Origin of the sequence: Allobosea massiliensis (genome assembly GCF_042655245.1) — a bacterium.
In the GTDB taxonomy this organism is placed as follows: Bacteria; Pseudomonadota; Alphaproteobacteria; order Rhizobiales; family Beijerinckiaceae; genus Allobosea; species Allobosea massiliensis.
This window is the reverse complement of sequence record NZ_JBHSLU010000063.1, coordinates 60058-115580: the sequence shown is the minus strand read 5'-3', so window position 1 is coordinate 115580 and position 55523 is coordinate 60058. Positions and strand designations below refer to the sequence as shown.

At 69.0% G+C, this 55523-nt stretch carries 55 protein-coding genes and 1 pseudogene (1 of these 56 running past the window's edge); 20 read left to right on the top strand and 36 right to left on the bottom strand.

Going from position 1 to position 55523, the window contains the following annotated elements; all coding sequences use genetic code 11:
• The 13 genes and pseudogenes from ACFPN9_RS18320 to ACFPN9_RS18260 all read right to left on the bottom strand — a co-directional run.
• Positions 1-430 carry the 5' portion of a response regulator transcription factor gene (locus tag ACFPN9_RS18320; protein WP_066725926.1) on the bottom strand. Its footprint begins 239 nt before the window's first position, so the window shows 430 of its 669 coding nt (coding positions 1-430); it begins with the start codon at positions 428-430; its stop codon lies beyond the left edge, outside the window.
• 42 nt (positions 431-472) lie between these two features.
• Positions 473-793 carry a PepSY domain-containing protein gene (locus ACFPN9_RS18315; protein ID WP_066725923.1) on the bottom strand — a complete coding sequence of 107 codons (321 nt, stop codon included), beginning with the start codon at positions 791-793 and terminating at the stop codon, positions 473-475.
• 56 nt (positions 794-849) lie between these two features.
• Positions 850-4766: pseudogene (locus ACFPN9_RS18310) on the bottom strand (baseplate multidomain protein megatron).
• Entirely contained in the window at positions 4766-5209 is a 444-nt protein-coding gene (locus ACFPN9_RS18305) for an NlpC/P60 family protein (RefSeq protein ID WP_066725920.1), read from the bottom strand. The pseudogene ACFPN9_RS18310 and the gene ACFPN9_RS18305 overlap by 1 nt, the downstream one beginning before the upstream one ends.
• Positions 5206-6087, bottom strand: a complete 882-nt coding sequence (locus tag ACFPN9_RS18300) for a DUF2163 domain-containing protein (protein ID WP_066725917.1) — start codon at positions 6085-6087, stop codon at positions 5206-5208. The genes ACFPN9_RS18305 and ACFPN9_RS18300 overlap by 4 nt, the downstream gene beginning before the upstream one ends.
• A gap of 12 nt (positions 6088-6099) precedes the next feature.
• Positions 6100-6738, bottom strand: a complete 639-nt coding sequence (locus tag ACFPN9_RS18295; protein ID WP_066725914.1) for a DUF2460 domain-containing protein — start codon at positions 6736-6738, stop codon at positions 6100-6102.
• 11 nt (positions 6739-6749) lie between these two features.
• A complete protein-coding gene (locus ACFPN9_RS18290) occupies positions 6750-7343 on the bottom strand; it encodes a phage tail tape measure protein (RefSeq protein ID WP_066725911.1) in 594 nt (197 codons plus the stop codon).
• Between the two features lie 36 nt (positions 7344-7379).
• Positions 7380-7583 (bottom strand): phage tail assembly chaperone, encoded by a 204-nt coding sequence (locus ACFPN9_RS18285; RefSeq protein ID WP_066725908.1) that lies wholly within the window; start codon positions 7581-7583, stop codon positions 7380-7382.
• Positions 7580-7948, bottom strand: a complete 369-nt coding sequence (locus tag ACFPN9_RS18280) for a gene transfer agent family protein (protein WP_066725905.1) — start codon at positions 7946-7948, stop codon at positions 7580-7582. Before ACFPN9_RS18280 ends, ACFPN9_RS18285 begins: the two co-directional genes overlap by 4 nt.
• Before the next feature lie 11 nt (positions 7949-7959).
• The gene (locus tag ACFPN9_RS18275) at positions 7960-8370 is read right to left on the bottom strand and encodes a phage major tail protein, TP901-1 family (RefSeq protein ID WP_066725903.1); all 411 of its coding nucleotides are present in this window, start codon (positions 8368-8370) and stop codon (positions 7960-7962) included.
• A gap of 30 nt (positions 8371-8400) precedes the next feature.
• Entirely contained in the window at positions 8401-8811 is a 411-nt protein-coding gene (locus ACFPN9_RS18270) for a DUF3168 domain-containing protein (RefSeq protein ID WP_066725900.1), read from the bottom strand.
• Complete coding sequence (locus ACFPN9_RS18265) at positions 8808-9152, bottom strand: phage head closure protein (protein WP_066725897.1); 345 nt, start codon at positions 9150-9152, stop codon at positions 8808-8810. The genes ACFPN9_RS18270 and ACFPN9_RS18265 overlap by 4 nt, the downstream gene beginning before the upstream one ends.
• A gap of 3 nt (positions 9153-9155) precedes the next feature.
• Entirely contained in the window at positions 9156-9725 is a 570-nt protein-coding gene (locus ACFPN9_RS18260) for a head-tail connector protein (RefSeq protein WP_066725894.1), read from the bottom strand.
• Positions 9726-9796: 71 nt separating this feature from the next.
• On the opposite strand from ACFPN9_RS18260, the gene ACFPN9_RS18255 reads away from it, so the two are divergent.
• Together ACFPN9_RS18255 and ACFPN9_RS18250 are read left to right on the top strand one after the other, a co-directional pair.
• A complete protein-coding gene (locus ACFPN9_RS18255; protein WP_066725892.1) occupies positions 9797-10567 on the top strand; it encodes a S1 family peptidase in 771 nt (256 codons plus the stop codon).
• Positions 10568-10633: 66 nt separating this feature from the next.
• Entirely contained in the window at positions 10634-11473 is an 840-nt protein-coding gene (locus ACFPN9_RS18250; RefSeq protein ID WP_066726034.1) for a S1 family peptidase, read from the top strand.
• A 33-nt stretch (positions 11474-11506) separates the two neighbouring features.
• Here the strand turns inward: ACFPN9_RS18250 and ACFPN9_RS18245 are convergent, their stop codons facing one another.
• The 10 genes from ACFPN9_RS18245 to ACFPN9_RS18200 all read right to left on the bottom strand — a co-directional run bounded on the left by ACFPN9_RS18245 (position 11507) and on the right by ACFPN9_RS18200 (position 20532).
• Positions 11507-12751: a phage major capsid protein gene (locus ACFPN9_RS18245; RefSeq protein WP_066726032.1), complete on the bottom strand. Its 1245-nt coding sequence runs from the start codon at positions 12749-12751 to the stop codon at positions 11507-11509.
• Positions 12752-12777: 26 nt separating this feature from the next.
• Positions 12778-13314: an HK97 family phage prohead protease gene (locus tag ACFPN9_RS18240; RefSeq protein ID WP_082735297.1), complete on the bottom strand. Its 537-nt coding sequence runs from the start codon at positions 13312-13314 to the stop codon at positions 12778-12780.
• On the bottom strand, positions 13311-13493 hold the full coding sequence (locus ACFPN9_RS18235; RefSeq protein ID WP_066725890.1) for a hypothetical protein: 183 nt from the start codon (positions 13491-13493) through the stop codon (positions 13311-13313). Before ACFPN9_RS18235 ends, ACFPN9_RS18240 begins: the two co-directional genes overlap by 4 nt.
• Positions 13490-13690 carry a hypothetical protein gene (locus ACFPN9_RS18230; RefSeq protein WP_069054486.1) on the bottom strand — a complete coding sequence of 67 codons (201 nt, stop codon included), beginning with the start codon at positions 13688-13690 and terminating at the stop codon, positions 13490-13492. Before ACFPN9_RS18230 ends, ACFPN9_RS18235 begins: the two co-directional genes overlap by 4 nt.
• A gap of 4 nt (positions 13691-13694) precedes the next feature.
• Positions 13695-14870 (bottom strand): phage portal protein, encoded by a 1176-nt coding sequence (locus ACFPN9_RS18225; RefSeq protein WP_082735311.1) that lies wholly within the window; start codon positions 14868-14870, stop codon positions 13695-13697.
• Positions 14871-14999: 129 nt separating this feature from the next.
• Positions 15000-16304, bottom strand: a complete 1305-nt coding sequence (locus ACFPN9_RS18220) for a DNA-packaging protein (protein WP_465247895.1) — start codon at positions 16302-16304, stop codon at positions 15000-15002.
• The gene (locus ACFPN9_RS18215; RefSeq protein WP_066725887.1) at positions 16246-16641 is read right to left on the bottom strand and encodes a hypothetical protein; all 396 of its coding nucleotides are present in this window, start codon (positions 16639-16641) and stop codon (positions 16246-16248) included. Before ACFPN9_RS18215 ends, ACFPN9_RS18220 begins: the two co-directional genes overlap by 59 nt.
• 162 nt (positions 16642-16803) lie before the next feature.
• Positions 16804-17385: an LOG family protein gene (locus tag ACFPN9_RS18210; RefSeq protein WP_066725884.1), complete on the bottom strand. Its 582-nt coding sequence runs from the start codon at positions 17383-17385 to the stop codon at positions 16804-16806.
• Between the two features lie 4 nt (positions 17386-17389).
• Positions 17390-18781 carry a dipeptidase gene (locus ACFPN9_RS18205; protein WP_066725881.1) on the bottom strand — a complete coding sequence of 464 codons (1392 nt, stop codon included), beginning with the start codon at positions 18779-18781 and terminating at the stop codon, positions 17390-17392.
• Positions 18782-18993: 212 nt separating this feature from the next.
• Positions 18994-20532, bottom strand: coding sequence for a helicase HerA-like domain-containing protein (locus tag ACFPN9_RS18200; protein WP_066725873.1), 1539 nt, complete (start codon positions 20530-20532; stop codon positions 18994-18996).
• A 156-nt stretch (positions 20533-20688) separates the two neighbouring features.
• Here ACFPN9_RS18200 and ACFPN9_RS18195 point away from each other — a divergent pair, with 156 nt between their 5' ends.
• The 4 genes from ACFPN9_RS18195 (at position 20689) to scpA (ending at position 26220) form a co-directional block, all read left to right on the top strand.
• Positions 20689-21075, top strand: a complete 387-nt coding sequence (locus tag ACFPN9_RS18195; protein ID WP_066725870.1) for a hypothetical protein — start codon at positions 20689-20691, stop codon at positions 21073-21075.
• A 178-nt stretch (positions 21076-21253) separates the two neighbouring features.
• On the top strand, positions 21254-23221 hold the full coding sequence (locus ACFPN9_RS18190; protein WP_082735295.1) for a methylmalonyl-CoA mutase subunit beta: 1968 nt from the start codon (positions 21254-21256) through the stop codon (positions 23219-23221).
• Positions 23222-23233: 12 nt separating this feature from the next.
• Positions 23234-24058, top strand: a complete 825-nt coding sequence (gene thiD, locus ACFPN9_RS18185; RefSeq protein WP_066725867.1) for a bifunctional hydroxymethylpyrimidine kinase/phosphomethylpyrimidine kinase — start codon at positions 23234-23236, stop codon at positions 24056-24058.
• Positions 24055-26220 (top strand): methylmalonyl-CoA mutase, encoded by a 2166-nt coding sequence (gene scpA, locus ACFPN9_RS18180; RefSeq protein ID WP_067253459.1) that lies wholly within the window; start codon positions 24055-24057, stop codon positions 26218-26220. The genes thiD and scpA overlap by 4 nt, the downstream gene beginning before the upstream one ends.
• Positions 26221-26280: 60 nt before the next feature.
• Here the strand turns inward: scpA and ACFPN9_RS18175 are convergent, their stop codons facing one another.
• From ACFPN9_RS18175 to ACFPN9_RS18155, 5 genes are all read right to left on the bottom strand, one after another.
• Positions 26281-26553 carry a hypothetical protein gene (locus ACFPN9_RS18175; protein WP_066724280.1) on the bottom strand — a complete coding sequence of 91 codons (273 nt, stop codon included), beginning with the start codon at positions 26551-26553 and terminating at the stop codon, positions 26281-26283.
• Positions 26554-26692: 139 nt separating this feature from the next.
• Positions 26693-27481: an ABC transporter permease gene (locus ACFPN9_RS18170; protein ID WP_066724276.1), complete on the bottom strand. Its 789-nt coding sequence runs from the start codon at positions 27479-27481 to the stop codon at positions 26693-26695.
• Positions 27478-28392: an ABC transporter permease gene (locus tag ACFPN9_RS18165; RefSeq protein WP_066724273.1), complete on the bottom strand. Its 915-nt coding sequence runs from the start codon at positions 28390-28392 to the stop codon at positions 27478-27480. Before ACFPN9_RS18165 ends, ACFPN9_RS18170 begins: the two co-directional genes overlap by 4 nt.
• A complete protein-coding gene (locus tag ACFPN9_RS18160; RefSeq protein ID WP_066724270.1) occupies positions 28389-29543 on the bottom strand; it encodes an ABC transporter ATP-binding protein in 1155 nt (384 codons plus the stop codon). The genes ACFPN9_RS18165 and ACFPN9_RS18160 overlap by 4 nt, the downstream gene beginning before the upstream one ends.
• A 59-nt stretch (positions 29544-29602) precedes the next feature.
• Complete coding sequence (locus ACFPN9_RS18155) at positions 29603-30715, bottom strand: polyamine ABC transporter substrate-binding protein (RefSeq protein ID WP_280939885.1); 1113 nt, start codon at positions 30713-30715, stop codon at positions 29603-29605.
• Positions 30716-30844: 129 nt separating this feature from the next.
• Between ACFPN9_RS18155 and ACFPN9_RS18150 the strand changes: the two genes are divergently transcribed.
• Positions 30845-31582: a DUF3750 domain-containing protein gene (locus ACFPN9_RS18150; protein WP_066724267.1), complete on the top strand. Its 738-nt coding sequence runs from the start codon at positions 30845-30847 to the stop codon at positions 31580-31582.
• A 108-nt stretch (positions 31583-31690) separates the two neighbouring features.
• Here ACFPN9_RS18150 and ACFPN9_RS18145 read toward each other — a convergent pair whose 3' ends face one another.
• Positions 31691-32974, bottom strand: a complete 1284-nt coding sequence (locus ACFPN9_RS18145) for a cystathionine gamma-synthase family protein (protein WP_066724287.1) — start codon at positions 32972-32974, stop codon at positions 31691-31693.
• Positions 32975-33123: 149 nt separating this feature from the next.
• Between ACFPN9_RS18145 and ACFPN9_RS18140 the strand changes: the two genes are divergently transcribed.
• Positions 33124-33582 carry an Lrp/AsnC family transcriptional regulator gene (locus ACFPN9_RS18140; RefSeq protein ID WP_066724264.1) on the top strand — a complete coding sequence of 153 codons (459 nt, stop codon included), beginning with the start codon at positions 33124-33126 and terminating at the stop codon, positions 33580-33582.
• Between the two features lie 4 nt (positions 33583-33586).
• Here the strand turns inward: ACFPN9_RS18140 and ACFPN9_RS18135 are convergent, their stop codons facing one another.
• From ACFPN9_RS18135 to ACFPN9_RS18125, 3 genes are all read right to left on the bottom strand, one after another.
• On the bottom strand, positions 33587-34483 hold the full coding sequence (locus ACFPN9_RS18135; protein WP_066724262.1) for an alpha/beta hydrolase family protein: 897 nt from the start codon (positions 34481-34483) through the stop codon (positions 33587-33589).
• Between the two features lie 61 nt (positions 34484-34544).
• Positions 34545-35552, bottom strand: a complete 1008-nt coding sequence (locus ACFPN9_RS18130) for an alpha/beta hydrolase (RefSeq protein ID WP_066724260.1) — start codon at positions 35550-35552, stop codon at positions 34545-34547.
• A gap of 121 nt (positions 35553-35673) precedes the next feature.
• The gene (locus ACFPN9_RS18125) at positions 35674-36843 is read right to left on the bottom strand and encodes an alpha/beta hydrolase (protein ID WP_377817397.1); all 1170 of its coding nucleotides are present in this window, start codon (positions 36841-36843) and stop codon (positions 35674-35676) included.
• A gap of 106 nt (positions 36844-36949) precedes the next feature.
• Here ACFPN9_RS18125 and meaB point away from each other — a divergent pair, with 106 nt between their 5' ends.
• The 3 genes from meaB to ACFPN9_RS18110 are packed head-to-tail and all read left to right on the top strand — an operon-like array spanning position 36950 to position 40022.
• A complete protein-coding gene (meaB, locus tag ACFPN9_RS18120; RefSeq protein WP_066724253.1) occupies positions 36950-37936 on the top strand; it encodes a methylmalonyl Co-A mutase-associated GTPase MeaB in 987 nt (328 codons plus the stop codon).
• 4 nt (positions 37937-37940) lie between these two features.
• Positions 37941-38582: a pyroglutamyl-peptidase I gene (locus tag ACFPN9_RS18115; RefSeq protein ID WP_066724250.1), complete on the top strand. Its 642-nt coding sequence runs from the start codon at positions 37941-37943 to the stop codon at positions 38580-38582.
• A gap of 54 nt (positions 38583-38636) precedes the next feature.
• The gene (locus tag ACFPN9_RS18110; RefSeq protein WP_066724247.1) at positions 38637-40022 is read left to right on the top strand and encodes a TIGR03808 family TAT-translocated repetitive protein; all 1386 of its coding nucleotides are present in this window, start codon (positions 38637-38639) and stop codon (positions 40020-40022) included.
• Between the two features lie 3 nt (positions 40023-40025).
• Here the strand turns inward: ACFPN9_RS18110 and ACFPN9_RS18105 are convergent, their stop codons facing one another.
• The 3 genes from ACFPN9_RS18105 to ACFPN9_RS18095 are packed head-to-tail and all read right to left on the bottom strand — an operon-like array spanning position 40026 to position 41619.
• Entirely contained in the window at positions 40026-40337 is a 312-nt protein-coding gene (locus ACFPN9_RS18105; RefSeq protein WP_197426693.1) for a type II toxin-antitoxin system PemK/MazF family toxin, read from the bottom strand.
• A gap of 11 nt (positions 40338-40348) precedes the next feature.
• Positions 40349-40576, bottom strand: coding sequence for an antitoxin MazE-like protein (locus ACFPN9_RS18100; RefSeq protein ID WP_066724241.1), 228 nt, complete (start codon positions 40574-40576; stop codon positions 40349-40351).
• Between the two features lie 44 nt (positions 40577-40620).
• Entirely contained in the window at positions 40621-41619 is a 999-nt protein-coding gene (locus tag ACFPN9_RS18095; protein WP_066724238.1) for an asparaginase, read from the bottom strand.
• 181 nt (positions 41620-41800) lie between these two features.
• On the opposite strand from ACFPN9_RS18095, the gene ACFPN9_RS18090 reads away from it, so the two are divergent.
• From ACFPN9_RS18090 to ACFPN9_RS18060, 7 genes are all read left to right on the top strand, one after another.
• Positions 41801-42625, top strand: a complete 825-nt coding sequence (locus ACFPN9_RS18090; RefSeq protein WP_066724235.1) for an alpha/beta hydrolase — start codon at positions 41801-41803, stop codon at positions 42623-42625.
• A gap of 70 nt (positions 42626-42695) precedes the next feature.
• Entirely contained in the window at positions 42696-42932 is a 237-nt protein-coding gene (locus ACFPN9_RS18085; protein WP_038361355.1) for an Lrp/AsnC ligand binding domain-containing protein, read from the top strand.
• A 250-nt stretch (positions 42933-43182) separates the two neighbouring features.
• A complete protein-coding gene (locus ACFPN9_RS18080; RefSeq protein WP_066724232.1) occupies positions 43183-45477 on the top strand; it encodes an NADP-dependent malic enzyme in 2295 nt (764 codons plus the stop codon).
• A gap of 41 nt (positions 45478-45518) precedes the next feature.
• Positions 45519-46703, top strand: a complete 1185-nt coding sequence (locus tag ACFPN9_RS18075) for an alpha/beta hydrolase family protein (RefSeq protein WP_377817393.1) — start codon at positions 45519-45521, stop codon at positions 46701-46703.
• 168 nt (positions 46704-46871) lie between these two features.
• Positions 46872-47387 carry a BLUF domain-containing protein gene (locus tag ACFPN9_RS18070; RefSeq protein WP_066724227.1) on the top strand — a complete coding sequence of 172 codons (516 nt, stop codon included), beginning with the start codon at positions 46872-46874 and terminating at the stop codon, positions 47385-47387.
• Between the two features lie 129 nt (positions 47388-47516).
• Positions 47517-49112, top strand: a complete 1596-nt coding sequence (locus ACFPN9_RS18065; protein WP_066724225.1) for a peptide ABC transporter substrate-binding protein — start codon at positions 47517-47519, stop codon at positions 49110-49112.
• A 107-nt stretch (positions 49113-49219) separates the two neighbouring features.
• Entirely contained in the window at positions 49220-50077 is an 858-nt protein-coding gene (locus tag ACFPN9_RS18060; protein WP_066724223.1) for a D-amino-acid transaminase, read from the top strand.
• Between the two features lie 59 nt (positions 50078-50136).
• Here ACFPN9_RS18060 and guaD read toward each other — a convergent pair whose 3' ends face one another.
• On the bottom strand, positions 50137-51462 hold the full coding sequence (gene guaD / locus ACFPN9_RS18055; protein ID WP_066724220.1) for a guanine deaminase: 1326 nt from the start codon (positions 51460-51462) through the stop codon (positions 50137-50139).
• A 273-nt stretch (positions 51463-51735) separates the two neighbouring features.
• Here guaD and xdhA point away from each other — a divergent pair, with 273 nt between their 5' ends.
• Together xdhA and xdhB are read left to right on the top strand one after the other, a co-directional pair.
• On the top strand, positions 51736-53220 hold the full coding sequence (gene xdhA / locus ACFPN9_RS18050; protein WP_197426691.1) for a xanthine dehydrogenase small subunit: 1485 nt from the start codon (positions 51736-51738) through the stop codon (positions 53218-53220).
• Between the two features lie 34 nt (positions 53221-53254).
• Positions 53255-55523, top strand: a 2269-nt coding sequence (xdhB, locus tag ACFPN9_RS18045) for a xanthine dehydrogenase molybdopterin binding subunit (RefSeq protein WP_377817521.1), incomplete at its 3' end; no start/stop codon positions are given.

The following is a 55523-nucleotide window of genomic DNA, read 5'->3' as shown; positions in this document are numbered from 1 at the left end:
CGACGACGACGCGGCTGGCGCGGGTGTCGAGACGCACCGGCCCGCAGACCAGTTCGGAGGTCGCGTGACCGGCGGCGCGGCGCAGCAGGGCGCGGACGCGAGCCAGCAGTTCCTCGACGTGGAAAGGCTTGGTGACGTAGTCGTCGGCGCCGGCGTCGAAGCCGCCGACCTTGTCGCTCCAGCGGTCGCGCGCGGTCAGGATCAGCACCGGCATGGTCTTGCCGGCGCGGCGCCAGCCCTGCAGCACGGCGACACCGTCGACCTTCGGCAGACCAAGATCGAGGATCACGGCATCATAGGGCTCGGTCTCGCCGAGATAGAGCCCCTCCTCACCATCGAAGGCCTTGTCGACGGCGTAGCCGGCATTCTCCAGCGCGGTGACGATCTGGCGGTTGAGGTCCTTGTCGTCCTCGACGACGAGCAGTCTCACGGCGGGACATCTCCTGTTGGGGCGGGCCGCGAAGACGCGGTCTCAGCGAATGGTGCCGACCTTGCCCGATTGGCCTTCGAGCGTCACCCTGGCAACCCGGCCGTCACGCTTGAGCGTGGTCACAACGTAAACGTAATCGTCACCCTGGCGACAGAGGCGGATGCGGACGACCTCGCCCGGCGCCGCCTGCCGTGCGTGGCGCGAGGCCTGCGCGGGCTGGATAACCCTGCCATCCGCCACCGCGTCACGCGTCTCGTCGGCGGACAGGCAGGCGATCGGCTCCGGATTGTCGATCATCACGATCGGCAAGGGCGGCGCCAGCAGGGACAGGGCGATGACGGTTTCGAAGGGCATGGTCGACATCGGCTAATCCTGCACGCGTGAACACGCCATGAATGCTCCGGACCGTCGCGAGTATGTCAGCGCACGGGCAGACGTCCAAGGTATTCGTGCCCCCTGCCCGCCACGGCGCTCATCTGGGCGATCACGATCTCGATCTCGGACTGTGATGCGCCGAAATCGGCCAGTTCCGAGGCCGTGGGATAAAGCCAGGCGGCCTCCTGCGTCGTCGCGCGCCGGCGTTCGATGCCGTCTTGCTTCACGGAGATCTCCCAGCGCTCGGCCTCCTCGCCTAACGGGACGTCGACCAGATCCCAGGAATCGCCGTCGATGCGCGTCCGCCGGATCCACGAGAAGCGGATGCCGTCGGCCTCTCGGCGCGCCTGCGGATGGACAGGCGCCAGGGGCAAAAGGGTAGCAGCACTCGCCGCGGCCGTGACCTCGACCACCGTCGCATCGGCGATATCGCGCTGAACCGGTCCGATGCGGTAGCGCCGCACGATCCCGAGATCGGCGAGATCGTCCGTGAGGGTCACAGCCGCACCGTCGAGCACAACGACCCGCGAGCCCGTCGGCAGGCTGCGCGCGGCGGCCGCTTCGGAACCGCCCAGCCCGCGCATCAGGCCGGAGAGCCTGAACCGGCCAGGCCCGATCAGCTCGACCTGCGACGCCGTGACGATTTCGACCACGCCTGCTGCATCGAGCAGGGCGAGCGCATTCGCGCCCGCCAGTGCCGCCTCGGGCGAGACGGAAGCGAGAACGCCGCCGCGCAGGCGCAGCTCCAGAACGGCGTGGCGGTCGCTGCGCCAGAGCGGTCCCGGCGGCAGGACCGTCAGGGTCTCGCCGACGATCGACGGTGCCTCGATCAGCCGCAGAAGCGCGAATGATCCTGCGTCATCGGCCTGCCAGACAGCGAGCGCGCCCGGCCAGGGCGAGGCATAGGCGGCGAGTGAAAGCAGCGGCGGCGGCTGGGTCCGCACGATCGGCAGCGCGAGCGGGATCGCGAGAGGCCGGCCCGGCAGGGCCGGCGCGCTGCGCGGCGGACGCGGGAGGCTGGGGACCGCAGCGCTGCGATAGATCGCGGGCTCGACCGCCCTCGCGCTGACGCGGCGCGTCGCACCGTCCTCGATGCGCGTCAGGCGGAACAGCCTCTCTTCCTCCTCGACCACGAGCACCACGACGTCGCCGGGCTCGAGGTCGAGCCGATCGGGCGACAGTTCCAGATCGAGCGTTTCCCGGCCGGCCCAGATCTCCTGCAGGCGACGGTCCGCCAGGCGCTGGCCCTCCGCCGCGCGGGTGACGATCGGCGTCTCCATGCCGAGTTCGCGCCGCGCCGCACCGGCCAGCCGCCGGGACAGGACCGCCGCCGTCCGGTAGTCGCTCTCGCCGTCGATGAAACCCAGCCGCAGTTCGAGCGGCAATTCGCTCTCCTGCGCCCGGCGCAGCGCGTAGGGCGGCCCTCCCGATCGAGCACGAGATCGTCGTGGCCCAGCACACGCGCCACGGTGCCGCCGCGGCCGCGGACAACGAGCCGGCCGCCGCTCATGGTCGCGTCGAAGCCGAAGGCCTGCGCGAGCGGCTCCAGCGCCTGCCGCGCCGAGAGCGGTCGCTCCAGCACATAACCGTCGACGAAGCCATCGACGGCGATTTCGTCGGCCGCAGGCAGGCCGAAATCGGCCAGGATGCGCCGCAGCAAACGATCGACCGGCGCGCCCTCGATGCGGCCGTTGAGCCAGTGGCCGGTGTCGTGGGCGGCACCGTCGGCCCAGATCCCGCCGAGATCGGGGAAGGCTGGAAACGGCCGCGCATCGTAGCTCCAGACGAAGATGTTGGCGGGGTCGACCATCCGGATGCCGCTGATCGGGTGCACCGGATTGCGATGCCCCTCGAAGCCGGCGCGCGCCGGGTCGAAACCCGAGAGGATGGCCTCGAGCCCGCGCGCTTGGACGAGATCGTCGCGCGCTCCGCTGGAAAAGGGCGGCACGCCGCCTTCCGTCGATTTCGCATCGGGAAAGACGTTGGGCGCATTGGCCCCCTTGTCGACCGCCGGAATGCCGGTCTCGGTCAGCCAGATCGGCTTGGCACCGGGAACGAAAGACGTCGCCCCAGTCTCGATCCCGCCGACCCGTTCGACATGCGGCTGCGTCCACCAGCCGACCAGATCCTTGGGCCGAAAGACCCAGGGCTTGCCATAGGCGCCGTCCTCGATCGGCACGCGCGTCTGGTCGGCCCGGCCGGCGTCGTCGGCATAGAACCAGTCATAGGCCTCGCCCGAGCCGAGGCGCGCGCGAAGATGGGCGAGGTCAGCAGGCCCGGATGCGATCGCCGCGTCGGCATGGGCAGCGCCGTCGCGCCAATCGGACAGGGGCGGGTAATAGTCGATCCCGATCGCGCCGATAGCCGGGGAAGCCCAGAGCGGATCGAGCGGAAAGGTGACATCATCGCCCGCATTGCGGACATGCGCCCCGTATTCCGTCCAGTCCGCCGCATAGGTCAGAGTCGCGGCTGGCAGAATGGATGCGACCTCGGCAGCGAGATCGACGAGCCCGTCGACCATGGGGTAGCCGGCCGCGCCCCGGATACGGGTCAGGCCCGGCATCTCCGAGCCCAGCACGAAGGCTGAGACGCCACCGGCGACCTGCGCCAGCCGGGCGTAGTGCAGGACGAAGCGCCGGTAACTCCACTCGCCGGGGCGGGCGCAGACCACGCTCTCGCCCTCGGCCGTCACATCCGCTGCGGTGACGGTCCCGAGAAAGGTCTCGACCTGCGCCGCGGCTGCGGCCGTCCCGTCCGGACTGCCCGCTGTTTCGGGCGCCGGAAAGCAGGTGATCCGACCTCGCCACGGATAATACGGCTGCCCCGCTGTGCCGGACACCGGGTCCGGAAGGGCGTTGCCGGCGGGAACATCCATCATGAGGAAGGGGTAGAGCACGACCTCGAGGCCATAATCGTCGCGCAGCCGCCGGATCAGCCGGATCACGCCATCGTCCGAGGGCGTTCCGCCGAACGCTGGTCGTCCATCAGCTTCGCTGACGACGCGCGCCCCGGCCCGGTCGAGGCCCGCCACGGTCCATTCGGCCCCGACCGTGGGTTTGTGGGCGATCTCGACGCGGGGCGCAAGCGTGCATTCGCCCACTCTGAGATCATCGCCGAACCAGGCCACGACGAGGGAAACGCGTCGCAGGTTCGGGCAGAGCGCGATCAGATGGGCGATGGCGGTGTCGACATCGGCCCCGCCATAGAGCTGGTGGCGCGTGAGGCTCTCGCTGACGCCGGGCTCGGGCTCGTGGCTGACGGCGCGCATGTCGTAGACGAATTCGCCCGCGCCGGGGATCAGCGTCACCGCCCGGATCATCTGGCCCAGCCCCTCGACCGGCCGGACGACCTCGAAGGAGAATTGCGGAACCCGGTTGCCGTAATCGGCGAGCGGAAAGCGCTCGAAGACGACATAGGCGAGGCCGCGATAGGCCGGCGTCTCGCCGGCCTCCTTGGCGGCGATCAGCGGGTCGGGCTCCTGGGCCTCGTCACCCTGGTGGACCCGCATGGCGACGGTGGCGACGTCGAGTTCGCGCCCGTCGACCCAGATCCGGCGGACGAAGGCGATCGGCCCCTCGCACAGCCCGATGGCGAGATTCGCGTAGTAGCTATAGGTCGTCTCGACGGTCTTCTGCTTGGGGCTGCCTTTCCCGCCCGTCTTGCTGCGCGTCACCGAGACCTTGATCTCCTCCTCGAAGCGCGTGGCCCAGATCAGCTGCCCGCCGATCCGGGCCCGTCCATAGACGCGCGGGATCGCGGCGCCCTCGCTGGAGGCCAGCCCACTGATCTCGCTCAAGCGCGGCCCCTCGACGCGGCGCGTCCCGGCCGAGCCGCCGAGAAGCGATTGGTCGATGACGGCGCCGGCGATGCCGCCCACCGCCTGGCCGATCGCGGCCCCGAAAGGTCCACCCAGCGCTGCGCCGAGCGCATTGCCGGCGACCTGGAGAAGGAGAGTCGCCATCAGTCGGTCACTCCCGGAAAGGAAAAGGCATGGCTGAGATGCCGCCGCCACCAGCGCGTGAGGGCGACTTCAGCGACCTGCGCACCGTCATGGGCGTGGATGATGCGGTCCGGCGCAGCGAGGATCGCGCAATGGCGTGCCGGCAGATGGCTGCGCCATCGGAACAGCAGCACATCGCCGGGCCGTTCCTGCCCGGGCGCGACCGGCACGAGGTGGCGCAGCGCGGCCGCGGCGAGCATCTCCGCGCCCAGCCCCTCGCACCCCTCCGGCGTATAGGGCGGCGGTGTCTCGGGCTCGGGTCCGCAGAGATCGCGCCAGACGCCGCGCACCAGCCCGAGGCAATCGCAGCCGACACCGCGCAGCGAAGCCTGGTGATGATAGGGCGTGCCGATCCAGTTCCGTGCGGCTTCGACGATCGCGGGCCGTTCGAGCGGCGCGCTCATCGGAACAGGCTCCCGCCGTCGAGGGCGCCGTCGCCCGGCCGCACGCCGCCGATGATGAAATCGTTGCCTGGAATATGGGGGAAGCCCCGGAAGTTCACGCCATTGCCGAACCGCCCCCGGCAGGTGGCGAAGCTCTTGTCGCAGCCGGGGGAGACGTGAAAGGCGTCGCCCGTCTCGATCCGCGAAGGCGGCGCCTGCCAGAGCTGAAGCGAAGCGGCGTCGCCATTGGCGCCATGGCGCATCACCTCTGTGACAAAACCGGTGTTCGCGCCCGCCGTGAAGACGAGCCGCCCTCCGGTGAAATGGCCGTCGGCAAAGCCGGCCAGCGCCGCGGCTGTGAAGCCGAGACGACCGTCCATCGAATTGACCACCGCAGGCGTCGGCAGGATCGTCAGGCCGCAGCGCGCATCGCCGAGATCGGCCGAGCAGGAGCGCGTGTAGAGCCGGCCCCGCTCCTCGTCGAAGGCCTTGGCGAGCCCCCTCACCTCTGCCGTGAAGGCGCTGTCGCTCCGCCGGACCTCGCCGACGAAGCCGGTCTCCAGCAGGAGGCGCTGGGCCGGCTCGGCCCAGTTGACGAGCCAGATGGCGACCCGGGCGTCGTCATAGAGCCCGCGGGCCAGATCGCCCTCGTTCAGCCCGGTGGCCGCGAAGGCGCCGGCAACCTCGCCTCCGCCGACCACGAACCCCAGTTCGGCCGCGGTCTCCGCGGCTTCCAGCCCCGTCTCGGCGGCGAAGGTCACGCCGTCGAAGGCAAGGCTCGTGTCGTGATCGGTGAAGCCGAGCACCACGCCGTCGCGACGGGTCAGGCTCCAGCAGCGGCACAGGGTCGTCGCGCCCTGGGCGAGATGCTCCGCCAGGGCCTCGGGAATGTCGCGCATGACAGGCTCGCTTCAGGGAACGATTTCGACGATGGGGATGCGCGGGATCTCGCCGGCCTCGAAGGCCGAGAGATCGACCTCGATCGCATCGGTGTCGAAGCGCACCGGCACGTCGAAGAGGAAGCCCGCGGTCACAGAGGCACCCGGCGGCGGCGCGTGACCGCTGGCGAAGGTCACGAGACCGGTCGCGGCGTCGCAGGTGACATGGGCCGGATCGACGACCACGCCGGCGACCGCCACCAGAACCTCGTCGGCGACAGGCTTGGTGATCGTCCTGCGATAGGTCGCGATGCCGCTGCCATAATGCTTGCACAGCGGAAAGCTGCGGGTGACGCCGTCGCCGGTGCCGATGGCCTGGTCCGTCGCAGCCGGCGTGGCGGAAGGTGCGCAGCTCTTCCAGTCGAGCGGATCGCGCCAGCGGAAGCCGTAAAGGCGGCCGCGCCTCTCCTCGAAAAAGGCGACGACTTCGGCGAGCGCATCGAGCGTTCGGATTCCGAAACCGGCATCGTAGCGCCTTCGCGAATGGGCCCAGCGGCTGTTGCGTCTCTCCCGCCCAGAGGCCAGCGCGACGATCTGGGTCAGCCGCTCGGGCCCGCCCCGGGCCCCGCGCGCAATGGTGGTCGGAAAGCGGATCTCGTGAAAATCGCTCATCGCCGTCTCCGTCACAGCGCGCGGCTGCCGCGCGCCACCGCCCGTGCGATGGCGGCGGAAAGCTGCGCCTCGGAGCGGCGGAAACTGTCGGCGTCGGGCGTCGAGACCTGGACGACGACGTTGAGCGGCCGCCGCGCCTCGCCGGAGGAGCGCACGCCCAGCTTTCCGTCGGCCCCCCGGCTCAGCGGCAGGATCGCCTCAGCCCCGCGCTCGCCCATCAGGCCGAGGCCGCGCCCGAGCGGGAAATAGGCCGGCGAGGCGATGACCCCTCCGTCGGCGAAGGGCGCGACGGGGGCGCTCGCCGCCGCGCCACCGACATTGAATCCGCCAAAGGCGCCAGCGAGGCCCTTCAGTCCGCTGCCCAGCAGGTTCGACAGGCTGCTCTGGAGCGGCTTGAGCGCCGATTTGAGCAGGCTCTCCGTGATGGATCGCCCGACGCTGCGCAGCACCTCGTCGAAGCGCTTGCCCTCGACGATGCCCTTGGCGAAGGCATTGGTGATCGATTTCCCGAAGCTGGCGGCCGATTTGTCGAGGCTCTGCGTCAGCGAGCCCAGGGTCCGCAGGTCGGACAGGCGGGAGGAGAGGTCGATCTCGTCATCGGCCATGATGGACCTTTCGGGATGGAGGGGTGGCGAATCCGGTCAGGCGTCGGGATGGGCCGCCATCAGCGCCAGAAGAGCGTCGCGCGCCGGGGCTCCGGTGTCTTCGCCGTAGCGGTGGGCGCGCATGGCGGCGGCGATCTCGCGCGGAGTCGCGGCCCAGAAGATATCGGGCGGCCAGCCGAGACGGCCGAGCCCGAAGGCCATGATCTCGGCCCAGGGAAAGGGCGCCGCCGGCGGCGTCAGCCCACCGGCGGCGCCGGAGGGGGGATTTTGGCCTCCAAGGGCGGAGGGCCGCCTGCGGCGTCGCCGAAAGTCGCCTCGAGCAAAGCGATCGCCGCATGGATGGCGCCGTTGAGCCCGCCGTCGAAGGCCATCTCCCTGACCTCATCCTCGCCGAACGAGCTGCCGGCGCCACGCAGCCCCGCCGCCAGGATGCGTGAAACGTCGCGCGCCGAGAGCCGCCCCGTCGCGAAGCGCTCACCGAGCGCGGGAAGGCTATCGACCGCGAAGGCCTGCTCGAGCTCGGCGAGCGCGCCCAGCGTCAGCCGCATCGGCAGCGCTCGCCCCTCGACCATCAGGGCCGTTTCGCCCCGGTACCGGTTGACCACCGCCGCTCTCCTCACAGTGCCGCAAAGGCGAGCTGGCCGGCGGATTCGAGCGAGAGATCGAAGGTGACCTCGCCGGCATGGTCGCCGCGATATTCGAGGCTCGACAGTTGGAACGGGCCCGTGACGGTGCCGAAATCCGGCACCACGACCTGCCAGATGCGGATGGCCCCGTCGAAGAAGATCTGACGCACGAGCGCGTCCGAGGCATCGTCCTTGAAGATCCCCGCCCCGCTGATCGCGGCCCGGCGCATGCCGGCGCCGGCCAGAAGCTCGCGCCAGCGTCCGGCGGATTCCGAATGGGTCACGTCGACCGCCTCGGCGTTGAACGCGATCTGCCGGGCGCGCAGCCCCGCGACGGTCACGAACACGCCCCCTGCGTCCGCCGCCTTGAGCAGCAGATCCTTGCCCTTCTGTGCCGACATCCGGCCCTCCATCGTCCTGTCCGGTTGAAGTCAGAGCGCTTCCGTCACGGCCCGGAACCGGAGCGCGACGAAAGCGAGGCCGGTGGCGCCGTCCCGCGCCAGGCGGCTGGAGCGCCAGCGCAAATTGACGAGGCGATGCCCGACCAGTGCCGGTGTCGCTTCATCGAGGACGGTCGCAATGCGGGCCGCCGCTTCTAGCGCCAGCCGCGCGGAGCCGCTCTCGCCCGCCCAGACGGTCAGGCCGAAATCCTGCTCGCAGCCGCGTTCGGTCCCGGTCGACCAGTCGCGGGCCTCGACCTCGCCATGCACGACATAGACGCCGGTCGCGCCCCGCGGCGCCTCGTCATGGATGCGGCCCGGACCGATGAGGGCGATGAGGCCCGTGTCGGCCTCGAGCGCAGCCTGCACTGCCGCTCGCAGCGGAAGGATCGCATCGCTCATGGACCGATCTCCCGCACCAGGCAGACGAGACGTCGCCGGTCGCCATCAGGGTCGGCGACGGCACGGATGTCGTAGAGATGGTTGCCGTCGCGCAGGCGCTGGCCCGCATCGACGCCGGCGCGCCAGCGCAGCGTGACGCGGTGGGTCGCGCTCTGTTCGGGCCTCCCGCGACGCCATTGCTCGGCCCCCGAGAGCCATTCGACCTGTGCCCAGAGAGCGGCCACGGTCGTGAAAGCCTGGGTCTTGCCCCCCAGCCCGTCGGCGTTCGCAACCGGCGCTTCGAGAACGAGCCTCCGCCGCAGCGCGCCGACATCGCTGCCGTGCGGATGATGGGACGCCATGGCTCAGAGCCTCGCGCGGCGGAAGGGCGCGATCAGCGCCATGATTTCGGTCGGCAGAGCCTCGGCATCGCGGCCGACGACGTCGCCGCGGTGCTCGAACCAGCGCGCCGCCAGCCGCAGCACCGCCTGGCGCAGCAGCGCGGGCACGGACTGGGCATTGGGCCCGAAGCCGGCGACGACATCGATCTCGATCGCGCCGCGCAGCCGGCCGATCTCGGGCACCTCTCCCACGACGTGCAGCACCGGCGGGTCTGAGGCCCGGTCGAGTTGCAGGGCACTGGCGACGACCGGCTGCGGCGCACCCAGGGCGTCATAGACGCGGGCGGCGGTGAGCGTGCCGACGGGCGAGAGCGGCAGACGGATCTCGCCGCTGTCCGGCCAGCGATCGAGCACGATCCGCCAGCTCTGGTCGACCAGGAGGCGTCCCGAGGTGGCCTCGACCATCAATCTGGCGGCCGTGATCAGGGTCGCGACGAGATCGTCCTCCTCCGTCTGGTCGAGCCGCAGGAAGGCGCGGGCTTCCGCCAGCGAGACCGGCTCCTGGGCCGGCGGGGTCAGGGCAATCGGCGTCATGGTCGCTCCGATGCGGGGTTCAATTGCAAGGGGCGACGCGCTATCGAGCCCTTCCTAGCTGGAGGAGCGCGATGCGCGTCGGATTTCTGATCGGGCTCGGCATGCTCGCCGGCACTCTGGCGGCCGCGCCGGCGGCGGCCGTCGTCGGCGGCCGCGAAGGGGGGCCGTTGGCGAGCTCGACCCTGATGGTTCTCAATGCCCGGGGTGGCGTCTGCACCGGCATCGTCCTGTCGCCGCGCAGCGTGCTGACGGCCGCCCATTGCGCTGCGGGGGGGACCGAACTGCGGATCCACTGGAAGGAGGGCGGCGGCGAGCCCGTCCTGCTGGCGCCGGCCGCCGTCGTTCTACATCCGGAATTCCGGTCGGACGCCGTCGCGGCGCGCCAGCGCTCGATCGATCTCGCTCTGCTGCGTCTGGCGCAGCCGCTGCCCGGCCGATTCGCGGCGGCAACGCTGCTGGACGGCGCCCCGCCCCGCGCCGGCAACGCCATCGACCTCGCCGGTTACGGCGTGTCGCGCGAGGGCGAGGCGCGCAGCACCGGCATCTATCGCTCCGCGACGCTCGCCGTGGTCGAGCCCTATGGGCCGGGCCGCATCCTGCTCTGGGCCGCGGACGCCGCCGGCGCGGGCAAGCGCAGCGGGCCGGGCGCCTGCCAGGGAGACTCGGGCGGGCCCATGGTCTCGGGCGACGGCGTGGTCGCCGTCACGAGCTGGTCGACCGGCCCGTCGGGCCGCAGTTGCGGTCTCCTCAGCCAAGGCGTCCTCGTGGCGCCGCAACGCGGCTGGATCGACGGGACGCTGGCGCGCTGGTCTGACAGGGCGATCTGGAGACCGTCCCGCTGAGGGAAAAGCTGGACTGGCGCTCGCCAGTCCCTAGATTGAAGGATGTTCGTCCATCCGGTCCGCCTCATGACAACGCGCCGCCTCACCTTTGCTCTCGCCACCGCGCTGCTCGCGGGCAGCACGCCCGCGCTCGCAGTCATCGGTGGCATCGCCTCGCAGGATGTGCGGGGCGCGCGGGCCTCGACCCTGCGGATCGAAACCAGCCGCGGCGAACTCTGCTCCGGCGCGGCGATCGCGCCCGAGCTGGTGCTGACGGCGGCGCATTGCCTGATGGGCGGCGGTTCGGTCAGCGTGGTGAGCCTCGATCCCAATTTCCGCCCGCGCCGCCATGCCGTTCTGGCTGTGATGCCCCATCCCAGCTTCGTGCCGGGCACGACGCCACGCACCCAGCCGGGCGCCGATCTCGCGATGCTGCGCCTGTCTGCCCCCCTCCCGTCCGATATCCAGCCCGTCACGCTCGGCGGCGGCCTGTGGCAGGGCGAGGTCGTGACCATGGCGGGCTTCGGCCTCTCGGTCGAAACCAACAAGAAGACGGCGCGACGCCTGCGCGAGACGCGGCTGGTCAACGCCGGCAACTACACGACGCAGAACACCGTCAAAGTGGCCGTCGACCCCGAGGCCAGGGGCGAGACGCCCGGTGCCGGCGCCTGCCGCGGGGATTCCGGCGGGCCGGTCCTGCGCGGCGAGATCCGCTCGCGCGATCTCGTGGGCATCGTCAGCTGGTCGAGCGGTCCGCTGAATACGCGCGAGCGACGCATCTGCGGCGGCTTCACCGCGATCACGCCGATCAGCGAGCACCGGGCCTGGATCACGGAGTCCGCGGCTAGGCTGCTCACGCTCGGGACCAACCAGCGTCTGGCCGAGCAGCCTGCGCCGTCCGGCTACAGTTGGTGGCCGATGCGCTGAGGGCGGAGCCCGCCCCCAGCCAGCGGTACGGGCTCAGGCGGCGAACCGCAGCCCCTTGATCGCCGCGAAGTCCTGCACGCCGCCACCGACCCGTTTGGTCGTGTAGAACAGCACATAGGGCTTGGCGGAATAGGGATCGCGCAGGATGCGCACGCCGGCGCGATCGACGACGAGATAGCCCCGGCGGAAGTCACCGAAGGCCAGCGCGAGCGCATTGTTGGCGATGTCGGGCATGGTCTCCGCCTCGACGAGCGGGAAGCCCATCAGCGTCGCGGGCGCGCCGATCGAGGCCGGCGGCTGCCAGAGATACTGGCCCGTCGAGTCCTTGAACTTGCGGACCTGCGCCTGCGTCTTGCGGTTCATCACGAAGGACGCGTTCTGGCGGTAGCCGGCCTTCAGCGCATAGACGAGATCGACCAGGATGTCGGACGGGTTGGCCGTGGCGAAGGCGCCGGCGACGCCGGTGTTGAGGACGCCGATGCTGCCCCAGTTCCAGCTCGCTTCCGCGACCATGGGATAGGCGAGGAAGCCCTTGGGCTTGTCGATGCCGTCGCCGCTGACGAAGGCCGCCCCCTCCTGCTCGGCGAAGGCGCTCTCGACCTCTTCGGCGATCCACTGGTCGATGTTGACGATGGCGTCGTCGAGCAGGGTCTGCGTCGCCGCCGGCATGGCGTAGAGTTCCATCGCCGGGAAGGAGAGCTCCGCCAGGGTGGGCGAGCCGGTCTGCGGGCGCGCCGCGCTCTCGCCGACCCAACCGGAAGCCGGCCCGGTAGTCGAGAACGCCTTCTTGTAGGTGCCGGACGAGATCGTCCGCACCGTCGCCAGGGCGCGGATCGGCGAGGCGGTCGAAAGCCGCCGCAGAATCTCGCTCTCGACGCTGGAGGGGGCGAGATAGCCGCCGTCCGGCCCCGAGCCGGCCGAGAGCGCCTTGGCCTCGAGCCGCTTGAGGCCGCTCGCCTCGCCGCTGCGGACATAGGCCGCGAAGGCGGCCTTGTGCTCGCCGACCAGCGGATCGCGCGGCTCGTCGCGCCCGAGCGCCGGGCGGCTGCGGTCCAGCGTCATCCGGTCGATGCGGCGCATCGTCTCGTCGAGGGCGGCGTCGATGCGCGCCATCTTCTCCTCGGTCAGCGGATCGACGCCGTGGCGGCTTTCGATCTGCGCGAGGCGCTCGTCATTGCTGACGCGGTAGCTCTCCAGCGTGTAGCGCAGATCGTCGAAGGCCAGCGACAGATCGGCGCCGGCGGCCTTGCTCTCGGGAGCGTGGTTGACAGTGGTCATGGTCTCTCCTTCGGGGAAAAGCAGTTTCAGGCGTGAGCGAAGGCGGCGTGAGAGGACCGCTGCGCGGGGCGCAGCGCCTTGACGGCGGAGATCCGGGCCTGCGGCAGCATCGGGAAGGTGACGATCGAGATCTCCCAGAGGTCGATCCGCTCCAGCCGGCGCAGGCCGCTGCGCGGCTCGGTGCGGGCGCGCTCCGAACGGAAGCCGATCGAGAGCCCATCCACCGCGCCTTCGCGCATCAGGGCGTGGATCTCCCGGGCACGGGCGACCGCCAGCGAGAGCTGGCCCCTGACGAAGAGCCCGCGCGAATCCTCGGTGAGCGCGATCCAGCGGCCGATCGGCTCGGCCGGATCATGCTGCCAGAGCAGCTTGACGCCCGCAGGCCCCCGCCGCGCCAGGCTCTCGCGAAAGGCGCCGCGCTCGACGATGTCCTTGCCGAGATCGGCGATGCCGAAGAGGCTGGCATAGCCCTCGAACAGCCCGTCGAGGCCGATGCGCGCCGGCGGCAGCGGCAGGAACTTGCACTCGCGGTCGCAGGGGCCGGCAGGAGCGCGCGCCCTCATCGCGCCCGCTCCCCGGCCTTGCCGACGCGACCCGCACCGCCTTCCAGCCGCGCCAGATGGCGCAGGAAGCGGCCGAAGGCCTCGGTGTTGGCCGGCCCGCGCGCCGGCTGCCGCGGCGGGCTGCGGCCCGGGCCGGAGGCTTTCGGCGGGGCGGGCTTATGGTCTGCGGAACGCGTCATGGCTGGTCCCCCTCGTGACGGGCGTTGAAGCGGTTGAGTTCGCGCACGAAGTCGTCGAAGCGGCGGTTGGCGGCGGAGAGCTCGCGCATCACGAACCAGGCTGCGGCCGAGGCCGTCGCAGCCCAGAGCAGGAGGCCGAGATGGCCGACATCGGCGCGCCCGACGAAGGCGGTGACGATCTGGTCGAGCAAGTTCACGGGCTCACCCCTCCCCCTCCGGCGCCCGGCCGTAGCCGACCGCCTCGCGCTTCTCGTCCTCGCTGAGGAAGGTCGCCGCGCCGAGCCGGCGCCAGAGCGATTCCCGCTCCTCGGCCAAGGCCTCGATCGCGTCGAGATCGGGCTCGAGCGAGAGATCGCCGCCGAAGGCCGGCCCGAGCCATTGCGCCAGCGACTGCGCGGTGCGCCGCACCAGCGGGATCGCGGTCTGACGCCAGAAGGCGCGGTTGGCCTCGGCGAAATTGGCATGGGTGTTGTCGCCGGGCAGGCCGAGCAGCAGCGGCGGCACGCCGAAGGCGAGCGCGATCTCCCGCGCCGCGACGCCCTTGGCCGCGACGAAATCGAGTTCGGCCGGCGTCAGCGAGAGCGGCTTCCAGTCGAGCCCGCCTTCGAGCAGCAGGGGCCGGCCGGCATTGCGGGCGCCCTGGAAGCTGTCTTCAAGCTCGGCTTTCAGCCGCTCGAACTGCGCGTCGGTCAGGCTCGCCCCGTCGGGCCCATCATAGACCAGCGCACCGGAGGGCCGGGCCGCATTGTCGAGCAGGCCCTTGTGCCAGGCGCTGGCGGCGTTGTGGATGTCGAGCGAGCAGGCGGCGGCCTCGATCGGCGAGAGGCCGTAATGGTCGTCGACCGGATGGAACAGGGTGAGATGCAGGATCGGCGGAACGACGCCCTCGTCCTGCCGGAAGCGGATGGTGTCGCCGCCGACCGTGTAGTCATAGGCTTCCGGCCAGCCATCGCGGCCGGGCACGACCTTCATCCGGTCAGGCCGCAGCGCATAGAGTTCGCGCGGCTCGGCCCCCGTGCCGGCGGCCTCGACATAGGCGTTGCCGGCGACCAGCAGATGCCCGAACAGCATCTCGCGAAAGGCGATGCCGCCCTGGCGCGGATTGGGCCGGTCGATCAGCGCGAGCGCCGGATGCTCGGGCCTTTCCCGATCACCGATCTTGGCGATCAGCGGCGTCTGCGCCGCCGCCTCGGCGATCAGCCGGACGCAGCGATGCACGACCGGGTTGCGCTCATAGCCCTCGCGGGCGAGCGCCGCATAGTCGCGCGGCGTCCAGACCGGACGACCGGCCTCGTGCAGCGCGATCAGCGGCCCGACTCGCGAGCGCTTGCGTTCCGGCGCGGCGAAGCCGCGCAGGTGGCGAAGGAGATGGAGCATGGAGGTCTCGCTGTTGAAGTGGTCCGTCATTGCGAGCACAGCGAAGCAATCCAGAACGGCAGCGCTCGACGGCCCCTGGATTGCTTCGCTGTGCTCGCAATGACGGCGCGCCGCCCGAGAATGACGGGCCTAAATCCCCCTCACCCGCGGCCGGCCCTTGGGGCCGAGCATCAGATGGGTCAGCGCCCAGACGAGCGCGTCGAGCCGGTCGGGCGAGCGGCCGGAGCTGAGGCCGCCGGGGCCGAAATCGCACATCTCGTCTTCGAGCGCGGGAAAGGCGCCGGCATGGCGCACCCGCCCCTGCGCATAGAGCGCCGCCACAGGCTCGGCCCGCAGATATTTGCCGCGCGTCGCCCTGACCGCGCTGACCGGCACGCCGGCATCGACCTCGCGGATGACCGCGGTCGCCATCTCGCCGCCCTGGTTGACCTCGACGACGAGCGCATCGGCCTCGAAGCGCCGGTAGAGCGCGACCGCCTTGGCCGCCCATTCATGCGGGCGGGCACCCGCCACCGTCCCATCCTCCAGCACATGGCCGAGGCCGTCTCCGTCGAGGCCGGCGACCACCAGCCCGCAGGAATCGGCGCGGGCCGAGGACGAGGCCGGCGGATCGACCGCGACCACGATCCGCGCCAGAGCCGGCGCCTCCCGCTCCCGGCACTCCTCGATCATCGCCCGCGTCCAGAGCGCATCCGCGCTTTCCTCGACCAGTTCGCCGTCGAGTTCCTGCCGGCCGAGCCGCGTGCCGCCATAGCTGAGCGTCACGCTGCGGATGAAATCGGCCGCGAGGTTGAAGCGGTTGGCGCTCGTCGCGGCGCGGCTGACGGCCACTTCGGGATCCGCCAGCAGCCGCTTGATCAGCGGCACGGGGCGCGGCGTCGTGGTGACGATCTGGCGCGGCCGGTCGCCGAGGCGTAAGCCGAATTGCAGCATGTCCCAGGTCTCCTGAAGGTTCGGCCATTTCGCCAGTTCGTCGGACCAGGCGGCGCCGAATTGCGGGCCGCGCAGCCCTTCCGGATCTTCCGCCGAGAACACCTGGGCGATCGCGCCATTGGGCCATTCGAGCCGCCGCCGCGAGGGATACCAGCTCGGCCGCTCCCAGCGGGTGTGGATCGCAAGCAGTCCGGAGACGCCCTCGATCATCACGTCGCGGACCTGGCCTTGCGTCTCGCCGACCAGCGCGATCCGTTCTGTCGCAGCCGGCGCATAAGGCTCCTGCCCCAGCGCCATGCCCTTGACCCATTCGGCGCCGGTGCGGGTCTTGCCCGCGCCCCGCCCGCCAAGCACCAGCCAGACACCCCGGAGCGGGGGTGGCGGCGGCATCTGGTCCGGCCGCGCCCAGATCGTCCATTCGACGATCAGAACCTCGTATTCGTCAGGCGTCGCCGTCGACAGGAGTTGCCGCAACAGCGGGATTCGTCTCTCCGGCGGCAAGGACTTCAAGACGTCGTGCAAGCTCCTTTCGGAGCTCGGCGACGTGGCGCAGTCCGGCGGCGGGCGAGAGTTCATCGTTGGATCTGTCCTCCCGGCCGGGCGACGCCGCGTCGAGCGCCACCAGTTCGCGCACCGTGCGGGCCAGCACCGCGAGCGCCTTCGCCTCGGATTCGCTGGCGGCTGCGCCCTTCGGCAGTTCGTCGAGCCGCGCCTCATGCGCGTCGAGCTGGCGCTGCGCCGCGCGCCAGAGCCGCGTCACCACGGCCTTGCGGGCCACGGACAGACGCTTGCCCTTCGCGACCGGCAAAGCCGGCGCGTCTTCCTCGGGATCGGACATGGGTAAAACCTCGCAGGGCCGGACATGCGAAAGCCGCCGGCGGATGGGCGCGGCGGCTTGGGCGTCAGTCACACTTCGTGAGCGTTCCTGATGTCTAGCGGATCAGCGTGACGCTGTCAAGGACTAATTTCCTACAACCGTGGGGCGATGATATGGAGGCGCTCACACCTCCTCCTTCTCCACCCATTTATACGTCACCGCCGGCACATACTGCTCCATGCGGTCGAGCAGCGTCGCGGGCTCCGTGTCGGTGATCGTCATGGCGCGGTGGGTCTGCTTGAGGAAGCCGGCCTCCACCGTGTTGTCGAGGAAGGTCGCCAAGGGATCGTAGAAGCCGGCGACATTCAGGAAGGCGAGCGGCTTGTCGTGGATGCCGAGCTGGGACCAGGTCCAGATCTCGAACAGCTCCTCGAAGGTGCCGATGCCGCCGGGCATAGCGATGAAGCCCTCCGAGAGTTCGGCCATGCGGGCCTTGCGGATATGCATGGTTTCGACGATCTCGAGGCGGGTCAGGTGGTGATGGCCGACCTCCTTCTCGCGCAGCGCGCGGGGGATGACGTCATGGACCTCGCCGCCGGCCGCGAGCGCGGCATCGGCGACGATGCCCATCAGCCCGACCGCGCCGCCGCCATAGACCAGCACCATGCCGCGCCTCGCAATCTCGGCGCCCATGGCGCGCGCGCCTTCGGCATAGACAGGATCATTGCCGGGGTTGGACCCGCAGAACACGCAGACGGATTTCATCGGCTCAGGCCCCCTTTGCGGCAAGCGCCTGCAGGATGCGGGCCCAGGAGCGCTGGCCCTTGTGGAAGGAGGAAAGGTCGTATTTCTCGTTGGGCGAATGCACGCGGTCGTCATCGAGCCCGAAGCCGACGAGCAGCGTGTCGATGCCGAGCAGGCGCTTGAAATCGCCGACGACGGGGATCGACCCGCCCGAGCCGATGGTCACCGCCTTGCGTCCCCATTCCTCGGTCAGCGCGTTTTGCGCCTGGCGCAGCGCCAGCGACTCGACCGGCACGGCGATCGCCGGCGAGGCGCCATGGGCGACGAACTCCGCCGTGACGTCGGCCGGCAGCCGCTCGCGCACGAAGGCCTGGAAGGCGGCGGCGATCTTGGCCGGGTCCTGCTTGCCGACGAGGCGGAAGGAGACCTTGGCCGAGGCCTTGCCGGCGATCACGGTTTTGGTGCCCTCCCCGGTATAGCCGCCCCAGAGCCCGTTGACGTCGCAGGTCGGGCGGGACTGGATCTGCTCGATCAGCATGCGCCCCTTCTCGCCGATCGAGTGCTTCAGCCCGATCTGGCCGAGGAACTCGTCCTCGGTGAGATTGAGATCGGCCCAGTCGGCCTTCTGCTGGTTGGTCGGCTCCTCGACGCCGTCATAGAAGCCCGGCAGCGTGATGCGCCCGTCCTCGTCATGCAGGGCTGCAACGATCTTCGCGAGCACATGGACGGGGTTGGCCGCCGCACCGCCGAACAGGCCGGAATGCAGGTCGCGGTCGGCGCAGGTGATCGTCACCTCCTGATAGACCAGCCCGCGCAGCGAGGCGGTGATGGCCGGGGTCTGCCGGTCCCACATGCCTGTGTCGCAGACGAGCGCAAAATCGGCCTTCAACTCGGCGGCGTTGTCGCGGACGAAGGCCGGCAGGTTGACCGAGCCCGATTCCTCCTCGCCCTCGACCATGACGGTGACACCGATCGGCAAGTCGCCCGTCTCGGCGAGCGTCGCCCGCAGCGCCTCGACGAAGGTCATGACCTGGCCCTTGTCGTCGCAGGCGCCGCGCGCGACGATGACCTTGCGGCCGGGCTCGATCTCCTTGATCACCGGCTCGAAGGGCTTGGTCTCCCAGAGCTCCAGCGGATCGACCGGCTGGACGTCGTAATGGCCGTAGAACAGCACATGCGGCGCGCCGGGCTTAGGCCGGTGGGCGAGCACGATCGGATGGCCGGGCGTCTCGCGCAGGCCGGCGGTGAAGCCGAGCGCTTCCAGATCCTTCGCCAGCCACTCCGCCGCGCGGCGGCTGTCGGCGGCATAAGCCGAATCGGTCGAGATCGAGGGGATTTCGAGCCAGGAGGACAGCCGCGCCAGCGAGGCGTCGAGATCGGCATCGAGGCGGGCGAGGATCGCGGGAAGCTGGGTCATGGCACTCGGCAGGGCTGGGCTCGTGCCGGGCGGCTGAGCCGATTCAGGTGACGCCATCATGGCAAGGCGCAGGGCCGGCGTCAGCCTCGTCCTGACATGGCATCGATGCGAAGGCGCACGTCATTCTCGGGCTTGACCCGAGAATCTCATGACCAGATGGCTGGTTTACGAGATGCTCGGGTCAAGTCCGAGCATGACGCAGGGCGATACGCTCAGCGCTTCCCGCCCATCATGCTCCCCAGCACACCACGCAGGATCGCGGTGCCGACCTGGCGGCCGATTGTGGTCGCGGCCGAGCGGGCGGCGGAGGTCAGCACTTTTTCCGCCATGCTCTGCGGCAGGGCGCCGCCGCGGCTGCCGGGGCCGGTCTTGGGGCGCTGCTGCGGCGCGCCGCCACCAAGCCAGCCGCCGATCGTGTCGAGAATGCCGCCACCACCCGCCGTCGAGGCTTCGACGGGGCCGGCCTCGGCGAGGTTCTTGCGGGCGGCCAGCTCCTCATAGGCCGACTCGCGGTCGATCATGGTGTCGTATTTGCCCTTGAAGCCGGATTCGGTCAGCGCCTGCTGGCGGATCTGCGCCGAGCAGGGCCCGACCTGCGCCATCGGCGGGGCGATCAGCGCGCGCTCGACGACCGTCGGCGAGCCCTTGCCCTCGAGCGTCGAGATCAGCGCCTCGCCGACCGCCAGATGCATGATCGCCTCGGCGGTGTTGATCTTGGGGTTCTGTCGGAAGGTTTCGGCGGCCGCCTTGACCGCCTTCTGGTCGCGCGGGGTGAAGGCGCGCAGCGCGTGCTGGACGCGGTTTCCGAGCTGGGCCAGCACGGTCTCGGGGATGTCGAGCGGGTTCTGCGTGACGAAATAGACGCCGACGCCCTTCGAGCGGATCAGCCGCACGACCTGCTCGACCGCCGTCAGCAGGGCCTTGGGCGCGCCGTTGAAGAGCAGATGCGCCTCGTCGAAGAAGAAGACGAGCTTGGGCTTGTCGAGATCGCCGACCTCGGGCAGCTGCTCGAACAGCTCCGACAGCAGCCAGAGCAGGAAGGTCGCATAGAGCCGCGGATTGGCCATCAGCTTGTCGGCGGCCATGATGTTGACGATGCCGCGGCCATAGCGGTCCGTCCGCATTAAGTCGGAAATCTCGAGCGCCGGCTCGCCGAAGAACAGGTCGCCCTTCTGGTTTTCCAAGACCAGCAGCGCGCGCTGGATCGTGCCGACCGTCTGCGAGGTGACGTTGCCGTATTTGGTCGTCAGCTCCTTGGCGTTCTCGGCGATGAAGCCGAGGATGGCGCGCAGATCCTTGAGGTCGAGCAGCAGCAGTTTTTGCTCGTCGGCGATGCGGAAGGCGATGTTGAGCACGCCCTCCTGCGTCTCGTTGAGATCGAGCAGGCGGGCGAGCAGCAGCGGCCCCATCTCGGAGATTGTGGCGCGGACGGGATGGCCCTGCTCGCCGAAGACGTCCCAGAACACGGTGGTGAACTGGTCCGCCTCGTATTTCACGCCGATCTCCTCGGCGCGCTTGACAAAGGGCGGCTTGGAATCGCCGGGTGCGGCGATACCTGAGAGGTCGCCCTTGATGTCGGCTGCGAAGACGGGAACGCCCTCGCGGGCGAAGCCCTCGGCCAGCACCTGCAGCGTCACCGTCTTGCCGGTGCCGGTCGCGCCGGTGACGAGTCCGTGGCGGTTGGCGAGCTTGAGCAGGAGGGTTTCCGGCTTCCAGCTCTTGCCGATCAGAATCGCGCCGTCATCCGCCATGGGGCTTCCTGTTGTGCTGTCGATGGGTCAGGGCAAGGATGTAGCGAATGGTGGCGCGCGGCGGAAGCCCGCCGCGCGCCGGGACTATCGGGCTTCGCGAATAGTTGATATGTGAACCATCTGGCCGTCCGCGCCGCAACCCACAGGACCGAAACAATGGAAGAACTGATTTCCCGCGTGATTGCGGCCTCGGGCCTCAACGAAGAGCTCGCCCGCAAGGCGGTCGGCATCATCCTCGCTTTCCTTCAGAAGGAAGGTCCGCCGGCCGAGATCGGCGAGCTGATGGCGGCACTGCCTGGCGCAGCGGAGCTCGCGGCGGCCGAGGGCGGCGCCAAGGGCGGCCTGATGGGCATGGTCGGCGGCATGATGGGCGGCAGCGGCGGCGTGATGGCGCTCGGCGGCCAGCTCATGGGCGCCGGCCTCTCGATGGGGCAGATCCAGTCGGTCTCGAAGGAAATGTTCGCCGTCGGCCGCGAAAAGGCGGGCGAGGATGCGATGGGCGCCATCGTCGGCGCGATCCCGGGTCTCGGCCAGTTCGTCTGAGCCGCGCCACACTTTGACCGTTGCAACGCCGCCGCGAGGCGGCGTTGTCGTTTGTGCCCTCCCCGGCGCGGGTTTGCGCAGCCGCGTTGCGACGAAGTAGGAATGGCGGCGCGGCGTCCTGCATGGCAATCACCGCCGCGCAGCCGCGCGCGACGGCTGATGACGAGGACAGCTTCGCATGACTTCGGCCCCGGACCCCGACCTGTCCTTCATGAGCGCGTTTCCCGCTCCGACGCAGGAGGCCTGGCGCACGGCGGTCGACAAGGTCCTGAAGGGCGGCGATTTCGAAAAGCGGTTGGTCAGCAAAACGGCCGACGGCATCCGGATCGAGCCGCTTTATGCGGCGGCCTCGCCGTCGGCCCGGCCTTTGCGCGCTGAGGCCGGCCGCTGGCAGGTCACGACCCGGCTCGATCATCCTGATCCGGCCGAGGCCCAGAAGCTGGCCCTGGCGGACCTCGAGGGCGGTGCCAACGCCCTCACGATCGCCTTTGCCGGAGCCCGCGCCGCACGCGGATACGGGCTCATTGCGCAGGATGTCGCCGCTCTCGACGTCGCTCTCGACGGCGCGATGCTCGATCTGATCCAGTTGCGGCTCGATCCAGCCCCGGAGGGTCGCATCAACGCGCTGCTGCTGGCCGCGCTGATCGAGACGCGCGGGCTTTCGCCCGAGGCGCTGTCGATCGATTTCGGCATGGACCCGATCGGCGTCTTCGCCGGCACCGGCGGGCTCGCGGCCTCCTGGTCCGAGGTCGGGCGCCGGCTCGCCGCGACCGTTCGGGCGCTGAAATCGCGCGGCTTCAAGGGCCCCTTCGTGACGGTCGACACCCGGCCCTGGCATGAGGCCGGGGCGAGCGAGGCGCAGGAGCTTGGCTATGGCCTGGCGACGGCCATCGCCTATCTGCGCGCGCTGGAAGCCGAGGGTTTTTCGCTGCAGGAGGCGCGCGACGCGATCTCGTTTACGCTGGTCGCCGACACCGACGAGTTCCTGACCATCGCCAAGCTGCGGGCGGCCCGCCTGCTCTGGGCCCGCATCCAGAGCGCCTGCGGGCTGACGCCCGTGCCGATGGTCCTGCATGCCGAGACGGCGTGGCGTTCGCTGACGAAGCGTGACCCCTGGGTCAATCTGTTGCGCGGCACCATCGCGACCTTCTCCGCAGGCATCGGCGGGGCGGATGGCGTGACGGTTCAGCCCTTCACCGCGGCGCTCGGCCTCGCCGACGGCTTCGCCCGCCGCCTCGCCCGAAACACCCAGCTCGTGCTGCTGGAAGAGGCCAATCTCTGGCGCGTCGCGGACCCCACCGCGGGCGCCGGCAGCTTCGAGACTCTGACGCAGGCGCTGTGCGAGCAGGGCTGGGCTCAGATGCAGGCGATCGAACGGGAGGCGAAGGACGGCCTGCCGGGCATCCTCTCGGCGCTGACCGCCGGGACGGTCCAGACTGCGCTCGGACGCCAGCGCGAGGCGCGCGCGAAGGCGGTCGCGACGCGGCGCGAGCCGATCACCGGAACGAGCGAGTTCCCGAACCTGAAGGAGGCCGCGGTCACCGTGCTGGATGTCGCACCGGTCACCGCCGGCACATCGACGGGCCGGACCGGAACTGTGCCCGACCCGGAGGTACTGATCGCTCGGCTCGCCGCAGGCGCCGAACGCGAAGAGGGCCTCATCGCGCCGCAGGACGGCTTGCGGGCGCCTGCCCTGCCGTCGCTGCGGCTGGCCGAACCCTTCGAGGCGCTGCGCGACCGGGCCGATGCGGCTGCGGAGCGGCCGGTCGTCTTCCTCGCGACGCTCGGACCGGTCGCCGATTTCACGGCACGCGCCGGCTTTGCGCGCAACCTGTTCGAGGCGGGCGGTCTCGCCGCCCCGGTCGGCGACGGCTTTGCAAAGAAGGGCGGCACCGGTCTCGCCGCGCTCGCGGCCGCCTTCACGGCCTCGGGCGCGCGTCTCGCCTGCCTCTGCGGGTCGGACGCCGACTATGGGGCTGAGGGCATCGCTGCCGCGCAGGCGTTGACGGCGGCCGGCGCGACCGTCTGGCTGGCGGGCCGGCCGGGCGAACTGGAGGCTGCACTGAACGAAGCGGGGGTGCGTTCGTTCATCTATGCCGGCTGCGACGTGCTCGACGCGCTGCGGCGCGCCCACGATGCCGCCTGAGGAGACCGGATCATGACCGCCATCGCCCTGACCATCGCCGGCTCGGATTCGAGCGGCGGCGCCGGCGTCCAGGCCGATCTCAAGACCTTCGCGGCGCATCAGGTCTATGGCGCCAGCGTCCTCGTCGCGCTGACGGCGCAGAACACCAAGGGCGTCACCGCCATCCACGCAGTGCCGGCGGACTTCGTCGCGCAGCAGATCGACGCCGTTTTCGAGGATCTCGACGTCGCGGCGGTCAAGATCGGCATGCTGGCGACGGCCGAGCTGATCGAGACCGTGGCTGCGGGGCTGAAGCGCCACGAAGCGCGCAACATCGTGCTCGACCCTGTGATGGTCGCGGCCTCGGGCGCGCGCCTGCTGGAAAACGAGGCCGTCGCCGCGATCCATCGCCATCTCTTCCCGCTGGCGACGCTGATCACGCCGAATCTGCCGGAGGCGGCCGCCCTGCTCGGCACCGGCGAGGCGGAAACCGAGGACGCGGTCGAGCGGCAGGCGGATGCGCTCGCGGCGCTCGGCGCCGCCAATGTCCTGATCAAGGGCGGCCACGGCGGCGGCGACAGCAGCAGCGACCTGCTCCTGCTCGCGGGCGGTAGCCGCCAGCGCTTCGCGGCGCCGCGCATCACCACGCGCAACACCCATGGCACGGGCTGCACCCTGTCATCCGCCATCGCGTCGGGGCTGGCAAAAGGGCTCCCGCTGCCGGAAGCCGTGGGCCACGCCAAGACCTACATCTCGGCGGCGATCGCGGCGGCCGACGAGGTTCCGGTTGGCCACGGCCACGGGCCGGTGCATCATTTCCACCACTGGTGGGATCGTCAGGACGGGAGACAGCCATGACAGCCATCCCGGATTTCACGACGCTGGCCTATGCCGACGGCACCAGCCCCGCCTCTCCCGCGCTCCCAACCGGCGAGCCCTGGCTGACGCCCGAGGGCATCCCGGTCAAGCCGGTCTACACGGCTCAGGATCGCGAGGGCCTGCCCTTCGTCGACACGCTGCCGGGCATCGCGCCCTATCTGCGCGGGCCCTACCCGACGATGTATGTCAACCAGCCCTGGACGATCCGGCAATATGCCGGCTTCTCCACGGCCGAGGATTCCAACGCCTTCTACAGGCGCAATCTCGCCGCCGGCCAGAAAGGCCTCTCGGTCGCCTTCGATCTGGCGACGCATCGCGGCTACGATTCAGACCACCCGCGCGTCGCGGGCGATGTCGGCATGGCAGGCGTCGCGATCGACTCGATCTACGACATGCGCACGCTGTTCTCCGGCATCCCGCTCGACCAGATGAGCGTGTCGATGACGATGAACGGGGCGGTGCTGCCGGTGCTCGCGCTCTACATCGTCGCGGCGGAAGAACAGGGCGTGCCGGCGGCCAAGCTCTCGGGGACCATCCAGAACGACATCCTCAAGGAGTTCATGGTCCGCAACACCTATATCTACCCGCCGGCGCCCTCGATGCGGATCATCGGCGACATCTTCGCCTACACCTCGGCCAACATGCCGAAATTCAACTCGATCTCGATCTCCGGCTACCACATGCAGGAGGCCGGGGCGACGCAGGACCTCGAGCTGGCCTATACGCTCGCCGACGGCGTCGAATACATCCGTGCCGGCCAGCGCGCGGGGCTGGGAGTGGATGCCTTCGCGCCGCGCCTGTCCTTCTTCTGGGCGATCGGCATGAATTTCTTCATGGAGGTCGCCAAGCTGCGCGCCGGCCGGCTGATCTGGGCGAAGCTCGTCAAGGATTTCGGCGCGCAGAGCGAGAAGTCGCTGCCGCTGCGCACCCATTGCCAGACCTCGGGATGGTCGCTGACGGCGCAGGACGTCTTCAACAACGTGCCGCGCACGATGATCGAGGCGATGGCGGCGACCCAGGGCCATACCCAGTCGCTTCACACCAACGCGCTCGACGAGGCGCTGGCGCTGCCCACCGACTTCTCAGCCCGCATCGCGCGCAACACGCAGATCCTGCTGCAGCAGGAGAGCGGCACGACCCGGATCATCGATCCCTGGGGCGGGTCCTATTATGTCGAGCGGCTGATGGCGGAGCTGGCGACGAAGGCTTGGGGCCATATCAGGGAAGTCGAAGCGCTCGGCGGCATGGCCAAGGCGATCGAGGCCGGCATCCCCAAGCTGCGCATCGAGGAGGCTGCCGCCAAGACGCAGGCGCGCATCGATGGCGGGCTGCAGGCGATCATTGGCGTGAACTGCTTCAAACCGGAGAACGAGGCCGCGATCGACGTGCTCAAGGTCGATAACGCCTCGGTGCGCGCGCAGCAGCTCGAAAAGCTGAAGCGCCTCAAGGCCGAGCGCAACGAAAGTGAGGTTCAGGCCGCGCTCGCCGCCCTGACCGAGGGGGCGAAGGGCGAGGCCAATCTGCTCGACCTCGCGGTGAAGGCGGCTCGCGCCAAGGCCACCGTCGGCGAGATTTCGCTGGCGATGGAGCAGGTCTTCGGGCGCCACCGGGCCGAGATCAAGTCGATCGCCGGCGTCTACAAGCGGGAGGTCGGCACGATGAACCCTGCGGTCACGCGCGTGCAGATGATGACGCAGGCGTTCGAGGAGGCCGATGGCCGCCGCCCGCGCATCCTCGTCGCCAAGATGGGACAGGACGGGCATGACCGCGGCCAGAAGGTGATCGCCTCGGCCTTCGCCGATCTCGGCTTCGACGTCGATATCGGCCCCCTCTTCGCCACGCCCGACGAGGCAGCCCGGCAGGGCGTCGAGAATGACGTCCACATCATCGGCGTCTCGTCGCTGGCGGCCGGCCATCTGACGCTGGTGCCCGAGCTCAAGGCGGCGCTCACCAAGGCCGGGCGGCCCGACATCATGATCGTGGTCGGCGGCGTCATCCCGCCGCAGGATTTCGAGGCGCTGCTCGAGGCCGGCGCCTCCGCGATCTTCCCGCCCGGCACGGTCATCGCCGATGCCGCCGAAAAGCTGCTCGAGGACCTCAACGGCCGGCTGGGCTATGTCCAGCGCACGGCCGCCGAATAGTAGACAGGCGCGGCCGGCGGGCCGCGCCTGTCCCATGATCACGGATGTCGCCGCGCGACACTAGCGCCAGCCGTGACCATAACCGTAGCCGTAGCGGGGCGGCGGCGGGCGGAAGCCGTAGCCGTCGGGGTGGTGCCAGCGGCGGCGGCCCCAGTAGCCGTGGAAGACGGGCGGCGGGGGCGGCCGCCAGCCGTGCCGGGGCGCCCCCCAGTCCTCCTCGTAGCGCCCTCCGAAAGCCTCGGCGGTGGCGGGCGCCACGACGCTGCCCGCAGTGAACACGGCGGCGCCGAGAGCGAGCCCGGCCAGCGCGGTAACGACGAATCTGCGGGCCATGATCCTTGTCCTGTTGCCGGCTCGGGCCATCCCCTCGCCTTGACCAGGACCATGGCGGATCGCGTCTGAACGGCGTTTGAGGCCGCCATTCACACGCCGTTTAGCGGGAGCCGTCTCCGGGGACGCCCCGTCGCGAGCGTCAGCCCGCCAGAGCCTGCCGGCGCTTCAGCAGCAGCGAGGCCGCGATCACCACCGTGGCGACGAAGCCGATCAGGATGGTGCAGGCGGCGTTGATCTCGGGCGAGACGCCGAGCCGAACCGCCGAATAGAGCCGCATCGGCAGCGTGGTGGCGCCCGGCCCGGTGGTGAAGCTCGCGATCACGAGGTCGTCGAGCGACAGGGTGAAGGCGAGCAGCCAGGCCGCCGCCACCGCCGGCGCGATCAGCGGCAGGGTCACCGTCCAGAAGGTCACCAGCGGCGTAGCGCCAAGATCGCGCGCCGCCTCCTCCAGCGAGCGGTCGAAGCCGACGAGACGGGCCTGCACGACGATGCAGGCGAAGCCGAGGCCGAAGGTCGCGTGGGCGATCGTCACCGTCCAGAAGCCGCGCTCCACATCCGCCGCCACGAAGAGCAGCAGCAGCGACAGGCCGGTGATCACCTCCGGCATCACCAGAGGCGCCAGCGCCATGCCGGAGAACAGCAGGCGCCCGCGGAAACGGCCCTGCCGCGCCAGCGCCAGCGCGGCCAGCGTGCCCAGCGCGGTGGCGAGCGTGGCCGAGACGAAGGCGAGGCGCAGGCTGAGCCAGGCCGCCGACAAAAGCGCCTCGTTGGAGAGCAGAGCGCCGTACCAATGCGTCGAGAAGCCGCCCCAGACGGTGACGAGCCGCGAGGCGTTGAAGGAATAGGCGATCAGCGCCAGGATCGGCAGGTAGAGGAAGGCGAAGCCCGCGACGAGGGCGAGGATGAGGCCGGGGCCGAGCCGCGTCATGCCGCGCCCCCCTCGCCTGCCCGCGACAGCCGCGCGCGCTGCAGCAGCGCCAGCGGCAGGACGAGCACCACCAGCAGCACGACCGCCACCGCCGAGGCCAGCGGCCAGTCGCGGTTGGAGAAAAACTCGGTCCACAACACCTTGCCGATCATCGTCGTGTCCGGCCCGCCGAGCAGGTCCGGAATGACGAATTCGCCGATGGCGGGGATGAACACGAGTGCCGAGCCCGCCAGGATGCCGGGCAGCGAGAGCGGCAGCGTCACCGTCAGGAAGGCCCTGAGCGGCGTCGCGCCGAGATCGGCGGCGGACTCCAGCAGGCTACGATCGAGCTTCTCCAGCGTCGCATAGAGCGGCAGCACCATGAAGGGCAGATAGGAATAGACCATGCCGATCAGGACCGCGGTCTCGGTATTCAACAGTCGCAGCGGCTGATCGCTCAGGCCGAGCGCCGCCAGCGCCATGTCGAGCAGCCCCTCGGGCCGCAGGATACCGATCCAGGCATAGACCCGGATCAGGAAGGAGGTCCAGAACGGCAGGATCACCAGCACCAGCAGGATGGCGCGCCAGCGCATAGGGGCGCTCGCCATCGCGTAGGCCAGCGGATAGCCGATCGCGAGCGCGATCAGCGTCGTCAGCGCCGCGATGCGCAGCGAAAAGAGATAGCTCTGCCAGTAGAGCGGATCCTCCGAGATCAGCCCGAAATTCTCGAGATCGAGCCCTGCCAGGAAGTCGCGCAGGGCCGCGAAGCCCTCGAAATGCGGGGCATAGGGCGGCAGCGCGGTGGCGGCATCCGACAGCGCGATCCGCAGTACCATGACGAATGGCGCGAGGAAGAAGAGCCCCAGCCAGAGATAGGGCACGGCCACGATGAGACGGCCTTGTGCCGTCACTTTCGAGACCGGCCCGCTCACGGCTTCAGCACCAGCCCGGCCTCGACGTCCCAGGACAGCCAGACCGCATCCTCCCAGGCGAAGGGGCGCTCGATGCGGCGGGAGCGGTTGGTCAGCGAGACCTTCAGGAGTTGGCCGTCGTCGCCGCCAATCATGACCTGAACCATGGTCATGTCGCCGAGATAGCCGATGTCCCAGATCTCGCCGCGGACCTTGTTGGTGCCCTGGGCCGGCTCGTCATGGCTCAGCGCGATCTTCTCAGGCCGCAGCCCGACGAGGACCGGCGCGCCGGGGGACAGGGCCGGCGCCTCCTCATCGAGTTCGACGATGCCCGCCAGCGGCGTCATCACGCTGACGAGATCGCCCTCGACGGATTCGACGCGGCCCTCGAGGATGTTGATGTCGCCGACGAACTCCGCGACGTGGCGGCTCACGGGGGCCTCGTAGATCACGTCCGGCGGGGCGATCTGGACGAGCCGGCCATGGTCCATCACCGCCATGCGGTCGGCCATGGTCATGGCCTCGTCCTGGTCGTGGGTGACGACCATGAAGGTGGTGCCGAGTTCGCTCTGGATGTCCATCAGCTCGAACTGGGTGGCCTCGCGCAGCTTGCGGTCGAGCGCCGCCATCGGCTCGTCGAGCAGCAGGAGCTTCGGACGCTTGGCGAGCGCGCGGGCGAGCGCGACACGCTGGCGCTGTCCGCCGGACAACTGGTCCGGGCGGCGCTTGCCCAGCCCGTCCAGCTTGACCAGCGCCAGCATCTCAGCCATGCGCCGGTCGATCTCGGCCCGCGGCAGCCCCTCGCGCTTCAGGCCATAGCCGATGTTGTCGGCGACGCTGAGATGCGGGAACAGCGCATAGGACTGGAACATCATATTGACCGGCCGCAGATGCGGCGGGACGGCGGTGATGTCGACGCCGTCGAGCAGGATCTGCCCTTCGTCGGGCGTCTCGAAGCCCGCCAGCATCCGCATCAGCGTGGTCTTGCCGCAGCCGGACGGGCCGAGCAGGGCGAAGAACTCGCGCGGGTAGAGCGAGAGCGAGACATCGGCGACGGCGGTGACGCCGCCGAAGCGCTTCGTCACCGCGCGGAACTCGACCAGCGGCTGCGCGGCAGGGTCGTTCCAGGGCTGGAAGGCGCGGCGCACGCTGCCGGGCGATGCCTTGCGCATCGCGCCCGTCCCTCGCTCCCTCTGGGTGGTCACCTGCCGACGCTCACTTTGGCCGTCGCTCACTTGCCGGTCTTCACCCGGGTCCAAAGGCGGTTCACCAGCCGCTGCGCCTTCTGGTCGTAAGGGGTGATCGTGTAGAGCCGCGCCATCACGGCGTCCGGTGGGTAGATGCCGGGATTGTCGCGCACCGCCGCCGAGAGCAGCGGTTTCGAGGCGATGTTGCCGTTGGCGTACTGAATGAAGTCAGAGTTCTTCGCCGCCATGGCGGGGCGGTTGACGAAGTCGATGAAGGCGAGCGCGGCTTCCGGATTGGCTGCATCCTTCGGGATCACGAAGGAATCGAACCACATCAGCGCGCCTTCCTTCGGGATGGAATAGGCGATCTCGACCTTGTTCTTGGCCTCCTCCGCGCGCTTCTTCGCCTGCAGGATGTCGCCGGAATAGCCGACCGCGAGGCAGATATCCCCGTTCGCGAGCGCGTTGATGTACTCGGACGAGTGGAACTTCTGGATGTGCGGACGGATCTTCCGCAACAGTTCGCCGGCCTTGTTCAGATCCGCCTCGGCCTTGGAGTCGGGGTTCAGGCCGAGATAGCGCAAAGCGGCGGGAAACATCTCCTCGACCGCGTCCAGCACATGCACGCCGCAGTTCGAGAGCTTCTTGAGCTGGTCGGGATCGAACAGGATCTTCCAGCTGTCGATCACCGCGTCAGGGCCGAGCCGCTCCCTGATCTTGGCGCCGTTGTAGCCGATCCCGGTGGTGCCCCACATGTAGTTCACGGCGTGCTTGTTGCCGGGGTCGTATTTGGCCAGCCGTCCCTGGATCTCGGGCCAGGCGTTCTTGAGATTGGGCACCTTGGCGGAGTCGATCGGCGCATAGAGGCCGAGCGGGATGTGGCGCGGCAGGAAGGAGGCGGTGACGACGATCAGGTCGTAGCCGGTCTTGCCCGCCAGCAGCTTGGTTTCGACCGTCTCCATCTGGTCGAAGGTGTCGTAGACGACCGTGATCCCGGTCTCCTTCTTGAAGGCGTCGAGAACCTCGGGGTCGACATAGTCGGACCAGTTGTAGATGCGCAGTTCCTTGCCCTGCGCAGCAGCCTGCCCCGCCACGGCCAGCGACAGGCCCAGCGCGAGACCCGAGACGATTCCCTTGAACCAGCGGCCAGCCATCATGATGCGTTCGATTCCTCTCCGGACGGGCGGCGCAGAAGCTAACAGCTTGGCGCCACGTCTCAAGCCGTTGTGATCCCGCACTGCGTCGATCGATCTTGCGATGCAACAGGCCTGCCACATATTGCGCCTATGCGTGCTGCCCGCCTCCTGCCCCTACTTTTCCTGCTGTTCTTCATCGTCCCGCTCGCCACCCATGCGGCCTGGTGGTCCATGCAGGGAACGGCCGATGACTGGCGCCGGGCCGACTGGTCGAGCGCGAAGCTCCTGCCCGCCGCCTCGACCGTCCCCGAAGCCACCGTGCATGTCTTCGCCGCCCGCGTCGGTCGCTGGCGCGGCGTCTTCGCGCATCATTCCTGGGTGGTGGTGAAGGAAGCCGGCGCCAGCGCCTATACACGCTTCGACGTCGTCGGCTGGGGCACGCCGGTGCGCGTCAACCACCGCGAGGCCGACGGGCGCTGGTATGGCAACCTGCCGGAGCCGGTGGCCGAAATCCGTGGCGCGGCGGCGGAAGCGCTGATCCCGCGGATCCGAGCAGCGGTGAAGAGCTACGCCTATGTCACGCCTGGCAGCTACCAGGCCTGGCCCGGACCCAACTCCAACAGCTTCGTCCAGCATGTCCTGGCCGAGGTGCCGGAGCTCGCGCAGGCACTGCCGCCGACGGCGATCGGCAAGGATTTCCGCGAGGACGGCCTGTTCGCCGGGCTGACGCCGAGCCGCACCGGCATCCAGGCCTCGCTCTACGGGCTCGCCGGCTTCACCATCGGCTGGGTCGAGGGCGTCGAGATCAACCTGCTGGGGCTGGTCGCCGGCCTCGATCTGCGCAGCCCGGCGCTGAAGCTGCCGGGCTGGGGGCGCGTCGGGATTTAGGACGCTACGTCGTTCTCGGGCGGAGCGAAGCGCAGACCCGAGAATCTCATGCAGAACAAGCGTGCGAGAGATGCTCGGGTCTTCGCCCGAGCATGACGTGTTCCGCCCTCACACCGCCTCCAGCGCCTGCGCCAGATCCGAGATCAGGTCCTCGATGTTCTCGATGCCTACCGAGATGCGGATCAGCGCGTCGGTCAGGCCGATCTCCTCGCGCAATTCGCGGGCGACGCCGGAATGCGTCATCGCGGCGGGGTGGGAGACCAGCGTCTCGGTGCCGCCGAGCGAAACCGCGAGCTTCATGATCTGGAGGTTGTCGAGCAGCGCGAAGGCCTCTTTCTCGCCGCCGACGACGTCGAAGGCGAAGGTCGAGCCGGCCGCCGTGCATTGCCGGTCGAACACCGCCTTGCGGGGGTCGCCGTCCCTGAGGTCCCCGAGATAATGCACCTTGGCGATTTTCGGATGGGCCGAGAGATAGTCCGCGACCAGCCTCGCATTCTCGTTGGCCCGGCTCATGCGGATGTCGAGCGTCTCCAGCGAGCGCATCAGCATCCAGCAGGAGTTGGGGTCGAGCTGCGTTCCGAGCGACCCGCGCCAGCTCTTGACCTGCCGCACCAGCACCTCGGAACCGCTGATCGAGCCGCCGACGAGGTCGGAATGGCCGCCGACATATTTGGTCAGCGAGAGCAGCGAGAGATCGGCGCCCTGCTTCAGTGGCTTCTGGTATTTCGGGCCGAGCATGGTGTTGTCGACGACGACCGGCGGGCGATGGCCCTGCAAGGCTTCGAGTTCGTCGGCGATCATCTTGCAGGCGGCGAGATCGACCAGTCCGTTGGTCGGGTTCGCCGGCGTCTCGACCAGGATCATGCCGACGCGCCCCTTGGCCGCGGCGGCCTTCGCCGTCTCGCGCATCTGCGCGATGTCGAGCCCGTCGGTGAAGCCGAAGGCGGTGACGCCAAAGGCGCCCATCTGGTTCTTCAGCAGGGTCTCGGTGCCGCCATAGAGGGGGCGGGAATGGATGATCGTGTCGCCCGGCCGCAGGAAGGCGAAGCAGGTCGTCGCGATGGCCGCCATGCCGCTGGCGAAGACGGCGCATTTTTCAGCCTCGTCCCAGATCGCCAGGCGATCCTCGAGGATCTCCATGTTGGGGTGGTTGAAGCGCGAATAGACCAGTCCGGGCTTTTCGCCCGGCTTTGGCTGGCGGCGGCCGGAGGTGAAGTCGAAGAAATCCTTCCCCTGCTGGGCGTTCTCGAAGACGAAGGTCGAGGTCAGGAAGATCGGTGGCTTGAGCGACCCTTCCGACATGGCCGGCGAGTAGCCGAAGCCCATCATCAGCGTTTCGGGATGCAGCTTGCGGTTGGCGATCCGGTCCTTGTGGTAGCTGTCGTCGCTCATGATGGCCTCGCTGTCCAACGGGGTGCGCCGCAGAATGCGCCCTGGCGGTAACATAAGCGCAAGACGCGGCGATTGCTTGGACGGTTCCGCCCCACTATGCCATCATAGCAGAGAGATTCTTCCATAATCGGGACAAGCAGGAGCATCTTATGCTCGATAACGTCGATCGCCGCATGCTCGCCGTCCTGCAGGAGGACGGCCGCATCACCAATCAGGACCTCTCGGAGAAGATCGGCCTGTCCCCCACGCCCTGCCTGCGCCGCCTGAAGCGCCTCGAGGAGAGCGGCGTGATCCAGGGCTATTCGGCGACCGTCGACCCCAAGGCCTATGGCCTGCCCTTCAGCGTCTTCGTCTCGGTGCGCCTCTCGCAGCAGACGCAGGAGCACATCGCCGAGTTCGAGAAGGCGGTCGAAGGCTGGAACGAGGTCACCGAATGCTACCTGATGACCGGCTCGCAGGATTACCTTCTGCGGGTCCTGACGGACGGCATCGAGGGCTATGAGCGCTTCCTCAAGCAGAAGATGACACGGCTGAAATGCATCCAGTCGGTCGAGTCGAATTTCGCGCTGGCGACAGTGAAGAAGCGCATCGGCCTGCCGCCCCTGTGAACAGCTAGCGCCCCGCGAAGAGGGCCTCGGCGGCAGCGGCGGCCATCCGACGCGACTCGTGCCCGACGCCGGGCACGAGGATCTCGCGCCAGGGGCTCTCGACCTTCAGCCGCGCCGCCTCGGCGGCCGCGACCGCCATGAAATGACGCCCGCGCGCGAGCCGGTTCGCCCCTTGCGCCTCGGCGCCACGGCTGTGGTTGAGCTGCGGATGGGTGGGCTCGTCGTCGCGCTCGCCGAGCATCACCAGGAGCGGCTTCGCGAAGGCGGCTGATATGGACACCTCGGTCGCAGGCGTACCGCCCAGGGAATAGGGATAGGCGAAGCCGCCCGCCTCGCCCCGCAGAGGCAGGGTGTAATAGCTGGCATTCGCGCTGATCGCGGTGGTGAAGCGCGCCGCCGGCATCAGCAGTGCCATGCGATGGACGAACTGCGCGCCGGCCGAGTGCCCGAACAGCACATAGCCCGTTCCCGCGACGCGGCCGCTGGCGAGAGCACGATCGAAGAAGCGCTCGATGCTGGCGTAAAGCCAGCGCGCCGGATCCGCCTCGTCCCGCACACCGCCCTGCTGGAACAGCCGCGTCGGAAACCGCTCCCTGTCGAAATGCGGCGCCGCGATCAGCAGGCCATGCCGCTCGGCCGCTTCGATCCAGTTGTCGCGGGCGGTCTCGGCATTGCGTTCGAGGCCGTGGATCGCGATCAACAGCGGGCAGGGCTTGGCCGTACAGGCCGCGGGAACATAGGTCTCGACATTGATCGGCTCGGTGCCCGAGGGCGAGACATCCTCGTGGATGACATGGCTGCGGCCGGCTTCCTGGAAGGGCCTCAGGTCATGAGCCTGGACGCCCTGCACGCCCCAGCCCAGCAGCAGCGCTGCCAGCGCACCCAGACCCGTCCTCGCCATGGCAAACATCCTCCGCGCGGGCGAGTTTGCGCGGGCGGCTCCGCCACGGCAATCCCCGGGATCAGGCTCCCTTGCCCCGGTCCATGGCGCGGCGGACCACCTGGGTGACCTCGCTGTCGGACAGGAAGAGGTCGTGCCGGAGCATGCTCCAGCCGCGGCCGGACGTATCAGCGACGCGGACGCCGAGCGCTTCCAGCCGGGCGCGGTCGGCGGCACCGGCGCGGGCGACGCCGCCGGCAATGCGGGCCGAGACCGCGAGAGCCCGATCGCCCGGATCGATGATCACGGTCATGCGGCGGGCCAGGGGGCCGAGGCGCGAAACGGTCTGCTCGAAGGCGTCGATGTCGACGTCGGGCGAGGCGAATACGACCGAGCCGATCCGGGCATAGACCTCGGCTGAATCGCGCAGCTCCCGCAGGCCCTCCAGGGTCAGGAAGCTGCCCATGGAATGCGCGACGATATGGATGCGCCCGACGGTAGGGTTGGAGACAAGGGCCTGCAGCGCCCTCACGAAGCCGTCGCGCGACCACAGCGCGCTCTCGCGGTCATAGGCGTAGTCGAAGAGCTTGCCGCCGGAAGGCCAGGTGAAGATCGCGGTGCGGCCCTGGAACTCCAGCGAATGCGAGAGCTGGCCTGCACTGCGGGCGGCCGACTCGAAGGTCTCGTTGAAACCGTGGACATAGAGCAGCACGTCGCGCCCGGTCGCCGCTTGGGCGAAGGCGCGGGCGGGATCGGATGAATCCGCGGCATCGACGCCGAGCACCGCCCAATCGCCGCTGACGACCGAGGAGATCTGGCCGGAGATGCCCCGGCCCGGCGGCGACAGCCGCACCTCGGCGAAGGTCAGGGAGCCGCGATCGCTGCCGAAATAGGGCTGCCGCGCGCCGAGCGAGCGCCGCGTCGTGACGACCAGCAGTTCCGGCTCCTTCCCCAGCGCCGACGCGTCGGCACGGGTCGGCTCCGCGAAGGGCGAGACCGTCGCCTCGCTCTGGGCGCAGGCCGAAAGCCCTACCGAGAGCAGCCCGGTGATCGCAAGACGGCGTGAGAGAGCGTGCCGCGAAACAGGCATCGTGTCAGGCATCCGGTGTGTTGTGGGAGGCCGAGTTGGCCAGCCCGCCCTTAACGACAGGCTAACGCGGCCAGATTGCGGCGGAGCACCGAAACAGCCTGGATGAATGTCGGCCGAGGCCTCAGCGGCGGCCCGAGACGATCGCCGCGGGCGCCGTCACGACGAGCCCTACCGTCGAGCCCACCGTGCCGACGACGCCGCCCGCGATGTCGCCGACCCGGTCGCCGAGGCCCGGCCCGGCAGTGGCGATGCCGCCATCCTCCTTCAGCCGCTGCCCGATGAGCTGGACGACCTTCGGTGAGGACGCGAACTTGCTGTGGTTCAGCGGGTCGCCGGAGGATTCCGCCGAGAGATCGATGATGCGCGCGCCGAGTTTTTCGAGGTCGGCGATGATCTGCGTGTCCTTAGCGGAGACCGCGCCGAGGCGCGTCTTGTCGCCGGCGAAGCGCCGCGAGAAGTCCAGCGCCCGGTCGTCGGCGGAGACGAAAACGGTCACCGGGCGCTTGATCTCGCGCATCTGCGTCTTGAACACGTCGAGATCGACGTCCGGCGCCGCCAGGATGATGTCGCGCAACTTGCCGCCGAAGGTGCCGTCCCCGCGGATCGAGGCCTGCCGGATCGTCTCCAGCGTCAGCAAGGTCCCCATCGAATGGGCCAGGATGTCCATGCGCGTCGTGCCGAGATCGCGGGCGATGGCGCGCAGGTTGAGTTCGAGGAAGTCGCGCGAATAGAAGGCGCTCTCGCGATCATAGGGATAGGCCAGGAGCTGCCCGCGCGAGGGCCAGGTAAACAACACCGGCACGCCTTTGAAGCCCGAATCATGGACGATCTGGGCAAACCGATACGCTGCATCGGCGAAATTGGTGTTGAAGCCATGCACGAACACCAGCACGTCGCGCTGCGACGGCGGCCGCCTCATGATCTCTCGGCGCACATCCGCCACGATCGGCGCGAGATCGAGGCGCTGCACATTGGTGACGGCGAAATGCTTCGAGGGGTCGCTCGGCCCCGAATCAGGCAATTCCAACTCGCCCGGCTTGTGGTTGGGCGGAACGGTGAAGTCGAGCCGCGCGAAGGCCAGGCGGGGCCCGCGCTCGCCGTTGAAGTAGACCGGCTCGGCCGACGCCTCGCGCGTCGTGGCGACGAAGATCTCGACCTTGCCCGCCACCTCGCCGGTGGCACCCCGGCTGATCTCCAGCACCCGCGGCGTGCCGCAGGCAGCCAGCGCCAGCGGGCCGAGCAGCGCCAGAACCAGGATCTTGAACCGTACCACCGCCTGCATCGTCCTCATCGCCCGAAGGCGCCGCCATGACGTAGGCCGGTCGGTCGGCAAGATCGGGGAGGCCGCCCTCCTCCGGAACCTTGTCGCAGGACCCCCGGCCTTGCTAGGTGGACTCATGGCCGATCTCAGCGCTCCTGTCACCGCCCTCGCCGACGGCCTGATCGCCGGCGACCGCGCGGCGCTGGCACGCGCGATCACGCTGGTCGAGTCGCGCCGGGCCGATCACCGCCGGCAGGCCAGCAGCCTCGTCCAGTCGATCCTTCCGAAGACGGGCGGCGCCATCCGGGTCGGCATCACCGGCGTGCCAGGGGTCGGCAAGTCGACCACGATCGACGCGCTCGGCAGCCTGCTCACTGGCCGGGGCCATAAGGTCGCGGTACTGGCGGTCGATCCCTCCTCCTCGCGCAGCGGCGGCTCGATCCTGGGCGACAAGACGCGCATGGCCCGTCTCGCGGTCGACCCTGGCGCCTATATCCGCCCCTCGCCCTCCTCAGGCACGCTCGGTGGCGTCGCCGCAAGGACGCGCGAAACCATGCTGCTCTGCGAGGCTGCGGGCTTCGACGTCATCCTGGTCGAGACGGTCGGCGTCGGGCAGTCGGAGACCGCCGTGGCGGAGCTGACCGATTTCTTCCTGGTTCTGATGCTGCCCAATGCGGGCGACGAGCTGCAGGGCATCAAGAAGGGCATCATCGAACTCGCGGACATGATCGCGGTCAACAAGGCGGACGGGGCCGGCGCGACGGCCGCGCGCGCCGCCGCAGCGCAGTACCAGGCTGCACTGCACATTCTGGCGCCTTCGTCTCCGCTCTGGTCGACGCCGGTGGTCACGATCTCGGGGCTCACCGGCGACGGGCTCGACACGCTCTGGGCCAGGATCGAGGATCACCGCGCCCGCCATGAGGCGAAGGGGCTCATCGCCCAGAAGCGCCATCGCCAGGATGTGAAATGGATGTGGGCCATGGTCGAAGACCGGCTGCGGGCAAAGCTGCGCGACGATCCCGATCTGAAGGCCCGGACGCCGGCGCTCGAAGCGGCGGTGGCGGCCGGCACCTTGGCGCCGACCCTGGCCGCCGACGACATCGCGCAGGCGCTGGGGCTCTGAAGCCATGACACCGAGCCGCCCCGACATTCTGGTCACGGGCTTCGGCCCCTTCCCGCGGGTGCGGGTCAATCCGACGACCGCGCTCGCGCAGGCCGTGACGAAGCGGCTGCGGGCCGCCGGCTTCGCAGCGGAGGCCCTGATCCTGGAAACCAGCTATGCAGGCGGGCTGCCGCGGCTGCGCGCCCATCTCGCGGAGGCCCGCCCGCGAGCGATCCTGATGCTCGGGCTGGCCGCACGTGCCCGTAAGATCCGGCTCGAACTCTTCGGCCGCGGCCATGCCAGCCCGCTCCATCCCGACTTCAGCGGGGCGACTCCGACCACGATGCCGGTGCCGGCCGCCCTGCCCCTGCGGACGACCGCCTCTCCGCAGGCCGCGCTGGCAACGTTGCGCCGTCGCGGGCTGTGCAGCGGGCTTTCTCCCTCGGCCGGGCGCTATCTCTGCGATGCCTGCTATGCGGCCGCCCTCCGGCCTCACCGCAACAGCGGCGTGCCGGTGATCTTCATCCATGTGCCCTGGCTGCGGCCAGCACCGGGCACCAAGCCGAAGACGCGGGTCGCTGCCTTCCGGCCGCCAGCGGCAACACTCGCCGCCAGCCTCGCAGCGATGGGAATCGACCTCGCCCGGCGCGGACGAAAGCCCGGCTGAGCCCGTCCCGGAACGGGACAAGTCGCCTCGGCATGGCCCTTGAACCACCCCGCCATGGCCTTGACCTCCCCCGTCCTCTCACGACGCGCGCTGCTCGCGACGGCCGTTTTCGGCACAGCCGCACTCGCGGCACCGCCGCTTCGCGCCCAGGCGCCGCAACGCGCCGTCCCGCTCGGCGGACTGGGCCTGGACGCCGCCCAGTTCGGTCTGAGGCCCGGTTCGCCCGACGACCAGTCTCGCCAGCTTCAGGCGGCTCTGGTGGAGGCCGCCCGCCGGCAGGCGCCACTCCTCATCGCGCCAGGCCGTTACCGCGTCGGCCGGGTCGCCCTGCCCGATGGCGCCAACCTCCTCGGCGTGCGGGGCGCGACCATCCTGCTCGCGGCCGGGCTCGGCCCCCTGCTTTCCGCCCGTGGTGTCGGGCGTGTCTCGCTGCGCGGCCTGAGCTTCGACGGGCTCGACATCCCGGCGGCTGGCCGCGAGGGGCTACTCGTGGCCGAGAGTGTCGGGCAAATCGACATCCAGGACTGCGCCTTCGCCAGGGCCGGCTCGATCGGGCTCCTGCTGAACCGCTCGGGCGGCGCGATCGAGAGCAATGAGTTCCGGTCGATGCGGGAATCGGCCCTGTTCTCGCTCGACTCGCTGGGGCTGCGGATCGAGCGCAACGTGGTCGAGGACTGCGGCAACAACGGCATCCAGCTCTGGCGCAGCCAGGCGGGCGACGAGCGCTCCTTCGTGAGGGGCAACCGGGTCGAGCGCATCCGCGCCGATGCCGGTGGCGACGGCCCCAACGGCAACGGCATCAGCCTGTACCGGGCCGGTGGCGTCATCATCGAAGGCAACCAGTTGCGCGACTGCGCCCTGACCTTCATCCGCAACAATTCCGGCACCAGCGTCCAGATCCTCGGCAATCAGGGCCGGCGCTGCGGCGAGGTCGGGCTTTACTCGGAGTTCGCCTTCGAGGGCGCGATCATCGCCAACAACCTCGTCGAGGATTGCGCGCAGGGCGCCAACATCACCAATCTCGACCATGGCGGCCGGCTCAGCGTCTTCGCCAACAATATCGTCCGGCGCGCCCGCAAGGGGCTCTATCCCGGCGTGAAGGAGCCGATCGGCGGCATGGGCGTCCATGTCGAGGCCGAGGCCACAGTGACCGGCAACGTCATCGAGGACGCCAGCGATATCGGCATCTCGCTCGGCTGGTCATGGGGCATGCGCAATCTCGCCGCGACCGGGAACATGGTGCGCCGAACCGGCATCGGCATCGGTGTCTCGCTCGTCCCGAAACAGCGCAACGCCGTGATCTCCGGCAACGTCATCGCGGAAGCGAGAAGCGGCGCGGTGGTCGGGACCGAGTACGGGAAGGCCGTCACCGGCGATCTGACGAAGGCGCCCGACGCCAGGGCCACGGGCGTGCGGGTCGAGAACAACGCGGTGGGGTGAGGATCAGCCGCCGAGGCCGAAGACGAAGGCAAGGCGGGTATCGATGGCCATCATCTCTTCGTCGGAGAGCCTCCCCACCACGGCGCGGCATTTCTGGCGCAACACCATGGTGGTTTTGTCCAGCATGACAGAGCTCTGCTCACGGAGACCGTTACCCACGGTCGGCGCGACGGCGAACCGGAAAGCCGCCGAGACATCCGTGCTCGTGGTGATGAGACAGACCAGCGTCGTGTCGACATCGTCTATCAGATCGTTTTGAACGACCAGAGCGGGTCGAGGCTTGCCGTGGTCGCCTTGCACCGCAACGAGGACCACGTCGCCCCGCCTCATCTTTCCTCAGCCGGCCAATCCGTCAGTGCCTCGACGAACGCGATGTCATCCGCCTCTCCAGGGCTGTTCCGGATCGCCACCATGTCGCGCTTCAACTGCGCCCGGAACGCCGGATTCGCGGTATTGAAGGTCCAGAGCCGAACCTCCTTGAGCCCCGCCGCCTTCTTGCCGGCACGGTAGCGGGCCTGCTTGCTCAGTCCATCCTTCAAGGCGGAACGCGGCATGGCGGTCTCCTTTCAACGAAAGGTAATGCGCGACCTTTCGCCGGTCAAACCCGCGCCGCCCTCACCCGGCCGACCTCGATGCCGTTCCAGTTCGTCATCACACTCTCGCGCAGCGGCGCGAAGGCGGCGATCTCGGCCTCGTCCATCGGCAGGAAGCGCGCGATCAGGCTGGCCATCGCCACCTCCGCCGCGCGGCCGGCACCGTCGTCGCATTTCAGCGCGATGCCATAGCCCAGTTCCGGGAGAGCCCCGCAATACACGCCTTCGGCGCCCGTCTTGATGAAGATGCGTTCGCGCAGCAGTTCCATGGCGCGGGTGTCGAAGCGGCCGGTGCCGGCGACCATGAAGGGATGCGCGGCGGCGGCCTGCCGGATGCGGGCGGCAGCTTTGGCACGCTCGGGGCCGAGACTGTGTCCGGTGCCTAGGCGGGCAAAGCCGAGCGCCAGGGCCTTCAGCGGCACGGCATAGGTCGGGATCGAGCAGCCGTCTGTGCCCATCAGCTCGCGCGAATGGGCGGCGCCGGTGACCTCCTCGAGCGCGCCGCGCACGGCCTTCTGCACCGCGTGCTCGGCCCGGATGTAGCCAGCCGGGTCCTCGTCGATGCCGCAGGAAAGGCAGACGAAGCCGGCATGCTTGCCGGAGCAGTTGTTGTTCAGCGCGGTCGGCTCGCGGCCGGCCCGGGCGAGAGCCCGCGCGGCCTTCTCGTTGGTCGGCCAATGCGCGCCGCATTCGAGGCAGCCGGGCTCGCGGCCCGCCTTCGCCAGCATGGCGGCGGAGGTCTCTGCATGGAGCGGCTCGCCGGAGTGGGAGGAGACGGCGAGCGCGATCTCGGCTTCGGTCAGGCCGTAGCGGTCGGCCGCGCCGCTCTCGAGCAGGGGCAGCGCCTGGATCGCCTTCACCGCGGAGCGCGGGAAGACGGGGCGCTCGACATCGCCGGCCGAAAAGACCACGGCGCCGTCGGCGTCCATGACGATGGCGGCGCCGCGGTGACGCGACTCGACCGTGCTTCCGCGCGTGACCTCGGCCAGAATCGGGTTGTCCATCGTCGTCTCCGGATCGCAGCGGTGTCGGCATCGGCGCGGGGCCATGCGCCCGGCGCGCAGCCTTGTGCCGCCCGCGGCTCGACCTGTCAAAAGCGATGGCGCAGACTGGCCGCAACCGCCATCAGGACCGTGGCGCCCCGAGCGGGCCGCGTCTGCCGATCGGGCGAACCGGAGCCGAGCCATGTCGAGCGACTACGAAACCCAGTACAACAATCGCGCCCGCGTGCCGGAGCACCCTCAGATCATCGCCGGCTGGGCCCGCGATGCCGAGGCCTATCGCGCCGAAGCGCTTTGCGAACTGGGCGTATCCTATGGCGAGAGCGAGCGCCAAAGCTACGATCTGTTCAAGCCGGTGACGATGCGCGGAGACGCCATCGTGCTGTTCATCCATGGCGGTTACTGGCAGGCGCTGGACCGCAGCTTCTTCTCGCATATGGCGCGCGGCCTCAACCGACGCGGCCTGCCCGTCGCCGTCGTCGGCTATGATCTCTGCCCGCAGGTCGAGGTCGGCCATATCGTCTGGGAGATGCAGCAGGCGGCCGCCGCGCTGTGGCAGCGCTACGGCCTGCCCGTGGTCGCGACGGGCCATTCGGCGGGAGGCCACCTCGCCGCCTGCCTGCTCGCGACCAACTGGGCCAATGTCGAGGAGGGCCTGCCGGAACAGCTCGTGCCGGCGGCTTATGGCATCTCCGGCCTCTACAACCTCAAGCCGCTGACGGAGACGAGCATCAACGGCGCACTCAAGCTCAGCTTCGAGGACGCCGAGCGCGAGAGCCCGCTGTTCTGGCCCGCCCCATCGGGCCTCGTCATGGACGCCGTTGTCGGCGGCGCGGAGAGCGAGGAGTACTTCAAGCAGAGCCGCCGGATCGTCGATGTCTGGGGGTTGTCGGGCGTCCGCACCCGCTATGAGGAGATCGCCGGCGCCAACCACTTCACGGTGATCGAAGGCCTCGCCGATCCCGAAAGCGCCATGACGCGCCGCATCGCGGAACTCGCAGGCGCCTAATGGGACTGCGCTTGATCTGAAGGGCTGTGAGGCTCTATCGAGAATCCTCGGCCAGACCCCGGAGCCCGCGATGCAGACCTTCTTCGTCGAGATCAAATGCAAGCTCGGCAAGACCTATGAGGTCGCCAGCGAGCTCGCAGACCGTGAGATCGCGTCCGAGATTTACTCGACGGCGGGCAATTACGACATCCTGGCCAAGTTCCATGTCGCGGCGGATGTCGATATCGGCCATTTCGTCGCGCAGAAGGTGCAGTCGATCCCGGAGATCGCCGACACCCACACCATCATCACCTTCAAGGCGTTCTGAACCCGGACCAAAGCAGGCCCGGCGTGTCGAAAGGCGATTCAGGTCAAGGACTTGAATCGAAAGCCTCACCCGCCGCGCAAATTGCTTCACATGCTGATTCAAGCTTGCTGTGCGGCTCTCCGAAGATCGGCCGGCGGCGGGCGGCGACCGCTGCTTGCGATTAATGCATCCGCCGCGCTTGACGACCTCGCCCCATTCGCGCGACCTCGGCTGCTCCTGACATTGAGCCTGCGCCGCCGGAGCCGCCGCGATGAAGAGCAACCTGTCCCCCGATCTCCGCTCCGGCGCGCTCGTCTATCACCGCCAGCCTCGCCCGGGTAAGCTCGAGGTCCAGGCGACCAAGCCGCTCGGCAACCAGCGCGACCTGGCCCTTGCCTATTCGCCCGGTGTCGCGGCCGCCTGCGAGGCCATCGTCGACGATCCGGCGCAGGCCGCGGAGCTGACCTCGCGGCAGAACCTCGTCGCGGTCATCACCAACGGCACCGCCGTGCTGGGGCTGGGCGACATCGGGCCGCTCGCCTCCAAGCCGGTGATGGAGGGCAAGGCCGTCCTCTTCAAGAAATTCGCCGGGATCGACTGCTTCGACATCGAGGTCGAGCAGAAAAACATCGAGAAGTTCGTCGAGGTGGTCGCGGCGCTGGAGCCGACCTTCGGCGGCATCAATCTCGAGGACATCAAGGGCCCGGAATGCTTCGAGATCGAGGAGCAGCTCAAGGCCCGGATGAACATCCCGGTCTTCCATGACGACCAGCACGGCACGGCGATCATCGTCTCGGCCGCGATCCTCAACGGGCTCGACCTCGCCGGCAAGAAGATCGGCGACGTCAAGATCGTCGTCTCGGGCGCGGGCGCGGCGGCGCTGGCCTGTCTCAACCTGCTGGTCGAGCTCGGCGCCCAGCGCAAGAACATCTGGGTGACGGACCTGGAAGGCGTCGTCCACAAGGGCCGCAACACCCTGATGGACCGCTGGAAGGAGGTCTATGCGCAGGAGACCGACGCCCGCACGCTGGCGGAAGTGATCCCCGGCGCCGACGTCTTCCTCGGCCTCTCGGCCGCCGGCGTGCTGAAGCCCGAAATGGCCAAGGCGATGGGCGAGAAGCCGCTGATCCTGGCGCTCGCCAACCCCAACCCCGAGATCACCCCCGAGGACGCGCTCGCCGTGCGGCCCGACGCGATGATCTGCACCGGGCGCTCGGACTATCCCAACCAGGTCAACAACGTCCTCTGCTTCCCCTACATCTTCCGCGGCGCACTCGACGTCCAGGCGACGACGATCAACGAGGCGATGAAGCTCGCCGCCGTGCGCGCCATCGCGGCCCTGGCGCGCGAGGCGACATCGGACATCGCGGCGCGGGCCTATGGCGGCGAATCCTCGACCTTCGGCGCGACTTCGCTGATCCCCAATCCCTTCGATCCGCGGCTCATCATCCGGATCGCGCCGGCCGTCGCCCAGGCGGCGATGGCGACCGGCGTGGCGCGCAAGCCGCTGCCCGATATCGAGGCCTATCGCGAGGAGCTGTCGCGCTTCGTCTTCCGCTCCGGCTTCATCATGAAGCCGCTCTTCGCCCAGGCGAAGGCGGATCCCAAGCGCGTGATCTATGCCGAGGGTGAGGATGAACGCGTCCTGCGGGCCGCCCAGATCGCGCTCGAGGAGGGGCTCGCGGTGCCGATCCTGATCGGCCGCCCGAGCGTGATCGAGAGCCGCGTGCAGCGCTTCGGCCTGTCGATCCGGCCGGGCGTGGACTGCGAGGTGGTCAATCCCGAGGACGACCCGCGCTATCGCGACTATGTCCAGACCTATCTCGACATCGCGGGCCGCCGCGGCATCACGCCGGAAGCCGCCCGCTCGCTGGTGCGCACCAACAACACGGTGATCGCGGCGCTCGCGGTGGCCCGTGGCGAGGCCGATGCGATGATCACCGGCCTCGAGGGCCGGTTCATGTCGCGGCTCCGGCACATCAAGGACATCATCGGGCTGGCACCCGGCGTCTGCGACATCTCGGCGATGACCCTGATCATCACCAACAAGGGCGCCTTCTTCCTCGCCGACACCCATGTGAAGCACGATCCCAGCGCCGAGGAGATCGCGGACATGACGGTGCTGGCGGCAGGCCACGTCGCCCGCTTCGGCATCGAGCCCAAGATCGCGCTGCTGTCGCATTCGGATTTCGGCGCGGCGGACACACCCTCGGCCGTCAAGATGCGCAAGGCTCTGGGGCTGATCCGGGAGCGCGCGCCGCAGCTGGAATGCGATGGCGAGATGGAGGCCGACACCGCGCTGGTCGCCATGGTGCGCGAACGCGTTTTGCCCTCCTCGCGGCTGAAGGGCGTGGCAAACGTGCTGATCTTCCCCAATCTCGACGCCGCCAACATCGCCTATCAGTTCGCCAAGGTGCTGGCGGATGCGCTGCCTGTCGGTCCCATCCTGATCGGCGCGGCCAAGCCCGTGCATATCCTCACCGGCTCGGTGACCGCGCGCGGCGTCGTCAACATGACGGCGGTGGCGGTGGTCGAGGCGCAGGAGCGGGCGGCGGCGGCCGGCTGACAGCTACCTGCCGCCGTTGCAGACCCCACACCCGCTCTGCCATGATCGACGCGGCGCTGTTCCACGGTGCCGCAGCGCCGGTTGGGGGTGCAGGCCTGATGATCGCGATCCTGCGAGCGCTCTGTCTGCTGGGAGCCATGGCAGCGGCATGGCCCGGTCACCGCGCCTTTGCACAGGACGTTCCGCTGGGCGCGGCACTGCGGCAGGAGAACGGCTATCTGCGCATCCAGGCGAAGGGGCGCGAGGTCCGCCTCGAAAGCCTGATCGTGCGGCCCGAAGGTGTGACCGGGCAGCTGCCGCTGGCGATCATCACCCATGGCCGCAACAGCAGTTCGCTCAGCATGGGAGACCTCAGGGCGGCCCGCTACGCGACACTCGCGCGTGATCTCGCCCGCCGGGGCTGGCTCGCCGCGGAGGTGATGCGACGCGGTGCCGGACAGTCGGACGGGCCGCTGCCGTCGCTGGCCTCCTGCCCCACCCCCGATATCGCCGGCTCCTTCGGCGACGACACGGACGATATCGAGGGCGCGCTGCGCGCTCTCCAGGCGCGGCCGGATGTGGACGGGCAGCGGGTAATCCTGCTCGGGGAATCGGCCGGCGGCGCCACCGCGATGTCTCTGCTGCGCCGCAAGCCGCCCGGCCTGCGCGGCGTCATCAATGTCGCGGGCGGGCTCAATCTGGAGGGCTGCACCGAGCGGGGGCAGGACGCGCTGGTCGCCGCCATGACCGCCTGGCAGGGGCCGGACACGGTGCCGCAACTCTGGATCTATGCCCGCAACGACGAACTCTTCCCGCCGTCCCTGGTCGCCCGGATGCGCAAGGCTGCGCTCGATGCGGGCGCCGATGTGCGCTTCATCGACCTGCCGGAGTTGAAGCCGCGTGGCCATATGGCCTTCCTGCACGGACAGGGAAGGCATCTCTGGCTGCGCGAGATGGATGCCTCGCTACGCGCCTGGGGCCTGCCGACGATCCCCCGCGATCGCGGCCGGACCTTGCATGCGAAGCTCGGCCTGACCACGCGGCTCGATGTGTTCGAGCGCTATTTCTCAGGGCCCGGCGAGCGGGCGATGGCGCTGAGCCGCAGCAAGAAGGAGTTCCGCTACTGGTTCGGCACGCCCGATCTCGAGACCGCGAAGGCCAACGCGCTGCGTGACTGCGCGGCTCTGGCAGCCGATTGCGTGATCGCCTTCGAGAACGATCGCTTGCTGCTGGACGAGTCGAAATGACGCAAGAAGAAGCACGTCGAGCGCCATCAACTCGGTTTACTTTGCGTTAATCGTGTCGTATTGAAGAAGTCATCCCGCCTGTTTCGGGATCATAGTTGGCCTGGGTTGATTCGTTTTTGCCGATGGCAGCAACGCTGCTCGATCGAAGCCGAATTCCAGGAGCTTTCCATGGTCATGTCGCTGATTTACAGCAGCCATTGTCGGCTGCCTGATGACGCTCATCAATTCGAAGATGGGATGGAAGCGATCCGTCTCGTTGCTGCCAGGCAGAACCACCAATTCGACATCACCGGCTTTATGTTTTTCTTCGATCGCAAATTCGTCCAGATCATCGAAGGCGATTTCGACAACGTCGCCAATCTCTACAAATGTATTCGCCGGGACACCCGTCACGACAGCTGCCGCATCGTCGAGTTCTGCGAGGTTCCCCAGCGCTTCTTCGGTCCGCGAATGCTGGCTCATTCCATCGCGTTCATCCGCGACAATGCGGCCGAGTTGCAGGTCAAGATGCGATTCCTGAACAGGTTCATCGGCGAATCCGGCCGGGATTCGATCAAGATCAGGGATCTGCTGGTGTCGATCGCGTCGGAACTTCAGAAGAAGAGCCATTTTCCGAGGGACGACCTGAGCTCCAGGCTCGGTCTCGAGGCGCCGCTCCGTGACGTCGCCACCGGCCACGCCTGACTACAGCGGCGGCGCCAGCACCTGAGATCGCGGCTCTTCGCTGGCCTCTTGGCGGCGTCTCCGCATCGCGCTCTACTCTGATGCGACCGGCCGGTGCTCCCGCGCCAGCCGCAGCAGGGACAGCGTCTCATGCCAGGAATGCGCAAGCTCGCTTTGGTGTTCGCGGCCACTTTGGCCTTGGCGGGAACAGGCACGGCACTGGCCCAAGGCGTTCTCCACCGCAGCCATGACGGCGATCCGGCAAGTCTCGATCCGCTACGGACGACGAGCGTCGCCGAGGCGCATCTGCTGCGCGACCTCTATGAAGGCCTCGTCATCCATACGATGACAGGCGAGATCGCGCCGGGCGTCGCCGAAAGCTGGACGACGAGCGATGACGGGCTGGTCTGGCGATTCAGGCTCCGGCCGCAGGCGCGCTGGTCGAATGGCGAGCCGGTGACGGCATCCGACTTCGTGTTCTCGCTGCGGCGCATGCTCGATCCGCGCTCGGGCGCCCCTTACGCGCCCCTGCTATATCCGATCCTGAACGCCGAGCGCATCTACAAGGCCGCCGAGGGCGTGCGCGTGGAGGACCTCGGCGTGTCGGCTGCTGCGCCCGATCTGCTCGAAATCCGGCTGGAACGACCAACGCCGCATCTGCTCGAACTGCTGGCGCATCAGGCAGCCCTGCCGGTCCATCCGGCGACCGCGGACCGGCCGGGCCGTGTCGCCGCGCAGGTGGCGGACTGGGTCTCGAACGGCCCCTATGTGCTGAAGGAGTTCGTGCCCAGCTCGCATATCCGGCTGGACCGCAACCCGTCTTTCCACGCCGCCGCCGATGTCCGCATCGAGACCGTGATGTCCTATCCCATCGCCGATGCGGCGGTTGCGGCGCGGCGCTTCCTGGCCGGCGAGCTACACCTGACCACCGACATCCCCACCGACCAGATCGCGGCCCTGCGCGGACGGCTCGGCACGCAACTGCGCATCTCGCCGGCGCTCGGCACCTACTTCCTCGTCCTGAACACGGCCAAAGCCCCCTTCTCCGATGCGCGGCTGCGCCGGGCGCTGTCGCTCGCGATCGACCGGGAGTTCATCGCCGAACGTGTCTGGGCGGGAACCATGCTGCCGGCCTATGGCGTGATCCCGCCCCATATCGGCAATTACGGCGAGCGCGCCGAGTTCGACTTCAAGGCCGCCTCCCCGCTCGAGCGCGAAGACGAGGCGAAGCGTCTGATGGCGGCCGCGGGCTATGGACCCGGCCTGCCGCTGCGGCTCGAGCTGCGCTACAACCGCAACGACAACAACCGGCGCACCATCGCGGCCATTGCGGAGCAATGGGCGGCGATCGGCGTTGAGACCTCCCTGATCGAGACCGACAGCGCGGCACATTTCGCCCATCTGCGCGAGGGCGGCGACTTCGACGTCGCCCGCTATGGCTGGATCGGCGATTATTCCGATCCGCAGAGCTTTCTCTTCCTGTTCCGGAGCGACAACACCGGCTTCAATGTCGGCCGCTATGCCGATCCGCAATTCGATGCGCTGATGACGCTCGCGGCCGGCGAGGCCGATCTCGCCCGGCGCGCTGCGATCCTGCGCGAGGCCGACAGCCTGATCGTGCGCGAACAGCCCTGGATTCCGGTGCTGCATTATTCCCACAGGAACCTCGTTTCGAGCCGGCTCGCCGGCTTCGCGCCCAACCCGCTGGGTGTCATCCCGTCGCGCTTCCTGAGCTTTCGCCCCTGACGGAAGCGGGGCTGCCCCCGCATCGACGCCGGCATTCGCCCCTCGCGCCCGGCCTGCGTCTCGGCTAGGAGCGATGCTGTTGGAAACCCGCTGACGAGAGCCGACCGATGTCCCGCATTGTCTATGTGAACGGCGCCTATCTCCCCGAGGAGGACGCCAAGATCTCGGTCTTCGACCGCGGCTTCATTTTCGGCGACGGCATCTACGAGGTTTCGGCGGTGATCGGCGGCAAACTGGTCGATTGCGAAGCGCATCTGGCCCGCCTCGAACGCTCCTGCGGCGAGATCCGGCTTGCCCTGCCCTGGTCAAAGGCCGAACTGGTCGCGATCCATGAGGAGCTGATCAAGCGCAACAGCCTCGACGAAGGCGGCGTCTATCTCGAGGTCACGCGCGGCGCGGCCGATCGCGACTTCCCCTTCCCCAAGGACGTCACGCCGACGCTGGTGATGTTCACCCAGGCCCGCAACTTCGTGAATGCCCCGGCGGCGAAGACCGGCATCAAGGTGGTCTCCACGCCGGATCTGCGCTGGGCCCGGCGCGACATCAAGAGCGTCAACCTGCTCGCGCCCGTGCTGGCCAAGCAGTTCGCAGCCGAAAGCGGCGCGCAAGAGGCCTGGATGATCGAGGACGGGGTGGTGACCGAGGGCGCCTCCTCCACCGCCTGGATCGTCAAGGGCAAGACGCTGATCTCGCGGCCGCTCTCGCACAAGGTCCTGCCCGGCATCACCCGCAAGGCGGTGCTGGCCTATATCGAAGAGACGGGCTTCGCCTTCGAGGAGCGCGAATTCACGCTGGCCGAGGCGCTGGACGCCGAGGAGGCCTTCATCACATCGGCGACCAGCCTCGTCATGCCGGTGACGACGATCGACGGCCACAGCATCCATAACGGCGCCCCGGGACCCACCGCGCTGCGCCTGCGCGAGATCTACATCGATTTCGCCCGCAAGGGCGGCGTGCTGGGGTGAGGCGCGTCATGCTTGGGCTTGACCCGAGCATCTCTTGCCGGAGATTCTCGGGTCTGCGCTTAAGCTCCGCCCGAGAATGACGGAGGATTGGTTCGCTCGCCCATCACATAGGTCGCGACGACATTGCGCTCGTCGCCGAGCGTGACCAGCACGAACAGCTCCTCGGCGAGGTCGCGCGCCGTCTCCAGCCGATGCGCCATGGCGCGCTGGGCGCCCGCATCGAGCACGACAACATCGGCCTCGTGGCCGGGCTCCAGCGAACCGATCAGGTGGTCGAGCTTCAAAGCCTTGGCATTGCCCAGCGTGATGGCGTGGAGCGCGGCGAAGGCCGAGAGCGACTGCCCCTGCAATTGCAGTACCTTGTAGGCCTCCGACATCGTCCGGAGCATCGAATAGGAGGTGCCGCCGCCGATATCGGTCGCCACCGCGACCGGCACGCCCTCCGCCCGGGCGCGGGCCCAGTCGAACAGTCCGGAGCCGAGGAAGAGATTCGAGGTCGGGCAGAACACGGCGACGCTGCCGGTTTCGGCGAAACGCCGCCATTCCCGGTCGGTCATGTGGATGCAGTGGCCGAGCAGGCTTCTGGGTCCGAGCAGTCCGTAATGCTGGTAGATGCCGGCATAGTCTCCCGGCTCGGGATAGAGTTCGTTGGCGAGCGCGATCTCGGCCCGGTTCTCGTTGATATGCGTCTGGACGTGGCAGTCGGGATGCTCGGCGGCCAGCCGCCCGGCCGCCTCCATCTGCTCCGGCGTCGAGGTCACCACGAAGCGCGGGGTGATGGCGTAGAGTTGGCGGCCCCTGCCGTGCCAGCGCTCGATCAGCGCCTTGGAATCCGCATAACTGCTCTGCGCTGTGTCGGTGAGCGCTTCGGGCGCGTTGCGGTCCATCATCACCTTGCCGGCGATCATGCGGGTGTTGCGGCGCTCGGATTCGGCAAACAGCGCCTGCGCCGATTGCGGATGCACCGAGCAGTAGATCACCGCCGTCGTGGTGCCGTTCGCGAGCAATTCGTCGAGCAGGAAGGTTGCGAGCTTTTCGGGATGGCCCTGCTGCGCCAGACGCTGCTCCTCGACGAAGGTGTAGCGGTTGAGCCAGTCCATCAGCTGGGCGCCATAAGAGGCGATCACCTGCGTCTGCGGCATGTGCAGATGGGCGTCGATGAAGCCAGGCATGATCAGATGCGGGTGGTGGTCGATGATCTCCGCCCCGGCCGGCAGGGTCGGCAGGATGGCCTCCGCCGGGCCGACTGCACGGATCACCCCGCCCTCGATCACCAGCACCCCGTCCGCGACATAACGATGCGCCGCCTCCCCGACGTCGCGCGGATCGGCCACGAACCACAAGAGGCGGCCGCGCAGGGCACGAAGGGGGCTGGTCTGGCTCACTAATGCGCACTCCGGCTCGGATTCACATCACATCTGCACCAAATCAAAGCTTCCGGCCAAGCGGGGATCATGCCTAATCTGAGGGCATGATTTGTCTCCGGTCGTCTGGTTCGCTCGATCATAGGGAGTTTCCTCCGCCGTCATCCTGGCCGGAGCGAAGCGCAGCGCCGGGATCCATCATCGGGCGCCGTCGCCACCCGATGATGGATCCCGGACCGGCGCCGATGCGCGGCTGGTCCAGGATGACGACGGAGTTGGTCGGTATGGCAGAGCATGTCCACGATGCGTGACACGCTCCGCTTCCTGCTCGGCGACGCGCTGATCGAGATCGCAAACTGCGATCCGACGCTGACCGTGCTCGACTGGCTGCGGCTGGAACGGCGCCTGACCGGCAGCAAGGAGGGCTGCGCCGAGGGCGATTGCGGCGCCTGCACCGTCGTCGTCGGCCGGCTCGATGGCGGATGGTTGCGCTACGAGGCGATCAATGCCTGCATCCGCTTCCTGCCGACGCTGGACGGCTGCCAGCTGCTGACGGTCGAGCATCTGAAAGGCGCGGACGGCAGCCTGCATCCGGTGCAGCAGGCGATGGTCGATGGCCACGGCTCGCAATGCGGCTTCTGCACGCCGGGCATCGTGATGTCGCTCTTCGCGCTCTGGCTGAACGAGGATGCGCCATCCGTCTCGCGCATCGAGGATGCGCTGGCGGGCAATCTCTGCCGCTGCACCGGCTACGAGCCGATCATCGCGGCGGCGCAGCGGATGTCGGCTGGTGGCCATGAGAGGCCGGACCGCGAGGCGGTCACCGCGAGGCTGCACGACCTCGCCGACGACGCCCCGCTCGCCCTCTCCGGCCCCGGCGGGCGCTTCTTCGCCCCAGTGACCGTCGCGGGGCTGGCGGATCTGGTGGCCGCCCATCCGCAGGCGACGCTGGTCGCGGGTGCGACCGATGTCGGGCTCTGGGTGACGAAGGGCATGCGGCGGCTCGATCCCGTCATCTCGCTCGGGCGCGTCACGGCGCTGCGGGAGATCGCAGATCGCGGCGATCACCTCGTCTTCGGCGCGATGGCGACCCATGCGGAGGTTCGCCCCGTGCTGGCGTCGCTCTCGCCGCAACTCGACGAGCTGATGCGCCGCTTCGGCGGCGAGCAAGTCCGCAACGCCGGCACGATCGGCGGCAATGTCGCCAATGGCTCGCCGATCGGCGACCTGCCGCCGGCGCTGATCGCGCTGGGAGCGAGGCTGGTTCTGGCGAAGGCGGCGCCGGACGGACTGGCACGCCGCGAGATCCCGCTCGAAGACTTCTTCCTCGACTACCGCAAGCAGGACAGGCGCGAGGGCGAGTTCGTCGAGGCGGTGATCGTGCCCAGGCCGGGGCCGGATGCGCTCATTCACGTCTCGAAGATCTCGAAGCGCTTCGACGAGGACATCTCTGCGGTCTGCGGCGCCTTTTGGCTGCGGCTCGACGCCGGCGGCCGCATCGCGGAGGCCCGGCTGGCCTATGGCGGCATGGCGGGCACACCCAGACGCGCCGCCGCCGCGGAAGCCGCGTTGATCGGCCGGCACTGGGACGAAGCGGCGGTGGACGCCGCGATCGCTGCGCTTTCGAGCGACTTCACACCGCTCAGTGACATGCGGGCCTCGGCCGGCTACCGGCTGACGGTGGCGGGCAACCTGCTGCGGCGCTTCCTGATCGAAACGACACGGCCCGATGTCGAGACCCGCGTCGCGGGCCAGTTCGCGGTGGCCGCCCATGGCTGATGCGCGCCGCCGGCTCGACAAGGACGCCTCCGCCATGGTCGGAGCACCTCGCCTCCACGATTCCGCCGCCCGCCATGTCGCGGGCGAAGCCGTCTATATCGACGACATCGCCGCGCCCGAGGGGCTGCTGCACGCCTATCTCGGCCTGAGCCGCATCGCCCATGGCCGGCTGGTGTCGCTCGATCTCGCGCCCGTGCTGGCGGCGCCCGGGGTCGTCGCGGTGCTGACGGCGGCCGACATTCCCGGCGTCAACGACATCTCCTCGACGCATCGCCATGACGAGCCGGTCTTCGCGACGCAGACGATCCTACATCACGGCCAGCCGCTCTTTGCCGTGGTGGCGCAGACGCGCCAAGCGGCGCGGGAGGCGGCGGCCCTCGCGCAGGCGGTCTGTGAGGAGTCCCCGCCCGTGCTCGATGTCGCGGCAGCCCGCGCGGCCGGCGGCGCTCTGGTGACCGACCCGCTCAAGCTCGAGCGCGGCGATGTCGCGGCCGCGCTGGCGCAAAGTCCGCGCCGGCTCAAGGGCTCGATGACGATCGGCGGGCAGGATCATTTCTACCTCGAAAGCCAGATCGCGCTCGCCATTCCCGGCGAGGAGGAGGACATGCAGGTCTTCTCCTCGACGCAGCACCCGACTGAGGTGCAGCATATGGTGGCGCAGGTGCTGGGCGTCGCCTCCCATGCCGTCACCGTCGAGGTCAGGCGCATGGGCGGCGGCTTCGGCGGCAAGGAGACCCAGTCCAACCTCTTCGCCTGCGTCGCCGCGCTCGCTGCGCGCAAGCTGAAGCGGCCTGTGAAGCTGCGGCCCGACCGCGACGACGACATGATCGTCACCGGCAAGCGGCATGATTTCGTCGTCGATTACGAGATCGGCTTCGACGACGAGGGACGCATCCATGCGGTCGATGCGGTCTATGCGGCACGCTGCGGCTGGAACGCGGATCTCTCGGGGCCGGTGACGGACCGCGCGCTATTCCACATGGACAATTGCTATTTCTACCCGGCGGTGCGCGGTCGTTCCGAGCCTCTGCTGACCCACACCGTCTCGAACACGGCCTTCCGCGGCTTCGGCGGGCCGCAGGGCATGGTCGGGGCCGAGCGCTTCATCGAGGAGGTCGCCTTCGCGACCGGGCTCGACCCGCTGGAGGTGCGCCGCCGCAACCTCTATGGCGGCACGCCCGGCGAGGGGCCCGGCCGCGATCTGACGCCCTACCACCAGACCGTGACGGACAACATCGCGGGCGAGGTGATCGCACGGCTGGAGCGCTCCTGCGACTACAGAGCGAGGCAAGCGGCGATCCGGGAGGCCAATGCCAAAAGCCCGGTCGTGAAGCGCGGCATTGCGCTGACGCCGGTCAAGTTCGGGATCTCCTTCACGGCGACCTGGTACAATCAGGCCGGAGCCCTGGTGCATGTCTACACCGACGGTTCGGTGATGCTGAACCATGGCGGCACTGAGATGGGCCAGGGGCTCTATATCAAGGTGGCGCAGGTGGTGGCGCAGGCCTTCGGGATCGGCCTCGACCGGGTCAAGATCACCGCGACGACGACCGGCAAGGTGCCCAACACCTCGGCCACCGCGGCCTCCTCGGGCTCCGATCTCAACGGCATGGCGGCGCTCGACGCCTGCGAGACGATCAAGGCGCGGCTGACCGAATTCGCCGCCCGGCACTGGCAGGAAAGCCCGGAGGCGATCGTCTTCCGGCCGGGTTTCGTGCAGGTCGGCGCCCGCGAGATCCCCTTCACCGATCTGGTCAAGGCGGCCTATATGGCGCGCGTCCAGCTCTCGGCGACGGGCTTCTACGCGACGCCGAAGATCCATTGGGACCGCAAGGCCGGGCGCGGCCAGCCCTTCTACTATTTCGCCTATGGCGCGGCCGCCGCCGAGGTCGCGGTCGATACGCTGACCGGCGAATACAAGGTCGAGCGCGTCGACATCCTGCATGATTGCGGGACGTCGCTGAACCCCGCCATCGACAAGGGCCAGATCGAGGGCGGCTTCATCCAGGGCATGGGCTGGCTGACGACCGAGGAACTGGTCTGGGATGCCAAGGGCGTGCTGAAGACGCATGCGCCCTCGACCTACAAGATCCCGGTCGCCTCCGACCGGCCGCGCCTCTTCAACGTCGCACTGCTGGAAAACGCCCCCAATCGCGAGGCGACGATCCACCGCTCCAAGGCGGTCGGGGAGCCGCCTCTGATGCTGGCGATCAGCGTGCTGCACGCACTGTCGGATGCGGTGGCGAGCGTGGGAGGCCATCGGGTCTGCCCGCGGCTCGATGCGCCGGCGACGCCCGAGCGCG

Bases quoted from the DNA above. Each gene is read 5' to 3' on its own strand.
- ACFPN9_RS18315 (WP_066725923.1), bottom strand. From the start codon at position 793: ATGTCGACCATGCCCTTCGAAACCGTCATCGCCCTGTCCCTGCTGGCG.
- ACFPN9_RS18305 (WP_066725920.1), bottom strand. From the start codon at position 5,209: ATGAGCGCGCCGCTCGAACGGCCCGCGATCGTCGAAGCCGCACGGAAC.
- ACFPN9_RS18300 (WP_066725917.1), bottom strand. From the start codon at position 6,087: ATGCGCGACATTCCCGAGGCCCTGGCGGAGCATCTCGCCCAGGGCGCG.
- ACFPN9_RS18295 (WP_066725914.1), bottom strand. From the start codon at position 6,738: ATGAGCGATTTTCACGAGATCCGCTTTCCGACCACCATTGCGCGCGGG.
- ACFPN9_RS18290 (WP_066725911.1), bottom strand. From the start codon at position 7,343: ATGGCCGATGACGAGATCGACCTCTCCTCCCGCCTGTCCGACCTGCGG.
- ACFPN9_RS18275 (WP_066725903.1), bottom strand. From the start codon at position 8,370: ATGTCGGCACAGAAGGGCAAGGATCTGCTGCTCAAGGCGGCGGACGCA.
- ACFPN9_RS18270 (WP_066725900.1), bottom strand. From the start codon at position 8,811: ATGAGCGATGCGATCCTTCCGCTGCGAGCGGCAGTGCAGGCTGCGCTC.
- ACFPN9_RS18265 (WP_066725897.1), bottom strand. From the start codon at position 9,152: ATGGCGTCCCATCATCCGCACGGCAGCGATGTCGGCGCGCTGCGGCGG.
- ACFPN9_RS18260 (WP_066725894.1), bottom strand. From the start codon at position 9,725: ATGACGCCGATTGCCCTGACCCCGCCGGCCCAGGAGCCGGTCTCGCTG.
- ACFPN9_RS18255 (WP_066725892.1), top strand. From the start codon at position 9,797: ATGCGCGTCGGATTTCTGATCGGGCTCGGCATGCTCGCCGGCACTCTG.
- ACFPN9_RS18250 (WP_066726034.1), top strand. From the start codon at position 10,634: ATGACAACGCGCCGCCTCACCTTTGCTCTCGCCACCGCGCTGCTCGCG.
- ACFPN9_RS18245 (WP_066726032.1), bottom strand. From the start codon at position 12,751: ATGACCACTGTCAACCACGCTCCCGAGAGCAAGGCCGCCGGCGCCGAT.
- ACFPN9_RS18240 (WP_082735297.1), bottom strand. From the start codon at position 13,314: ATGAGGGCGCGCGCTCCTGCCGGCCCCTGCGACCGCGAGTGCAAGTTC.
- ACFPN9_RS18235 (WP_066725890.1), bottom strand. From the start codon at position 13,493: ATGACGCGTTCCGCAGACCATAAGCCCGCCCCGCCGAAAGCCTCCGGC.
- ACFPN9_RS18225 (WP_082735311.1), bottom strand. From the start codon at position 14,870: ATGCTCCATCTCCTTCGCCACCTGCGCGGCTTCGCCGCGCCGGAACGC.
- ACFPN9_RS18215 (WP_066725887.1), bottom strand. From the start codon at position 16,641: ATGTCCGATCCCGAGGAAGACGCGCCGGCTTTGCCGGTCGCGAAGGGC.
- ACFPN9_RS18210 (WP_066725884.1), bottom strand. From the start codon at position 17,385: ATGAAATCCGTCTGCGTGTTCTGCGGGTCCAACCCCGGCAATGATCCT.
- ACFPN9_RS18205 (WP_066725881.1), bottom strand. From the start codon at position 18,781: ATGACCCAGCTTCCCGCGATCCTCGCCCGCCTCGATGCCGATCTCGAC.
- ACFPN9_RS18200 (WP_066725873.1), bottom strand. From the start codon at position 20,532: ATGGCGGATGACGGCGCGATTCTGATCGGCAAGAGCTGGAAGCCGGAA.
- ACFPN9_RS18195 (WP_066725870.1), top strand. From the start codon at position 20,689: ATGGAAGAACTGATTTCCCGCGTGATTGCGGCCTCGGGCCTCAACGAA.
- ACFPN9_RS18190 (WP_082735295.1), top strand. From the start codon at position 21,254: ATGACTTCGGCCCCGGACCCCGACCTGTCCTTCATGAGCGCGTTTCCC.
- thiD (WP_066725867.1), top strand. From the start codon at position 23,234: ATGACCGCCATCGCCCTGACCATCGCCGGCTCGGATTCGAGCGGCGGC.
- scpA (WP_067253459.1), top strand. From the start codon at position 24,055: ATGACAGCCATCCCGGATTTCACGACGCTGGCCTATGCCGACGGCACC.
- ACFPN9_RS18175 (WP_066724280.1), bottom strand. From the start codon at position 26,553: ATGGCCCGCAGATTCGTCGTTACCGCGCTGGCCGGGCTCGCTCTCGGC.
- ACFPN9_RS18170 (WP_066724276.1), bottom strand. From the start codon at position 27,481: ATGACGCGGCTCGGCCCCGGCCTCATCCTCGCCCTCGTCGCGGGCTTC.
- ACFPN9_RS18160 (WP_066724270.1), bottom strand. From the start codon at position 29,543: ATGCGCAAGGCATCGCCCGGCAGCGTGCGCCGCGCCTTCCAGCCCTGG.
- ACFPN9_RS18155 (WP_280939885.1), bottom strand. From the start codon at position 30,715: ATGATGGCTGGCCGCTGGTTCAAGGGAATCGTCTCGGGTCTCGCGCTG.
- ACFPN9_RS18150 (WP_066724267.1), top strand. From the start codon at position 30,845: ATGCGTGCTGCCCGCCTCCTGCCCCTACTTTTCCTGCTGTTCTTCATC.
- ACFPN9_RS18145 (WP_066724287.1), bottom strand. From the start codon at position 32,974: ATGAGCGACGACAGCTACCACAAGGACCGGATCGCCAACCGCAAGCTG.
- ACFPN9_RS18140 (WP_066724264.1), top strand. From the start codon at position 33,124: ATGCTCGATAACGTCGATCGCCGCATGCTCGCCGTCCTGCAGGAGGAC.
- ACFPN9_RS18135 (WP_066724262.1), bottom strand. From the start codon at position 34,483: ATGGCGAGGACGGGTCTGGGTGCGCTGGCAGCGCTGCTGCTGGGCTGG.
- ACFPN9_RS18130 (WP_066724260.1), bottom strand. From the start codon at position 35,552: ATGCCTGTTTCGCGGCACGCTCTCTCACGCCGTCTTGCGATCACCGGG.
- ACFPN9_RS18125 (WP_377817397.1), bottom strand. From the start codon at position 36,843: ATGAGGACGATGCAGGCGGTGGTACGGTTCAAGATCCTGGTTCTGGCG.
- meaB (WP_066724253.1), top strand. From the start codon at position 36,950: ATGGCCGATCTCAGCGCTCCTGTCACCGCCCTCGCCGACGGCCTGATC.
- ACFPN9_RS18115 (WP_066724250.1), top strand. From the start codon at position 37,941: ATGACACCGAGCCGCCCCGACATTCTGGTCACGGGCTTCGGCCCCTTC.
- ACFPN9_RS18110 (WP_066724247.1), top strand. From the start codon at position 38,637: ATGGCCTTGACCTCCCCCGTCCTCTCACGACGCGCGCTGCTCGCGACG.
- ACFPN9_RS18100 (WP_066724241.1), bottom strand. From the start codon at position 40,576: ATGCCGCGTTCCGCCTTGAAGGATGGACTGAGCAAGCAGGCCCGCTAC.
- ACFPN9_RS18095 (WP_066724238.1), bottom strand. From the start codon at position 41,619: ATGGACAACCCGATTCTGGCCGAGGTCACGCGCGGAAGCACGGTCGAG.
- ACFPN9_RS18090 (WP_066724235.1), top strand. From the start codon at position 41,801: ATGTCGAGCGACTACGAAACCCAGTACAACAATCGCGCCCGCGTGCCG.
- ACFPN9_RS18085 (WP_038361355.1), top strand. From the start codon at position 42,696: ATGCAGACCTTCTTCGTCGAGATCAAATGCAAGCTCGGCAAGACCTAT.
- ACFPN9_RS18080 (WP_066724232.1), top strand. From the start codon at position 43,183: ATGAAGAGCAACCTGTCCCCCGATCTCCGCTCCGGCGCGCTCGTCTAT.
- ACFPN9_RS18075 (WP_377817393.1), top strand. From the start codon at position 45,519: ATGATCGACGCGGCGCTGTTCCACGGTGCCGCAGCGCCGGTTGGGGGT.
- ACFPN9_RS18070 (WP_066724227.1), top strand. From the start codon at position 46,872: ATGGTCATGTCGCTGATTTACAGCAGCCATTGTCGGCTGCCTGATGAC.
- ACFPN9_RS18065 (WP_066724225.1), top strand. From the start codon at position 47,517: ATGCCAGGAATGCGCAAGCTCGCTTTGGTGTTCGCGGCCACTTTGGCC.
- ACFPN9_RS18060 (WP_066724223.1), top strand. From the start codon at position 49,220: ATGTCCCGCATTGTCTATGTGAACGGCGCCTATCTCCCCGAGGAGGAC.
- xdhA (WP_197426691.1), top strand. From the start codon at position 51,736: ATGTCCACGATGCGTGACACGCTCCGCTTCCTGCTCGGCGACGCGCTG.